The sequence below is a fragment of the Rheinheimera muenzenbergensis genome, from assembly GCF_036984005.1.
Lineage (GTDB): Bacteria > Pseudomonadota > Gammaproteobacteria > Enterobacterales > Alteromonadaceae > Alishewanella > Alishewanella muenzenbergensis.
In genome coordinates this window covers 1-57,671 of the sequence record NZ_JALAAR010000007.1, presented here as the reverse complement: position 1 = coordinate 57,671, position 57,671 = coordinate 1, and the positions used below count along the sequence as shown (strand labels likewise).

General features: G+C 51.0%; 47 protein-coding genes (1 of these 47 running past the window's edge). 23 read left to right on the top strand and 24 right to left on the bottom strand.

Annotated elements, in window-relative coordinates:
• The 4 genes from pdxR to MN202_RS09720 all read left to right on the top strand — a co-directional run.
• Window positions 1–893 carry the final stretch of a MocR-like pyridoxine biosynthesis transcription factor PdxR gene (gene pdxR, locus MN202_RS09735; protein WP_335735925.1) on the top strand. The gene continues 916 nt to the left of window position 1, outside the view, so the window shows 893 of its 1,809 coding nt (coding positions 917–1,809); its start codon lies off the left edge, out of view; its stop codon occupies window positions 891–893.
• A gap of 123 nt (window positions 894–1,016) precedes the next feature.
• Entirely contained in the window at window positions 1,017–1,886 is an 870-nt protein-coding gene (locus MN202_RS09730) for a carbon-nitrogen hydrolase family protein (protein WP_335735924.1), read from the top strand.
• Window positions 1,887–1,960: 74 nt separating this feature from the next.
• Entirely contained in the window at window positions 1,961–4,384 is a 2,424-nt protein-coding gene (locus MN202_RS09725; protein ID WP_335735923.1) for a TonB-dependent receptor, read from the top strand.
• A gap of 81 nt (window positions 4,385–4,465) precedes the next feature.
• Window positions 4,466–6,043 carry a tetratricopeptide repeat-containing sulfotransferase family protein gene (locus MN202_RS09720; RefSeq protein WP_335735922.1) on the top strand — a complete coding sequence of 526 codons (1,578 nt, stop codon included), beginning with the start codon at window positions 4,466–4,468 and terminating at the stop codon, window positions 6,041–6,043.
• Here the strand turns inward: MN202_RS09720 and gabT are convergent.
• A complete protein-coding gene (gene gabT, locus MN202_RS09715; RefSeq protein ID WP_335735921.1) occupies window positions 6,040–7,314 on the bottom strand; it encodes a 4-aminobutyrate--2-oxoglutarate transaminase in 1,275 nt (424 codons plus the stop codon). The two genes, MN202_RS09720 and gabT, sit on opposite strands and share 4 nt — an antisense overlap.
• A gap of 28 nt (window positions 7,315–7,342) precedes the next feature.
• Window positions 7,343–8,794 (bottom strand): NAD-dependent succinate-semialdehyde dehydrogenase, encoded by a 1,452-nt coding sequence (locus MN202_RS09710; protein ID WP_335735920.1) that lies wholly within the window; start codon window positions 8,792–8,794, stop codon window positions 7,343–7,345.
• A gap of 92 nt (window positions 8,795–8,886) precedes the next feature.
• Here MN202_RS09710 and MN202_RS09705 point away from each other — a divergent pair, with 92 nt between their 5' ends.
• Window positions 8,887–9,798, top strand: a complete 912-nt coding sequence (locus MN202_RS09705) for a LysR family transcriptional regulator (RefSeq protein ID WP_335735919.1) — start codon at window positions 8,887–8,889, stop codon at window positions 9,796–9,798.
• A gap of 63 nt (window positions 9,799–9,861) precedes the next feature.
• Here the strand turns inward: MN202_RS09705 and MN202_RS09700 are convergent, their stop codons facing one another.
• Window positions 9,862–12,279 (bottom strand): TonB-dependent receptor domain-containing protein, encoded by a 2,418-nt coding sequence (locus tag MN202_RS09700; protein WP_335735917.1) that lies wholly within the window; start codon window positions 12,277–12,279, stop codon window positions 9,862–9,864.
• Window positions 12,280–12,366: 87 nt separating this feature from the next.
• Window positions 12,367–13,620 (bottom strand): MFS transporter, encoded by a 1,254-nt coding sequence (locus tag MN202_RS09695; RefSeq protein WP_335735916.1) that lies wholly within the window; start codon window positions 13,618–13,620, stop codon window positions 12,367–12,369.
• A 189-nt stretch (window positions 13,621–13,809) separates the two neighbouring features.
• On the opposite strand from MN202_RS09695, the gene gtfA reads away from it, so the two are divergent.
• Window positions 13,810–15,306, top strand: coding sequence for a sucrose phosphorylase (gene gtfA / locus MN202_RS09690; RefSeq protein ID WP_335735915.1), 1,497 nt, complete (start codon window positions 13,810–13,812; stop codon window positions 15,304–15,306).
• On the opposite strand, the gene MN202_RS09685 is transcribed toward gtfA, so the two are convergent.
• Window positions 15,303–16,325 (bottom strand): LacI family DNA-binding transcriptional regulator, encoded by a 1,023-nt coding sequence (locus MN202_RS09685; RefSeq protein ID WP_335735914.1) that lies wholly within the window; start codon window positions 16,323–16,325, stop codon window positions 15,303–15,305. The two genes, gtfA and MN202_RS09685, sit on opposite strands and share 4 nt — an antisense overlap.
• Before the next feature lie 107 nt (window positions 16,326–16,432).
• On the opposite strand from MN202_RS09685, the gene MN202_RS09680 reads away from it, so the two are divergent.
• Window positions 16,433–17,380 (top strand): PfkB family carbohydrate kinase, encoded by a 948-nt coding sequence (locus tag MN202_RS09680; protein ID WP_335735913.1) that lies wholly within the window; start codon window positions 16,433–16,435, stop codon window positions 17,378–17,380.
• A gap of 2 nt (window positions 17,381–17,382) precedes the next feature.
• Here MN202_RS09680 and recD read toward each other — a convergent pair whose 3' ends face one another.
• Genes recD through recC form a run of 3 tightly spaced genes read right to left on the bottom strand, consistent with a single transcriptional unit; the run spans window position 17,383 to window position 26,397 of the window.
• A complete protein-coding gene (recD, locus tag MN202_RS09675; RefSeq protein ID WP_335735912.1) occupies window positions 17,383–19,320 on the bottom strand; it encodes an exodeoxyribonuclease V subunit alpha in 1,938 nt (645 codons plus the stop codon).
• Window positions 19,310–23,008 (bottom strand): exodeoxyribonuclease V subunit beta, encoded by a 3,699-nt coding sequence (gene recB, locus MN202_RS09670; RefSeq protein ID WP_335735911.1) that lies wholly within the window; start codon window positions 23,006–23,008, stop codon window positions 19,310–19,312. The genes recD and recB overlap by 11 nt, the downstream gene beginning before the upstream one ends.
• Window positions 23,005–26,397, bottom strand: a complete 3,393-nt coding sequence (gene recC, locus MN202_RS09665) for an exodeoxyribonuclease V subunit gamma (RefSeq protein ID WP_335735910.1) — start codon at window positions 26,395–26,397, stop codon at window positions 23,005–23,007. Before recC ends, recB begins: the two co-directional genes overlap by 4 nt.
• A gap of 198 nt (window positions 26,398–26,595) precedes the next feature.
• Here recC and MN202_RS09660 point away from each other — a divergent pair, with 198 nt between their 5' ends.
• From MN202_RS09660 to MN202_RS09650, 3 genes are all read left to right on the top strand, one after another.
• A complete protein-coding gene (locus MN202_RS09660) occupies window positions 26,596–27,333 on the top strand; it encodes a hypothetical protein (RefSeq protein ID WP_335735909.1) in 738 nt (245 codons plus the stop codon).
• A 35-nt stretch (window positions 27,334–27,368) separates the two neighbouring features.
• Complete coding sequence (locus tag MN202_RS09655; RefSeq protein WP_335735908.1) at window positions 27,369–27,491, top strand: hypothetical protein; 123 nt, start codon at window positions 27,369–27,371, stop codon at window positions 27,489–27,491.
• Between the two features lie 61 nt (window positions 27,492–27,552).
• Complete coding sequence (locus tag MN202_RS09650) at window positions 27,553–29,934, top strand: fatty acid cis/trans isomerase (protein WP_335735907.1); 2,382 nt, start codon at window positions 27,553–27,555, stop codon at window positions 29,932–29,934.
• Between the two features lie 25 nt (window positions 29,935–29,959).
• On the opposite strand, the gene MN202_RS09645 is transcribed toward MN202_RS09650, so the two are convergent.
• The 4 genes from MN202_RS09645 to MN202_RS09630 form a co-directional block, all read right to left on the bottom strand.
• On the bottom strand, window positions 29,960–30,640 hold the full coding sequence (locus tag MN202_RS09645) for a hypothetical protein (protein WP_335735906.1): 681 nt from the start codon (window positions 30,638–30,640) through the stop codon (window positions 29,960–29,962).
• 571 nt (window positions 30,641–31,211) lie between these two features.
• A complete protein-coding gene (locus MN202_RS09640; protein WP_335735905.1) occupies window positions 31,212–32,609 on the bottom strand; it encodes a YfcC family protein in 1,398 nt (465 codons plus the stop codon).
• A complete protein-coding gene (locus MN202_RS09635) occupies window positions 32,602–33,528 on the bottom strand; it encodes an N-formylglutamate amidohydrolase (protein ID WP_335735904.1) in 927 nt (308 codons plus the stop codon). Before MN202_RS09635 ends, MN202_RS09640 begins: the two co-directional genes overlap by 8 nt.
• Window positions 33,529–33,577: 49 nt before the next feature.
• Window positions 33,578–36,328: a TonB-dependent receptor gene (locus MN202_RS09630; protein ID WP_335735903.1), complete on the bottom strand. Its 2,751-nt coding sequence runs from the start codon at window positions 36,326–36,328 to the stop codon at window positions 33,578–33,580.
• Window positions 36,329–36,458: 130 nt separating this feature from the next.
• Between MN202_RS09630 and MN202_RS09625 the strand changes: the two genes are divergently transcribed.
• Window positions 36,459–37,352 (top strand): LysR family transcriptional regulator, encoded by an 894-nt coding sequence (locus tag MN202_RS09625; protein ID WP_335735902.1) that lies wholly within the window; start codon window positions 36,459–36,461, stop codon window positions 37,350–37,352.
• Between the two features lie 30 nt (window positions 37,353–37,382).
• Here MN202_RS09625 and MN202_RS09620 read toward each other — a convergent pair whose 3' ends face one another.
• Complete coding sequence (locus MN202_RS09620; protein ID WP_335735901.1) at window positions 37,383–38,090, bottom strand: SDR family oxidoreductase; 708 nt, start codon at window positions 38,088–38,090, stop codon at window positions 37,383–37,385.
• Window positions 38,091–38,519: 429 nt separating this feature from the next.
• Between MN202_RS09620 and MN202_RS09615 the strand changes: the two genes are divergently transcribed.
• The 3 genes from MN202_RS09615 to MN202_RS09605 are packed head-to-tail and all read left to right on the top strand — an operon-like array spanning window position 38,520 to window position 40,225.
• Complete coding sequence (locus MN202_RS09615; protein WP_335735900.1) at window positions 38,520–39,125, top strand: DUF502 domain-containing protein; 606 nt, start codon at window positions 38,520–38,522, stop codon at window positions 39,123–39,125.
• Window positions 39,126–39,176: 51 nt separating this feature from the next.
• Complete coding sequence (locus MN202_RS09610) at window positions 39,177–39,761, top strand: hypothetical protein (protein WP_335735898.1); 585 nt, start codon at window positions 39,177–39,179, stop codon at window positions 39,759–39,761.
• Window positions 39,762–39,766: 5 nt separating this feature from the next.
• Window positions 39,767–40,225, top strand: a complete 459-nt coding sequence (locus MN202_RS09605) for a hypothetical protein (RefSeq protein ID WP_335735897.1) — start codon at window positions 39,767–39,769, stop codon at window positions 40,223–40,225.
• Between the two features lie 79 nt (window positions 40,226–40,304).
• Here MN202_RS09605 and MN202_RS09600 read toward each other — a convergent pair whose 3' ends face one another.
• From MN202_RS09600 to MN202_RS09585, 4 genes are all read right to left on the bottom strand, one after another.
• Window positions 40,305–40,883: an Lcl C-terminal domain-containing protein gene (locus MN202_RS09600; RefSeq protein ID WP_335735896.1), complete on the bottom strand. Its 579-nt coding sequence runs from the start codon at window positions 40,881–40,883 to the stop codon at window positions 40,305–40,307.
• 88 nt (window positions 40,884–40,971) lie between these two features.
• A complete protein-coding gene (locus MN202_RS09595; RefSeq protein ID WP_335735895.1) occupies window positions 40,972–42,306 on the bottom strand; it encodes a DUF1566 domain-containing protein in 1,335 nt (444 codons plus the stop codon).
• 214 nt (window positions 42,307–42,520) lie between these two features.
• Complete coding sequence (locus MN202_RS09590) at window positions 42,521–43,141, bottom strand: LysE family translocator (protein WP_335735894.1); 621 nt, start codon at window positions 43,139–43,141, stop codon at window positions 42,521–42,523.
• Between the two features lie 174 nt (window positions 43,142–43,315).
• A complete protein-coding gene (locus MN202_RS09585) occupies window positions 43,316–43,471 on the bottom strand; it encodes a hypothetical protein (RefSeq protein ID WP_335735893.1) in 156 nt (51 codons plus the stop codon).
• Window positions 43,472–43,632: 161 nt separating this feature from the next.
• Here MN202_RS09585 and MN202_RS09580 point away from each other — a divergent pair, with 161 nt between their 5' ends.
• The 3 genes from MN202_RS09580 to MN202_RS09570 all read left to right on the top strand — a co-directional run bounded on the left by MN202_RS09580 (window position 43,633) and on the right by MN202_RS09570 (window position 46,817).
• The gene (locus MN202_RS09580) at window positions 43,633–44,085 is read left to right on the top strand and encodes an SRPBCC family protein (RefSeq protein ID WP_335735892.1); all 453 of its coding nucleotides are present in this window, start codon (window positions 43,633–43,635) and stop codon (window positions 44,083–44,085) included.
• A 493-nt stretch (window positions 44,086–44,578) separates the two neighbouring features.
• On the top strand, window positions 44,579–46,204 hold the full coding sequence (locus MN202_RS09575; RefSeq protein WP_335735891.1) for a hypothetical protein: 1,626 nt from the start codon (window positions 44,579–44,581) through the stop codon (window positions 46,202–46,204).
• A 13-nt stretch (window positions 46,205–46,217) separates the two neighbouring features.
• On the top strand, window positions 46,218–46,817 hold the full coding sequence (locus tag MN202_RS09570) for a hypothetical protein (protein WP_335735890.1): 600 nt from the start codon (window positions 46,218–46,220) through the stop codon (window positions 46,815–46,817).
• Between the two features lie 124 nt (window positions 46,818–46,941).
• Here the strand turns inward: MN202_RS09570 and MN202_RS09565 are convergent, their stop codons facing one another.
• Window positions 46,942–47,610 carry a hypothetical protein gene (locus tag MN202_RS09565; protein WP_335735889.1) on the bottom strand — a complete coding sequence of 223 codons (669 nt, stop codon included), beginning with the start codon at window positions 47,608–47,610 and terminating at the stop codon, window positions 46,942–46,944.
• On the opposite strand from MN202_RS09565, the gene MN202_RS09560 reads away from it, so the two are divergent.
• Complete coding sequence (locus MN202_RS09560) at window positions 47,609–47,845, top strand: hypothetical protein (RefSeq protein ID WP_335735888.1); 237 nt, start codon at window positions 47,609–47,611, stop codon at window positions 47,843–47,845. The two genes, MN202_RS09565 and MN202_RS09560, sit on opposite strands and share 2 nt — an antisense overlap.
• Before the next feature lie 108 nt (window positions 47,846–47,953).
• Here the strand turns inward: MN202_RS09560 and MN202_RS09555 are convergent, their stop codons facing one another.
• Genes MN202_RS09555 through MN202_RS09540 form a run of 4 tightly spaced genes read right to left on the bottom strand, consistent with a single transcriptional unit; the run spans window position 47,954 to window position 51,212 of the window.
• Complete coding sequence (locus tag MN202_RS09555; RefSeq protein WP_335735887.1) at window positions 47,954–49,276, bottom strand: ATP-binding protein; 1,323 nt, start codon at window positions 49,274–49,276, stop codon at window positions 47,954–47,956.
• The gene (locus MN202_RS09550; protein ID WP_335735886.1) at window positions 49,276–49,971 is read right to left on the bottom strand and encodes a response regulator transcription factor; all 696 of its coding nucleotides are present in this window, start codon (window positions 49,969–49,971) and stop codon (window positions 49,276–49,278) included. Before MN202_RS09550 ends, MN202_RS09555 begins: the two co-directional genes overlap by 1 nt.
• Before the next feature lie 8 nt (window positions 49,972–49,979).
• Window positions 49,980–50,369, bottom strand: a complete 390-nt coding sequence (locus tag MN202_RS09545; protein ID WP_335735885.1) for a DUF3019 domain-containing protein — start codon at window positions 50,367–50,369, stop codon at window positions 49,980–49,982.
• Between the two features lie 9 nt (window positions 50,370–50,378).
• A complete protein-coding gene (locus MN202_RS09540) occupies window positions 50,379–51,212 on the bottom strand; it encodes a MipA/OmpV family protein (protein WP_335735884.1) in 834 nt (277 codons plus the stop codon).
• A 202-nt stretch (window positions 51,213–51,414) separates the two neighbouring features.
• On the opposite strand from MN202_RS09540, the gene MN202_RS09535 reads away from it, so the two are divergent.
• The 5 genes from MN202_RS09535 (at window position 51,415) to MN202_RS09515 (ending at window position 54,053) form a co-directional block, all read left to right on the top strand.
• Entirely contained in the window at window positions 51,415–52,590 is a 1,176-nt protein-coding gene (locus tag MN202_RS09535) for a serine hydrolase domain-containing protein (RefSeq protein WP_335735883.1), read from the top strand.
• Window positions 52,574–52,735, top strand: coding sequence for an SRPBCC family protein (locus MN202_RS09530; RefSeq protein WP_418334239.1), 162 nt, complete (start codon window positions 52,574–52,576; stop codon window positions 52,733–52,735). The genes MN202_RS09535 and MN202_RS09530 overlap by 17 nt, the downstream gene beginning before the upstream one ends.
• 283 nt (window positions 52,736–53,018) lie before the next feature.
• A complete protein-coding gene (locus MN202_RS09525) occupies window positions 53,019–53,315 on the top strand; it encodes a type II toxin-antitoxin system Phd/YefM family antitoxin (protein WP_335735882.1) in 297 nt (98 codons plus the stop codon).
• Entirely contained in the window at window positions 53,296–53,571 is a 276-nt protein-coding gene (locus MN202_RS09520) for a Txe/YoeB family addiction module toxin (protein ID WP_335735881.1), read from the top strand. The genes MN202_RS09525 and MN202_RS09520 overlap by 20 nt, the downstream gene beginning before the upstream one ends.
• Window positions 53,572–53,765: 194 nt before the next feature.
• Window positions 53,766–54,053 (top strand): HigA family addiction module antitoxin, encoded by a 288-nt coding sequence (locus MN202_RS09515; RefSeq protein WP_335735880.1) that lies wholly within the window; start codon window positions 53,766–53,768, stop codon window positions 54,051–54,053.
• Between the two features lie 160 nt (window positions 54,054–54,213).
• Here MN202_RS09515 and MN202_RS09510 read toward each other — a convergent pair whose 3' ends face one another.
• Window positions 54,214–56,322, bottom strand: coding sequence for a hypothetical protein (locus MN202_RS09510; RefSeq protein WP_335735879.1), 2,109 nt, complete (start codon window positions 56,320–56,322; stop codon window positions 54,214–54,216).
• Window positions 56,323–56,333: 11 nt separating this feature from the next.
• On the bottom strand, window positions 56,334–57,410 hold the full coding sequence (locus MN202_RS09505) for a hypothetical protein (RefSeq protein ID WP_335735878.1): 1,077 nt from the start codon (window positions 57,408–57,410) through the stop codon (window positions 56,334–56,336).
• Window positions 57,411–57,671 lie beyond the last annotated feature (261 nt).

Here is a 57,671-nt window from a genome sequence, read left to right as displayed (position 1 = left end):
GCCAGCCGCATCCGGCCGTAAAAAGCCTGGACCGCAGTGGCCGGGTGCTGTACGTCTCCAGCTTCTCTAAGGTGTTAGCGCCGGGTTTGCGCCTCGGTTTTATGGTGGCGCCGGCGCCGCTGATCCGCCAGGCCCGTCAGCTGCGCAGCTTAATCTCGCGCCACCCACCGGCCAATAATCAGCGCATTATGGGGCTGTTTTTATCGCTGGGCTATTACGACCAAACCATGCGCCGGCTGAATCAGGAACTGGCGCAGCGCTGGCAGCAAATGCGTGAAGCGCTGAACCATTACTTGTCTACCGCTATTGTCACCAGCCGCACAGTCGGTGGTAGCACCTGCTGGATCCAGGGGCCCGACAGCCTGAACAGCCAGCGCTTTGCCGCCGAAGCGGCGAAAATAGGCATTTTAATTGAGCCGGTCAGCCGCTTTTATGGCGGGAAAACCAAGCCGCAGCATTATTTCCGGCTTGGGGTTAGCAGCATTCCAACACCGAAAATACGCGACGGTATCGGCCAGCTGGCGCAACTGATGCACCAGTGGCAACAGCACAGCGACGAGCCGCTCGGCCAAACCGACTACGGCCAACGGCTGCGTGGCGATGCACTGCGCCAGTTTGCCAGCCAGTGCGAGTTTATCGGCCGTACCGTATTTGGCGATCCTTACCGCATTAAACTGGCCGCCGACGGCAGCATGCAGGGCTTTGAAGGTTACCACGACGAAAAACAGGACAGCGGTAAGTGGTGGCTGGACGGCGATACCTGGTACCGGCAGTGGCAGCACTGGTCTTACGCCGAAGTGCTGGGCTTTGAGCTGTATATCCAGCAAAACCGCATTAACTGGCTGCGCAATGGCCAATTGGTTGACTCGGCGTTTTTTGTGTTACATCCGTAACTGGCTCCTGTATTCACTGCAAACTGGTTCTACCCAGCGCCAGCCGGCTTGCTTAAGCTGTTAACAGAATAGCCACAAGCAGCACCTTAGCATTCGCCGTGCTGCCTGCACCGGAGTTAACCTATGACCACCTTTAATATTGCCGGCTTGCAACTGGCCTTGAGCGCCAATCAGGACAATTTTGCCGTCATCCGCCAGCAGGTACTGGCCGCCAAACGGCGCTTTCCGGCGCTGGATATGGTGCTGCTGCCCGAACTGTGCACCTTTGGCCCGGCACCGCGTTTTGCCGAAACCCTGCCCGGCGCCACCGAGCAAAAATACTGTGAACTGGCGGTAGAAGCCGGCATCTGGCTGTGCAACGGCTCGCTGTTTGAACGCGATGGCGACCATATTTACAACACCAGCTCGGTGATTGCCCCTAACGGCAAAGTGCATTGCCGTTACCGTAAGGTGTATCCGTTTTTGCCCTATGAAGAGGGTATCAGTGCCGGTAATGACTTTACCGTATTCGACATTCCGGGCGTTGGCCGCTTTGGCCTGTCCATTTGCTACGACATGTGGTTTCCCGAGAGTATCCGTGCCTTAGTCTGGCAAGGCGCCGAAGTGATTTTGCACCCTACCCTGACCAACACTATCGATCGCAATATTGAGCTGGCTATGGCACGTGCCAATGCCTGCATGAACCAGTGCTATATGGTTGATATTAACTCTGCTGCCACTATGGGCGTTGGCCAGTCTATTGTTGCCGGCCCCGGCGGCGAGGTGGTGTATCAGGCGGGTGATCAGCAGGAAATTATTGTGCTGCAGCTCGATTTAGCCTATCTGCGCCGCGTACGCCAGCAAGGCTGGCAGCTGCTGGGCCAGCCGCTAAAAAGTTTTCGCGATACGGCTGTGCAGTTTCCGCAATATCAGCAGCAACGCTCAAGCTATCTGGACCAACTGGGCCCACTGCAAAAACCGGCGGGTAAAAACTGGACCAATGAAAGCTTTTAAACTGGTGCTTACCCGGTACCAGTCAGTTACCTATCCTGAACAAAAGTATAATAAATCAGCAAGGGATCAGAACAATGACAACATCAGCACGCCATACCGCTTTTAGCAAAGCCCCGCTGGCTCTGGCCGTTAGCTCAGCGCTGTTATTCAGTTATGCCAGCCAGGCGCAGCAAACTGACACTGAAACAGCCAAAACCGAAGCCAGTGTCGAGCGCATTACCGTCACGGCCAGCCGCCGGGTACAAACCGTAGAAGAAACGCCGTACAATATCTCAGTGATGTCCGGCAGTCAGCTGGAAGAAAAACACATTATTGACGCCGTTGATATGATGCGCGAAATGTCCGGCATCACGGTAGTCGACCGCGGTTATCGTAACTCCGGCGTGATAAACAACATTATTATCCGCGGCATGAACATCGATTCGGCCGGAAATGGCGACTTTGCTTTAAACGCCGCCCCGACGGTATCAACCTACCTGAATGACACGCCGCTGTTTGCCAACTTTGTACTCAAAGACATTGACGCCGTCGAGGTACTGCGCGGCCCGCAAGGCACGCTGTATGGTTCGGGTTCACTGGCCGGTACGGTGCGCTATAAAATGAACCGGCCGGATTTAACCGACATTAGCGGTAAGGTCTCCGACGTGCTAAGCCAGAGCAAGGGCTCTGAAGGTTTTAACCAGAACCTCGACCTGCTGCTGAATATGCCGCTGAGCGAGACCGTGGCTGTACGCGGTTACTTAGGCCGGATAGATAACGACGGTATCGTCGACTACGCCAATGTGTATCAGCTCGATGCCGCCGGTAAACCGGTAGCCCAGGGCAATGATGTTGCCAACGGCGGCCCGGTATTTATCGCGGTAGAAGATGCTGACACCGTTGAAATTGACTATGGCCGGCTGGCGCTGTTATGGCAGCCATCTGACAACTTTAACGCCTTGCTGTCTTATCAGTTTCAGCAGGATGACATAGGCGCCCGGCGTCAGGTAACCCGCGGCACTAACTGGGTCAGCGGCACTGAGCAGCGTTATAACGACTATCAGAACGGCGCCATTCAGCTTGAGCCCAGTGAACGCGACGTTGATGCCTGGGCCCTGGAGATGGAATGGGATCTGGGCTTTGCCACCGCCACCTCCAGCACGTCTGGCTACGATCATTCCGGCAATTCAGTCAGCGATAACAGCGGTTTTTATGCGCAAAATGGCTGGTTTTCCAATTACTACGGCGGCTCGCCGCGGCCAATGGCCAGTGCCAACCGCTTTTATCAGGATAAAGGCTTAAGCCAGGAGCTGCGGCTGGTGTCTAACGGCAAGCAAAGCCTGGATTGGATAGTCGGCCTGTTTTATCTGGATCAGGAAACCGCGTCCGGTCAGGACAGCCTGATGCCGGGCTTTACCGAGTGGGCGCTGGCCAGTGGCTTTGCCGATACCTTAGCCAGCTGGGGCGGTGTGCTGGGCGAGCAGGACTTTTACTACCGCGACCAGCGTAATATTAAAGACACCTCGCTGTTTGGCGAACTGACCTATCACTTTAGCGACAAGCTGCGCACCACGCTGGGCCTGCGCCATTTTAGTAACGACATTAGCAACGACACCATTATAGAGTTGCCGCTGTATCCGGGGGCGTCTGATGTCAGCTCTAAGGTAAAAGACAACGGCAGTTTGTTTAAACTAAACCTGGCCTATGACTGGTCGGCCAATACCATGCTGTACGCCACTATTTCAGAAGGCTATCGCCGCGGCGGCACCAGCGCGGTGCCCATTAGCGGCGGCTTTGCCGAAAACCCGGCTTACCTTAATTATGCCTCTGACAGCGTGTTAAATATGGAACTGGGTGTGAAGGGCAATACCGGCCGGCATTTCTACTCGCTGTCGCTGTTCCGTGCCGACTGGGACGATCCGCAGCTGAATATCCCGACACCAAACTGGGGTTTTTATGCCGCCGTAAACGGTGAGTCAGCCCGCTCACAGGGGTTAGAGCTGGAGCTGCGTGGCTACCTTAGTGAAGCGCTGCAATATAACTTTGGCTACACCTTTGTTGATGCCAAGCTAACGGCCGATTTAATTGCGCCAGCCGGCAGTGCCGCCAACCCACGCACTTACGTTTATGCCAAAGACGGTGAGCAGTTACCCAGCATGGCCGAGCATACGCTTAGTGCCGGTTTAAGCCACAGCTATGATTTGGGCAGTGGCTACTATCTGGTGAGCTCGGCCAGTGCTTACTACCAGTCGGAGTCACGCAATGCGCTGGGCAGCAACCCCAACTTTGCCATAGATCTTGATAGCTTCTGGCTGGCCAATATCGGCACCAGTTTGTATGCCGACAACTGGACGCTGTCGTTATTTGTACGCAACCTGTTTAACGAAGATGGCGTAACCGGCACCTTGTCTGAAGGCTACATGGGCACCGCGCCAGAGCAAAACTTCTACGGCAATGCCTCGAAAGACTATATCAGCCAGCCGCGCACTGTTGGTCTCAGTGTCAGTTATCAGTTCTAAGCTGACACCGCTAAAGCCACAGTTGTCGCAAAGCGCAACTGCGGCTACAGTGGGCTTTGTTATTGCCAGCATCCGGACCTTATGACTGACGCCAACACCCTGCTACAAGGCTTTTATCAGGCCGCCGCGCAGAAAAACCTGCCGGCGGCTGCTACCGCAGTACAGCAACTGACGCAGCATCACCGCCAATTGCCGGACAGCTGGCTGGCGGCCAGTTTATTTGCCGAATACAGCGGCCAGTTTGCTAAAGCATTGCAGGCAGCCGATATTGCCCTGAGCCTTAATGCTAAGGCGCCGGCCTTGCTGTTGCGCCGTTTGCATTGTCTGCAGCGCTGCGGCCACACCGCTTTAGCGCTGACTCTGGCACAGCAGCTGTGCCAGAGCCTGCTGCCAGATGCCGATTTTCTCAGCGAACTGGCGCTGCAATGCAGCCAGCTGCAGCAGTTTGAGCAGGCCGCAACCCTGTATCAGCAAGCACTGACATTACAACCGCAAAATGGCACCCTGTATTACAACTATGCCACTATGCTGCGTTTTTCTGGCCAGCTGGCAAAAGCCGAGCAGATGCTGGATCAGGCCATTGCCCTGCAGCCCCACGATGCCGACGCCTGGCATTTACGCAGTAATTTGCGCAAACAGCAACCGGACAATCATCATTGCGCCGGCTTAACGGCCCTGCTACAACGCGACGATTTAAGCCCGAAACAGCGGGTGCAATTGCATTATGCGCTGGCCAAAGAGCTGGAAGATTTACAGCAGTATCCGCAGTCTTTTGCTCAGTTAGCAACAGGCGCCACGCTGCGCCGGCAGCATATTAATTATCAGCTGCAGGATGATCTGGCGGTGATGCAGCTTATTCAGCAGCAGTTTAGCGCTGACTTTTTCCGCCAGCCCAGATCAGAAGGTTATCACAATAGCGAAGCGGTATTTATTGTCAGTATGCCACGCGCCGGTTCAACGCTGGTGGAGCGCATGCTGGGTTGCGATGCCAAGATACAACTGGCCGGTGAGCTGAATAATTTTGCCAGCCAGCTTAGCCGTCTGGCGCAGCAGCAAGCCGGGCGCAAGCTGGATAAAACCGCGCTGGTGCAGCAGGCTGGCCAATTGGATTATGCTGCTTTAGGCCGCGCTTACATCGACAGCACCCGGCCACTTACCGGTAACAAGCCGCACTTTGTCGATAAGCTGCCGCTGAATTTTTTGTATGTCGGCCTGATCCATCTGGCCCTGCCGCAGGCAAAAATCATTCATGTGCAGCGTAATCCGATTGATCATTGCTACGCTATCTACAAACATTTGTTTGCCGATGCCTATCCGTTTTCCTATCAGTTAGACGAGCTGGCGCAGTATTATCAGGCCTATCAGGCACTGATGGCACACTGGCAACAGGTGCTGCCGGGCGTTATTCATACCGTGCAGTATGAGGAGTTAATCCGTCAGCCCGAGCAGCAGAGCAAAGCACTGTTTGCACACTGCGGCCTGAGCTGGAGCGAGCGCTGCCTGCAGTTTCATCAGCAGAACCGCCAGGCCAGTACCACCGGCAGTGCCAGCCAGGTGCGCCAACCCTTGTATAACAGCTCAGTGGCGCGCTGGCGCTGTTATCAGCACGAGCTGGCCGAGTTAATCAGCGCCTTCCCTGACGCTGTCTCACCGGTTTAAGCTGCCAGTACCGAGCGCAGCAGCACATCCAGCTTATCCAGCCCCTGCTGCAGCACATCGGCTTCAATGGTCAGCGGTGGCAAAAACCGCAGCACATTGCCGTAAAAACCGCAGGACAATAAAATCAGGCCGTGTTTGCTGGCATTGGCGATGATCTGCTGGGTTAGGGCGACATCGGGCTCAGCCTGCTGCATAAATTCCACCGCGATCATCGCGCCGAGCTGACGCACTTCAGCAATACGCTGAGGAAACTGCTGCTGCAGCGCCGTTAACCGCGCGACAAAGGCTTCACCTATAATATTGGCCTGCTGACACAGGTTGTCTTGTTCAATCACCTCCAGTACCGCCAGTGCAGCGGCGCAGGCTACCGGTGAGCCGCCATAGGTGCCGCCTAAACCACCCGGCAGTGGGGCATCCATAATCTCGCTTTTACCCACCACCGCCGCCAGTGGCAAACCAGCGGCGATGCCCTTGGCCATGGTGATAAGGTCGGGTTCAACACCACTGTGTGCCATGGCAAACATCTTACCGGTGCGGCCAAAGCCGGTTTGAATTTCATCAGCAATCAGCACTATGCCATGCTGATCACACAGCTGACGCAGCGCCTTAAGCAGCTCAGCCGGTGCCTGATAAAAACCGCCTTCGCCCTGCACCGGTTCAATAATAATGGCGGCTACATCGTCGGGGGCAATATCAACCTTAAACAGCTTATGCAGTGCTGCCAGGCTTTGCTCAGTACTGACGCCATGCAGCGCCATCGGAAACGGCAAATGATAAATATCGGCCGGGAAAGGGCCAAACAGCGTTTTGTACGGCGCTACCTTGCCGGTTAACGCCATTGTCATATTGGTGCGGCCATGAAAACCGCCGCTAAAGGCAATCACACCGCGGCGGCGGGTGTGGGCGCGGGCAATTTTAATGCAGTTTTCTACCGCTTCAGCGCCGGTGCTGACAAAGATAGCTTTTTTTGCGCTGCTGCCCGGTGCCAGCCGGGTCAGTTTTTCTGCCAGCTCGACCGCTTCGGCATAGGGGTTAATCATCAGGCAGCTATGGCTAAAGCGCGCCAGCTGGGCCTGCGCCGCAGCAACCACTTTGGGATGCGCATGGCCGGTATTGCACACAGCGATGCCGGTGCCAAAATCGATATAACGGTTACCTTCGACATCCCACAGCTCGGCATTTTTCGCCCGCTGCACATATACCGGATACAAATTGCCCTGGCCGCGCGCAATAACGGCCTGCTTACGCTGTTGTAGCTGCTGATTGGTCATAAAACTGCCTTTTTATAAAATTGCTTTGTTAAAGCCCACCTAAACACAGGTATTTAATATCGGTGTAGTCATCCAGGCCGTATTTAGAGCCTTCACGGCCATAACCGGATTGCTTCACGCCGCCAAAGGGCGCCGCTGCATTGGAAATAATGCCTTCGTTAATACCGACCATGCCAAACTGCAACGCCTGCGCCACGCGAAACACCCGGCCGATATCGCGGCTGTAAAAGTATGCTGCCAGGCCATATTCAGTATTGTTGGCCAGCGCAATCGCCTGTTGCTCGGTATCAAACGCCATTAACGCCGCTACCGGGCCGAAGATTTCTTCTTTGCTAATCGCCATATCGGCGTTTACGTCGCTGATTAAGGTCGGCTGAAAAAACTGTCTGCCTGTGCTGTGGCGGCTGCCGCCCAGCAACAATTTTGCGCCGCCGTCCAGCGCGCTCTGTTGCAGTTGCGTTACCTTTGCCACGGCTTTGTCGTCGATTAAAGGCCCAATTTGGCTGCCATCGGTTAAGCCATCCGCCACGTTCAACTGTGTCATGGCTATGGCCAGTTTATCGGCAAAGGCCTGATACACGCTGCGCTGCACTAAAATGCGGTTGGCACAAACGCAGGTTTGACCGGCATTGCGAAACTTGGCGGCCATCAGGCCCTGTACTGCAGCGTCTAAATCGGCATCGTCAAACACGATAAAGGGCGCGTTACCGCCCAGCTCCATCGACACCCGTTTTACGCCGTCAGCACATTGCTTTAACAGTTGCTTACCCACGGCAGTAGAGCCGGTAAAGCTGAATTTTGCCACCGCGGCATGCCGGGTTAATACCTCGCCAATGCCTTTAGCGTCAGTGCCTGCCACCACATTAAACACACCTGGTGGTATGCCGGCTTGGTGAGCTAATTCGGCCAGTGCCAGTGCCGACAATGGTGTTTGCTGCGCCGGTTTGACCACAAAGGTACAGCCGGCGGCCAAAGCCGCTGCTGCTTTACGCGCTATCATTGCATTAGGGAAGTTCCATGGTGTTATCGCCGCCACTACACCAACCGGCTGGCGCTGCACAATAATGCGTTTATCGTTGGAGGGCGCCGGTATGGTATCGCCATACAGCCGCTTGGCCTCTTCGGCAAACCACTGTATGTAGGCTGCACCATAGCCAATTTCGCCTTTAGCCTCACTAAGCGGTTTGCCTTGCTCCAAGGTTAACAAACGGGCTAAATCATCCTGATGCTGCATAATCAGCTGATACCAGGCTTGCAGCAAAGCGGAGCGCTCTGCTGCCGGTTTGGCAGACCAGCCGGCAAAGGCCTGATCTGCCGCCAGTACCGCTTGCTCAGCGTCAGCGGCGTCAGCACTGGCAATTTTTGCCAGCAGCTGTTGATTAGACGGGTTTACCACATCAAAGCGGTTATCGTGTTGCTGCCAGCTGCCGTTAATATAAGAGCCATGTTTAATTAAGGCACTGCATGTGATCTGTTGCATAACGAACTCCTGTTAAGTGTGACTATTGCATCATGGTAGCAGACAAGGTTAAATACCAAACATTCAACACTTAGTTTGAAAATTATCAACCTATGGCCAAATTGCCGAAAAACTTAAGTCAGCACGACATTAAACTGCTGCGTGTTTTCCAAACTGTGGTGGACTGTGGGGGCTTTACCGCCGCCGAAACCGAGCTGAATATTGGCCGTTCAACCATCAGTATTTATATCAGCAACCTGGAGCAGCGCTTAAAGCTCAGCTTGTGCCAGCGCGGCCGGCAGGGGTTTTCACTAACGCAGGAAGGACAGGCGGTGTATAACGCTATCCAGCAACTGGAGCAGGCGCATCAGCAATTTAGCCAGCTGGTGGCCGGTTTAACGGATGAATGCAGCGGCGAGCTGGTGATTTTAACCGCTGATCAGCTGGATCAATCGCGGCTGAACTTACTGAGTAAACTTTGTGCCGCGCTGCAACAACAGGCGCCGCAGCTGCAATTGGCGCTTGATGTGTTACCACTGCAGCAAATTGAACTGGCGTTACTCAAAGATCAGGCGCATTTGGCGCTGATGCCGGGCTACCGCCAGATTGATGGTTTGCAATATCAGCATGTGTTCAGCACGCCGATTTTTTTATGCTGTGCCGCCAGCCATCCGTTGTTTGGTGTATCTGACGCTGCGATCAGTGACGAGGTACTGGCACACTACCCGGCCATTCACCCCGGTGTGGATATTAACCCGGAAGGGCGTAAACAACTGCAGAAGCTACAGGCCGGTGCCCGCGCCTATCAGTTTGATACCCGGCTGGCGCTGCTGTTGTCCGGCGGTTATATCGGCTTTTTACCCGAAGAGATTGCCCGGCCCTATATCGACAGCCAGCAGCTGCGTTATATCAAGCCCGGCGACTACCAGTACCCGTTTAATCAGTCTATCGTCAGCAAACAGACGCCGCGAGACAGCGCCAAAGTGCAGCTGGTGCTGAATATTCTGCAAACTTTATTAACCTGACCATCTTTGTAGCATAAAAAACGGCGGGCCAAGGCCCGCCGTTTTAAGTATCAGGCTGGCGGATCAGAAGCGATAGGCTAAGCCCAAAGACGCATTACGACCATTAATAGTGCGGGCACGGATAATGCCGTTAGCCGGTACTGAGCCTTCTTCAGCTTCTGTCAGGCCAATTTCGTCAAACACATTATTAATATTCAGCGACACGGTCAGGTTTTCTGCCAGAGTGTAACTGGCAAAGGCATTGACCTGGGTATAACCACTGAACTTCAGGTCATTGTTATCCTGCGCATAAGCGGCAGTAGAACCTACCAGGCTTACGCCCAGCTGAGCCTGCTCAAAGAAGTAGCGCGCCAGCAGATTATAAACAAAATCTGCCTGCCGCCTTGGGGTATTACCCACTACGTCCGGGCTGAGTGCATCTTTGCTGATTTCAGCATCGGTCCAGGTAACCGAGCCACGCATATCAAAATCACCAAGACGGTAGCTGCTTTCCAGCTCAATACCATGCGCCTTGTACGTGCGGTCAAAGAAACGCTGACTGGTGGCTTCAAAATTTTGCTCTTCGGTTTCGGCAAAAAACAAGGTAGCAAACAGGTTTAAATTGCCGTGCCGGCTTTTACTGCCCAGCTCGTACTGGGTCACTTCATCTACAGCGTCTTCTTTGGCTACGCTGCCATCAGCATTCACTTTGCCAAACAATAACCGGTCAGCATTGGCGCGGCCACCTTTACTGATACGGCCAAACATGGCCCAGTCTTTATTAAACTGATAGTTAGCACCGGCCGAGTAAGAATTGTAGCCCCAGCTGTAATTCACAATGCTGGCATTGGCTAAGTCGATACCGGATACACTTTGCTCCACCTGACTAATGACACCATCGCTGTTCATATCGCGACTACTTTGTACTGCACCGGCATAGCTGCCCGAGGCGCTGCCGATATCGCGGCGGATACTGGCATCCAGCGATAAATCGCCATAGGCCCAGCTTACGCCGGCATAAGGCGCTTTAGTACTGTAGTCGGTATCATAGTTGCGCTGACAACAATTACCCCAAAACGGCACACCATAAGCCGTCAGGCCCTGTTCGGAAAACGCCGTACCATCAGCGGCAGTGACATTTAACAGCTCAGCATTGTTACCTTTTAACGCCATTAAATACGAATTCCATAACCATGACATGCTGATACTTTGATCGGCGATGTAATAACCTACATTTACATCAACCTCGCCGAACCGGCGTGACAGCTTTAAGTCGTTAACCATAGAGCCAAAGTCATCGATTTCAACGTCAAAGGTGTGAATACGCATGGCGTTTTCTGCGGTGTAGGCAGAACCGGCATTGGGCCCTACCGCATAAGTTAAGTTAGCACCGGCGCCGGCGATACTGTCGGCAATACCCTGTGCATTACCCACTTCTGCCGGAAACAGGGTATTAAAGTTGCCACTGACATCACTGACACGAAAACGGTTTTCCAGCGTCCAGCCTTCGGTTAAATCAAACACCGCTTCCACGCCAACGCTGTTGACTTTCGGGTTCATGCCATCGCGCACATCACCGCGCGAAATCTGGTTATCGCCATTTAAGCGCACGGTTTGGGTTAAATATACCGATTGCAGCGTGTCTGAGCCGGCGTCATAGCCCGGTACTGAGCTGCCATCGGCAAACATCGGCATCGGCATATAGCTGGTGGCTTTGTCATTTAAATGTTTAAAGTACAGCCGCACATAGCCGGTATTAAACTCTTTAGTCAGGTTGCCCTTTAGCTGAAAGCCTTGCTCGCCCTGATAACCCGGGTCACGCACACCTTCGCCCTGACGTACAAAACCGCCCAGATGAAAGCGCATATCGCTGTTGATCTCACCGCCGTAATCAAAATCGGTGCGGAAACTGTCGTAATCCAGCCCGGTGGTAAAGGCGATACTACCGCCGTTTTCTTCGCCGGTTTTACTGACAAAGTTAATAATACCGCCCGGCGAATTACTGGCGGTGGTGCTAGCCGAGCCGCCACGGATCACGTCCAATCGGGCCAAACTGGCATCGGCACGCAGAAAAATATCAGCATTACCAAAGGCAATATCGCCAAACTGCAGCACCGGCAAACCATCTTCCTGCAGGGTCAAAAACTTAGCGCCGCCAGACGCTACCGGCAAGCCACGTACGGCAATATTGGCGTTACCTTCGCCTCCGGTAGCTTCACTGCGCACGCCCGGCAGCATGCGGAAAATCTCAGCGGTACTGCGCGGCGTGGCCACGGTAATATCATCCAGTGTCAGGCTGCTAACCGACACGCTGGATTGCATAACCGTTTGCTTGCGCGATATCGCACCGGTCACCACTATGCGTTCAAAGCCTAAACCTTCGCTGTCTGATTGTGCTGCCGACTGGTCAGTATTAGTTTCTTGCGCCAGCGCTGCGCCACTGCTTAGCGCCAGTGTGACAGCTATAGCGAGTAAAGCTGGTGTTAAATTATACTGTTTCATTGTCTATCTCCCGTGTTGAAGTCGCGATCTATTCTTTGGATAGTCTGCTTATAACTTAATCGTTTAAGTGCTGTTACAATAAAAAGCCTAGCCGGAAGACATCTGCTCCAGCTTAGCTTTGGCTGGCTGTTTCAGCCAGTTATATAACATTGCCAGTGCCAGCAAGGCGGAAAACAACGTCGCCAGATAAAAACCGGCGGTGACATCGTTAGCCCAGTCACCCAGCACAGCCATTAACGCCGGTGCCACCGCCGCCGCCAGTGCGGTAAACGCCAGCAACAAGCCGGCCACAGCGCCATGCTGTTGTCTGGCAAAGCAGCTGATGCCTTTGGAATTCAGCGTGGGGTAAATCATCGACATAAACAGCCCGGACAACGGCATCAACCATACCGCAACCTCTTTACCACCCAGCATACTGGCGGCAAAGCAGGCAAAGATGCACAGCGTAAATACTGCCATCACGCTGCTCCAGCAAAAACGGCTTAAAATAGCCGTCGCCAAAAAGCGTCCCAGCGCGCGCAGCAGAAAAAATACGGTTATCGCCTGAGCTGCTAACAAACTCCAGCGGCCGTCGTAGTCGGCCAGCAAGGTCGGTAGCCAGACAAATATTGCCACTTCACAGCTGACATATAGCGCTATGGCAAGCGAAAACCCCAGCGCATAGCGATCTTTTAACAGCGCCAGCGAGCGGCGCAGCGATACCTGCTCAGCTGCGGCCTGATACGGCGGATAAGGCAAACGCGCCGACATCACCACTAACAAGGTGCAGAATAAGCCGGCCAGCAAATACAGCGATGTCCAGTGGATAGCAGCGGCAATCATTAGCGCCACCAACGCCGGGCCCACAATGGCGCCGATAGCAAAGAACCCCTCTACCGTGTTCATGGTGCGGGTATGGCTTTGGCTATCAGGGCTGATATCACCAATTAACGCCAGCGCAGCGGTTTTAAAAATACCGATAGCCAGGCCACACAGGCCCATTAACAAGATAAAAAACAACGCACTGTTGCCAGCCATAAAGGCATAGCAGGATACCGCATACAGGCTTAAACCAACGATAATCAGCTTTTTACGGCCCAGTTTATCGGCCAGCCGGCCTAAGAATAGCCCGGCCAAACCAATCGCCAGCATAGGTACATAATGAAAGGCGCTGGCCTGAAACATGGTTAGCTGATATTCCGCCATGGCTTCAGGGATGATCACGCCCACCGCATCAGTGGTCATGGCAAAGACAAAAAACATCAGGTAGGTCATCCAGCGCACCTGGCGCTGCAAATCTCTGCCTGTTACCAAGTTTCCGGCTGCCCCGACAGCCTGACGCTTCGCATCAGTAGTAAGCATAGTGTTTCCCCGTTTATGTTGTTTGTTAATGCCGGGTGTAAGCGCACCATGCTTAACAAACTTATCTGAACGCTACGCTTTATCATTCAGACCGGTTTTATTATTGGCCGGGGGTTGACAAAGTCGTCCGTTGGCTTAAAGCTATATCTTAATCGTTTAAGAAGCAAATATTTTTTCAGGATTATTTTCATGACGCCTCAACAGAATGCCAACCAGATCCAGCTAATCACCTATATTGACCGGCTTAGCGGCGGTACTATCAAAGACTTACACACTATGCTGCAGGGCCCGCTGGCCGGCTTATTTGATGGTGTGCACTTGCTACCGTTTTATCCGCCGATAGACGGTGAAGACGCCGGCTTTGACCCCACCGACCACACCGCCGTAGACAGCCGGCTGGGTAATTGGGCCGATATCCGCGCGCTGGCGGCGGATTATCCGCTGATGGCTGACATGATCGTTAACCATATGTCGGCGCAGTCGCCGCAGTTTGTTGATGTGCTGGAAAAAGGCGAAGCCTCACCCTACTGGCCGCTGTTTTTAACCCGCGATAAAGTCTTTGCCAAAGATGCCGCGGCAGAGCAACTTGCCGCCGTATACCGGCCACGGCCGACACCGTTTTTTACCGATATCGCCCTGAAAGATGGCCGTAAAATCCCGTTTTGGACCACCTTTACCGCCAACCAGATTGATATTGATGTTAGCTCTGCCGCCGGTAAAGCCTACCTGCAGGCCATCTTGGACCGCTTTACTGAAAACGGCGTGAAATATATCCGCCTGGACGCCGCCGGCTACGCCATTAAAAAAGCCGGCACCCGCTGCTTTATGCTGCCGGAAACCTTTGAATTTATTGCCGCCTTATCTGAGCAAGCCAAAGCACGCGGCATGCTGTGCCTGGTTGAAATTCACGGCTATCATCAAACCCAGATTGACATCGCTAAACGCTGCGACATGGTATACGACTTTGCCCTGCCGCCACTGGTGCTGCATACCTTGTTCAGCCGCAATGCCGCTGCATTGAAACACTGGCTGGATATCGCGCCACGCAACTGCATCACCGTACTGGATACCCATGATGGCATTGGTATTGTTGATGCCGCCGATTATCAGGGCCAGCCGGGCTTACTTACCGATCCAGAGCTGGACAGCCTCGTAGAAACCATTCACGCCAACAGCAAAGGCAGTTCAAAACTGGCCACCGGTAATGCGGCCAACAATGTCGATTTGTATCAGGTGAATTGCAGTTTTTATGATGCGCTGGGCCAGAACGACCAACAGTATTTACTGGCGCGCGCCATTCAGCTGTTTTGCCCGGGCATCAGCCAGATTTATTATGCCGGCTTACTGGCAATGCCCAACGATGTTGAGCTGTTACAACAAAGCCACGTCGGCCGTGATATCGGGCGGCCTTATTTAAACGCAGAAAAAGTCGCTGCCGCATTGCAAAAACCGGTGGTACAAGCGTTATGCAAGCTTATTACCTTACGACGTAGCCTGCAGGCTTTTAACGGTGATTTTAGCCAGCAGCTGACAGAGCACGATTATCAACTGCAATGGCAGTATCAGGGCCACCGCGCCAGTTTGCATATTCAGTTAGCCAGCTTGGCGGCCACACTGCACTGGCAAGCGCCCGATGCAGCCGCACAAAGCCTGAGCCTGGAAGCTTTGTACCAGAGTGTGCTTTAACTGCTTTCGCCCAGGCGCAGCTGGTAAGGTAATAGTTGTGAACTGTCGTCAGCGCTTAAAAAGGCTCTGACGGCAGCCTCACCTTTAGCATCACTGAATTGCCACACCGACGTTAGTGTCGGGTGGTAGCGCAGCGTTTCTTCAATGCCGTCAAAGCCGACAACACGGATATCCTCCGGAATACGTAAGCCCAGTTGCAGGGCTTCACGCATCGCACTTAAGCCTATCAGATCGCTCATGCACAACAGTACTGTAGGCCTGGGGCTCATAGCCAGCACCGCCTGGGCCGCCTCTCTGGCGTAGTTTTGGTTACTCTCGGGTATATGCCACACATAGTCTGCAGAGAGGGTTAAGCCACATTGCTGCATCGCCCTTTGGTAACCATCTAAGCGGCGGTGCGCTATCGAACTTTGATTGTCCCACATCGGCTTATCGCCCACTGGCTGGCTGTTGGCTGCATCTATTAAACGCAAGCCCAACACGGCCACGGTATCCTTTGGCCGCAATACCGCCATGGCGCTGTCAAACGCTGCTTGTTCGTTGTCGATGTTGACCGAAGGGCGGCCGGCTAAGTCAAAATCTACCGTCAACACGCGTTTATTGGATTTGCGCAGTTGCTCTATTAAACCGGTATTGCGCGGCGCGCCGTAGCAAATAAAACCGTCGACAAAATCACTGATGGCTTCCAAGTTAGTGGCCTGTCCGGAAAACAGCAGCAAATGCAACTGATGCCGCTCCAGCTCACGGCTTACGCCCTGCAAAAACTGGCTGGCTACCGGGTCGCTTACCATATATTCCAGCGAGTCAGATAAAATGACCGCCACTATGCCCGAGCTCCCCTTGCGCAGCGACTGTGCCGCTTTGTTCGGGCCAAAATAGCCCAGCTCATGGCAGGCCTGCAGTATTTTCTGCCGCAGCGCCACCGACAACTGATCCGGCCGGTTAAAGGCGTTAGAGATGGTTGCCGTGGAGACACCCAGGTTTTTTGCTACGCTTTTTAGGGTTAATTTACTCATCATGCCAGTGGTTTTTTACTATCTTCTTAATCAATTAAGTTATATGATTTTGCCATCAATGGCGACTGCTTTTCGCTGTATTTAACAATGTAACATTAAAGGAAGCCAGCATGCTTGCAGTTATTGGAGAGAATGTGGTGGATATGCTACCCGGCGCAGACGGCTTGTATCGCGCCTGCCTTGGCGGCTCGCCGTTTAATGTTGCTATTGCAGCGGCGCGGCAAGCTGTTGCAGTGTGCTATGTATCGCCACTATCACAAGATCATTTCGGCCAACAGTTTGCCCGCTATCTGGCCGATAACGGTGGCGCCTATGGTCCGGCGTTTTTCAGCAGCGCGCCCACGTCTGTTGCCATGGTCAGCATTAATGCGCAGCGCCAACCGCAGTACAGCTTGTATCGTCAGGGTATTGCCGACAGAGATATCAGCGCGGCGCAACAGATTGCCGCCTTACCCTCTGCCTGCAAACTACTGCATTTAGGTTCACTGGCGTTAGAGCCAGAAGATGGCGAGCGCATAACGGCGGTGATAGCGGCGTGTCAGGCCAGACAAGTTAAACTGGCGGTAGATATTAACGTGCGCATTAACGCAGTAACCGATGTCGTGGCCTATCGCGCCCTGCTGTTACAGGTGATTGCCCAAAGCCAGTTTATTAAAGCCAGCGACGAAGACTTACAGCTGTTGTTTCCCGAGCTTAACCTTACTCAGGCGCTTGGCGCGCTGCGCGATTGTGCGCCAGACGCCTTGCTGGCACTGACCGAGGGCGAAAAAGGCGCCAGCCTGTACTGGCAGCAGCACCACATCAGCCTGCCGGTTATTGCCGCCACGCCCTTTGTTGACACTGTCGGCGCCGGTGATACCTTTTGGGCCAATTTACTGGCGGCTTTGTTAAAACCCGGTCTGCCCACGGCAGCAGATATCAGCACGGCACAACTGACACAATGCCTGCAGCGCGCCATGTTAGCCGCCAGTTTAAATATCGCCCAAGCCGGCTGTAACCCGCCACATAGCAATGAGCTGGACGACGCCTTATTGCAGCTGCCAGCCGCGGCGCAATAACGTTATAAACCGCTGCTGCGGGCGACCCGCCGGGCTATGGCTTGGTGCAACAGCGCCGGGTTAGCACACAATAAGCTAAACTGTTGCTTGGCGCGGGTAATGCCGGTGTACAGCAATTCGCGGCTCAACAGCGGGCTGTTATCGGGCGGCAGCACCAGGCAGCAGTGGTTAAACTCTGAGCCCTGCGATTTATGCACCGTAATGGCAAAGGCGGTTTCGACTTCGGTTAAGCGGCTGGGTAGCACCCACTTTAGCGTACCGTCAGAGAGCTGAAACACCACCCGCAGCTGGTTAGTGTCCGGGTCTGGCAACGTAATGCCGATATCACCGTTCATTAAGCCTAAGCTGTAGTTATTGCGCTGCATCATCACCGGCCGGCCGGCGTACCACTGTGCTCTGGCATCAATTAAGCCAGCTGCCGTTAACCACTGCGCAATAAGCAGATTAAAGCCTTCCACGCCCCAGTCACCGCTACGTAGCGCACACAGCAGCTGAAAACGGCTGTAGCCACCCAGCACAGTGCGCGCCCATTGTTCGCGCCCGCTCTGTGTATTGTCTGCGCTTTGCTGCATCAGCTGCAGATATTCACGGTAGCCCGCCAGCGCAGTGGCTTTTACTGCCTCGGGCGTATTGCCGGCTAACAACCTGATATCAGCAAACTGGTCAAATAACGCCTGCGCGGTCGTATCGCCAAGGTTAACTGCCGCCGCCAGCATGCCAATACCCGATTTGGCATCAAACCTGTGGCTGTGGCGCAGCATTACTGTGGCCTGATTAAGCGCACTGCCGTCTCCTTGCCAGCTAGTTAACGGCAAATCGCTGTACGGGCTGAGTAAGGCCAGGCTGCTACTGTTATAACCGCCCAGTTCGGCACCGCGGCATAAATCACCCAGCACTGAGCCGGCTTCTACTGAGGATAATTGATCTTTATCGCCCAGCAATACCAGCTGCGCCTGCGCGGGCAGTGCAGCGAGCAGTGCCGCCATCATTTCTAAATCGACCATTGAGGCTTCATCAACCACCAGCACATCCAGCTGCAGCGGGTTGTCAGGGTGGTGGCGGAAGCTGCGCCGGTTTGGCACCGCGCCCAGCAGCCGGTGCAAGGTTGTCACTTCGGTTGGCAAACGCTGCAGCTGCTGCGGCGATAATTGCTGAGACAATTTCGCCCGCGCGCCGCTAATCGACTCGGTTAAGCGTACCGCGGCCTTACCGGTGGGGGCGGCCAGCTTGATCGTCAGCTCGGTGTGGTTAAGCTCTGCGCCCTGCTGCAACAGCGCCAGCAGTTTTACTACTGTGGTGGTTTTGCCGGTACCCGGGCCACCGGTAATAATGGCAAAACGCCGCTGCAGCGCCATAGCGCAGGCCAGTCGTTGCCAGTCTGGCTGGCCTGGCCCGCCGGGTGGAAATAACCGCTCAAGCCCGGTTGCCAGCTCAGCGCTTAGCGGCAGCACCGCATTTAGCCGCTGTGCTAACTGCTGTTTTACCTGCTGCTCGGCCTGATACAGCCGGTGTAAATACAGCCGGTTGTCTGCCAGCACCAAAGGCGCGCCGGCCTCGCCCTGCAACCAACGGCTTTGCGCCAGCGCCTGCTGATAATCCTGCAGTGTCAGGCCTTGCAGCAGGTTAGACGGCCGGTCGCTAAAGCGTTGTAAAAACTGGTTTTGTGGCGGCAAACTAAGCAAAGCATCCGGATCGGACAATAGATCCTGCAATAAAATACAGCTGTGGCCACGGCCATACTGATGACATAACAAGGCAGTAAGCAGCCACACCAATGGCTTAGGCTCGGCCGCCAGCTGATGCAGGGTATGCGGTAGTTGCACATCCAGTGCCCTAAGCCAGCGCCTGTCGGCCCAGCGCTGCAACAACGCCTGCATCTGGCTTAAATCTGTCAGCGCGCTGTCGGCGGTTTTACTACTGCTGAATAAATCAAACTGCATGGTCAGTCTCCCTCTGCAGCGGCTCACCGGCAAATAAGGCGTCTAACTGGCGTAGCAGCTTAACATCGGCCTCTAGCAGCAGCTGGCCCGGCGCAGGCGCGCGGATAAACCAGTACAGCGCCCCGCCGATATACTGCTGCGGTGCTTGCAGATAACCGGGCTGACGCAGTTTTAGCAAGCGGTGCAGTGCCAGCATATACAGCGCTGCCTGCACATCGTAGCGCTTGTGCAGCAGCATTTGTTGCATGGCCGGCTCGCTGTAGGCGCTGTCATCCGGCCCCAGCCAGTTTGATTTATAATCCAGTACCCAGTAGCGGCCATCGCCGCCTTGCAGCGTTAAGTCGATAAAGCCTTTTAGCATGCCGTTAAGTGTGTCGGGCAGCAGCGCCGGCCGTGGCTGACCGGGTAAGATGGCGGCGCTTACCAGCGCATCCAGCTGCAACACCTTGACGTGACAGCTTTGCAGCCAGAATTCCAGCTCGGCGCGTACCTGTTGCAAGCCCGACAAGGCTAACTGCGCCCCGACTAACCGCGTTTGTAGCATCTGCGCCAGCCAGGGCGTTAACACCGGCTGCCAGTCAAGCCAGTTTTGCTCTGTTAAACGCCGCTGCAGCAAGGCGCTGATAAAGCCGGCGTCGCAGTTGGCAAAGCCGTGCTGCTGCGCATCTTCCAGTAACTGGTGTAAAAAGGTGCCCGGCACCGCGCCGCGCGGAAAATCATGTATCGACAGCTGCTGCTCGCTGTAGGCTGGCTGCTCGTTCGCTTCTTCCTGCAACAAGGCATCCAGGGCGGTATCGGCAGCCAGTTGCGCCGTTGCCGCTGCGCCGTCTGGTGTGCTGCCGGTGCGTAATGCCGAATAACTGGCGATCCACCAGGCTTCGCGTTTTAGCGCGCTATCAAGTACAAGCGCTGGTGTCAGGGCGCTGTGTGCCTGCGGCGCACTAAAGCGGCAGGGCGCCGGTATCGGCCGCTGCTGCCAGGGTAGTGCGCCAAGTAGCGCTGTCAGCTCTGGCAGGTCTGGCTCGTCACTGACACCAAGCAGATAACCCACAGCGCTTTGCACCAGCTTACTTTTTTTCGACGCCCCTTCGCTAAATAGTGCTAAGCCCAACCAGCAGGCATACACCGGCCGGGTCAGAGCTACATACAATAACCGGATGTCTTCCAGCAGCCGCTCGTGTTCGGCCTGTTGTAAAGCGGCGTCATCCGGCGTTAAGTCCAGCACCATTTGGCTGCCATTAAAGTAGCGTTGCGGCTGGCCTTTTTTGGCACTTTTAAAGCCGCAGATAAAGGGCAAAAATACCAGATTATATTGCAGGCCCTTACTTTTATGGATGGTAACCACCTGCACCAGCTGCTGATCGCTTTCCAGCCGCAGCTGCTGCTCATCGCCGCTTTTCGGGTTATCCAGTTGCTCGGCCAGCCAGCGCAGTAAGCCGCTTTCACCGTCGCGTTGCTGGCTTTCACTTTGCAGCAACTCAGCCAAATGCAGCACATTGGTTAAGCGCCGCTCGCCTTGCTCCTGCGCCAGCCACTTGGCCGGCAGGGCAAAATAATGCAGCCAGCTGCTTAGCATTGCCAGTACGCCTTTAAAGCGCCAGATCTGGCGAAACTCCCGCACCTGCTCGGTAAGTTGCTCCCAGGCCTGCTCGTCGTTAAACCACAGCGCCAGCTGGGTATCGCTGTTATCGCACAGCGGCAGCGCCAACGCCGCGCGCAGCAAACTTTCATCGTCCGGTTGCTGGCAGGCGCGCAGCCACTGCAGTACCGCCTGCGCTTCGGCACTTTGGAAAATAGATTCGTTATCTGACAAATAAACCGAGCGCACATTACGGGCCGATAGCTCACGGCGGATCAGGGCCGCTTCGTTACGATCCCGCACCAGGATAGCAATATCAGCCGGTTGCAGCGCGTCAAAGCCGTTATCGCTGGCAAAGCCGGCCTGAGCGGCACTGGCCTGCTGCAGTAAGTTGGCTATTTCATCGGCGCAGGCCTGTGCCATCAGCGCCTGATAGCCACCTTTTTTTAGCTCGCTGGCATCGGTGTCCGGCAGATAGTAATTTACCGCCGGCAGCGGGTTGCCTGCCAGCATCAGTTGGGCTGTTTTGCCTCTGGCCCTAACCGGCAAAAATGGCAGTGGCGTAGTGTCGCTGTTGCCAAAGCCAAAGGCGCCGCGCTGCTGCTCAGCCAGGGTAAACAACTGGTTTACCCCGTCCACCAAAGGCTCTGTCGAACGAAAGTTAGTGCTAAGGCTGTAATGGCGGCCAGACGTCAGCTCGCGGGCATGCAAATAAGTGTGTAAGTCGGCACCGCGGAAGCTGTAAATGGCCTGCTTAGGATCGCCAACCATGATCAGGCCGGTGTCAGTACTTTGCACATCGGGATAGATGGCGCGGAAAATGGCAAACTGCAGCGGATCGGTATCCTGAAATTCGTCTACCATTGCCAGCGGATACTGGGCGCGAATGCGCGCTGCCAATACCGTACCGGCTTCACCCTGTAAGGCATGATGCAGTTGCAGCAATAAATCATTAAAGTCGAGCTCGGCGCGCGCCCGTTTCTGGCTGGCAAACTCGGCCACCAGCCATAAGCCGGCATGGTGGCGCACACTTAGCGCCAGCTCGGGTTTGTTATCCAGCAAGGTACAGCTGTGGTTAAACAACTCGAATAACGGGTGGCTAAGTAGCGGTTGGCCTTTCTTTTGCGCCGCAGCCAGCTTAGCGGCACTGAATTTTTGCACCATGGCAGCAAAGTCGGCGTCGCGGCTGTTTAGCCGTTTCGGCTCGGCCAATATAGCCTGCCACCACTGCCGCTCGGCGCTCCAGCTGGCGGCGCGGTATTTATTGCCGTTTAACCAGCCGTTGGCGTAAGCGTCGTCCAGCAACATTAACGCATCGGCGCTTAACGCCTGCTGCAGTTGCTGGCAGTGGTTATCCAGTTCGGTTTGCCACTGTAGCAGCGGCGCTGCCGCAGCGGCCGGGCTTAACGCATCAGGCAACGGCTGGCCAGCAGCATTAAATTGCAGGTTTACCGCATCGGCCTGCAGCCAGGGCCTGATATCGTTAAGTAAGTCGGCCGGCGATGTGGCAATAGCCCCCAGTGCCTGCAATACCGTGGCATTGTCTAGCGGGTATAAAAAACGGCGCCAGTAATCACAGGCCAGCATATGCAGCAGCTGCTGATTATCATCGCTTAGCGCTTCGCCAAAGCGCATGCCGGAGTCGAAGGCGTGTTCGGCCAGCATGCGCTGACACCAGCCGTGTATGGTAAAAATGGCCGCTTCGTCCATCCACTCGGCGGCGGCGCTTAAGCGCGCAGCGCAAGCGGCATAGTGCGGTGGGGGTATATCGGCCAGTACGCGGCTGATAAATTCATCATCGCTGTGGCCCTGGCGAAATGCCGCTGCGGCATCGACCAGCCGGGCGCGAATGCGATCGCGCAGCTCTGCGGTGGCCGCCCGGGTAAAGGTAACGACTAAGATTTCCGGTGGCAGTAATGGCCGGCTAAAGCCTGCGCCTGTATTGGCGTTAGCGCTGCCGCCCGCTGCCGCGCTACTGCCATGCCCAAGCACCAAACGCAAATACAGCGCGGCCAGGGTATAGGTTTTACCGGTACCGGCGCTGGCTTCAATTAGGCGGTTGCCATGCAGCGCAAAACTTAGCGCATCTAACGGCTGTACTGCACTCATGCGCCACCCTCCTGCTTAGTTTGCTCTGCCAGCGGGGTTTGCAACAGAGGACCATACAGCTTTTGCGCCCAGGCAGCAAAACCGGCCTGCTGTAAACTGGCAAAATCGGGGTAATAGCGTTGTAGCTCAGGCGCGCTTTCCAGCTCACCGCTAAAGTTATAACCGCCTTCAAACAGTTCGCGGCATTTGGCTTCGTCCTGGGTTTGTACAAAACACAGCGCGGTTTTTGGCATCAGCGGTAGCGGTTGCTGCAGGCCTTGCTGCCAGTACTGCACTAACGCATCTAACTGCAAGGCGGCGCTGTGTTGCGGCTGGGCTAATAACTGCACCGCATCGTCCAGACCAAACTGGTGGGTAGTCAGTGCCTCACCCTGGGCATTGGCAGCCAGTTGCTGCAGCCAGCTGGTGCGCAGCGTGTGCCAGCGCAGCTCACCTTTATTGCGGATAGCGCTGGGCCTGAGCTGTAACAAAGCCTGCTGACCACAGCGGCTTTGATAGACATTGGTTAAGCTGTCCTGCAGCATAATGCCCGCCGGGTTAAGCATCAGTTTTAGCGGCGTAGCGCGGCGCTGCCAGTCGATACCGCTGGCACGGTAACGGGCAAATACTACCTTGGCTTCACGGCCAATTTCAGCCGCGCTTAAACTGCCAAATAACGCCAGTGGCAGTTTGGCTTCGCGCGCCAGTTGCGCCATAGCGGCGTCGACGTCGAGCTCGGGCTCAATTAACAGCTGCTGCAACAACTGCTGTTTTAGCTGATACAGCTCAAGCGTATTTAACGCAAAGGGTTCGGCGTCTTCGCTGGCCAGCTCGCTTCTGTAAAAGCGGGTTTTAAAGCGTTGCTGTAAATAGTGCCGGCACGGATTGGCTAAAAAATCGTCCAGCAGGCGCAAGGTTAACAGTGGCAGCTCGGGCAGCGGCGCACTGTGGCTGATTAGCGGCGCAGACGTTTGATGGGCGCCCTGCCATTCATGGGCGTAGGTGGCGTAGTTGCCATTAAAATACTGCCGTGAAAACGGCTGCAGCGGGTAACTGTGACACAGCGCCACGGACGGTTTTTGCCCGGATGGGTGCTGCCAGCCGCTGTCGACTAAGTCCATCAGCTGGCTTAGCAGTACGCTGGGTGGCAGTTCGCTGTTGTTGCGGATATCACGGCCCACCCAGCTTAAATACAAGGCGGCGCGCGCACTGAGCAGCGCTTCTAAAAACAGGTAGCGGTCGTCATCACGGCGCGAGCGGTCGCCGGGCCGGTAGTCGCCGGCCATTAAGTCAAAATCATCGCGCATGCGCGAGCGCGGGTAATCGCCATCGTTAAGGCCCAGCAAATAAATGCGCTTAAACGGAATGGCCCGCATTGGCATTAAGGTAGAAAAGGTCAGGCTGCCGGCTAAAAAGCGCTGACTTAAGCCGCTACTGCCGGCTTGTTCCAGCCAGGCGTCGCGCAATACCGCTAAGGGCACAGTGGCGCTGAAATCACCACTTTGGCCTGCGGCCACCAGTGTTGTAATGGCTTCGGTTAAGCGGGCATAAATCAGTTGGTCCTGCTCGTCGCTAAAATCGAACATACTGTGCAGCAAGCCGTTGTCGCTTAGCAGCAGTTGTTGCCAACCGCTCAGGCTATGCCCGGTTTGGCCGGATAACAGCAGATGCCAGCGTTTTAACTGCTGAATAAACTGCAATACCGGCCCCAGTTCGGCGGCGGCCAACCCCGCTACCTCGGCATAGGGCGCGCGATCTTGCCACAGCGGCACATCACCAATGGCAAAACCGAGTAACATCCGCTCTATAGCGAACATCCAGCTGTAACTGTTGCCGGGCGCGGCCAAATCCAGGCTGGCGCGCTGCTGGGCATCCAGCCCCCAGCGCACGCCGGCTTCGGTCAGCCATAGCCGTAATTGCGGCAGTGCCTCATTGTTAATACCGAAGCGGCGCTGAATGGCCGGCACATCGAGTAAGTCACAGACATCACTTAAACTAAAACGCTGGCCGGGTAAATCCAGCAGGTATTCCAGCGCCAGCATTAACGGCTGGCTGCCGCGCAGGCTTTGATCGGCCAGGGTGTAAGGCAAAAAACGCGCATCATCATGCGCCAGGCGGCCAAACACGGCATGCACATGGCTTTGATACTGGCTGATATCGGGCGTCATGATGATCACATCGCGCGGCTTTAGCTCAGGGTCGGCGGCAAAGGCGGCGATCAGGTTGTCCTGCAAAATTTCCACTTCACGCTGACGGCTATGGGCCAGGTGAAAACTAATACTATCGTCATCGGCAGCTAACAGCCGCGGCGGCTGCGGTGTCGGGTTAAGCTCCAGCATGTCTTGCTGCAGCTGGGCTAACAGCGGTAAAGCCGCAACATCGGCTACCGGCTCAGAGAATAAATCGATACGGCCGTTAAACCAGTGCTGATATTGCTCGCTGTGGTCAAAGGCATCCAGCAGGCTGATATAGTCGCGGCCCTGCTTACCCAAACTGGCCAGCAATATCGGCGCATGCAAATACAGAGCATCGGTATCCAGCACCGGTGGCAGGCCAGGTTTGCGGCCATGACGTTTTTGCGCGGCGCGCACGTCATCTTTAGCGGCGGAAATGTCACCCCAAAAATGCCGGCACGGGTTAAGCACGCTCAGCAGTACCTGACGCTGTGCGCCCAGTGCCGCCAGCAGCTCTACCGTTTGTTGTGGCAGTGACGATACCCCGAATATCACGATGCGATCCGGCAGTAAGTCTGGCCGCGCCAGTTTACCCTGTTGCAATGCCTGCAGTGCCGTACTGTGCACGTCAGCACGGCTGGAAAATGCCAACTCCCCCACCACGCTGGCCATCTGGCTTTGCAGCAAACGCCACAGCGCCGGTTGCCACAGTTGATCTTCTGCCACCTGTTGTTGTTTGCTGTTGGGTAACAAATTGCTGCCACTGCGCCAGCTTTGCAGCCAGTCGGCACGGTATACCTGGTATTGGTCAAACAAATCGGCTAAACGCAGCGCCAGCTGATAGCTTTTACGGCCATCACTGTCGTCCTGCAAATAGCGTTGCAGCGGCTGATACACGGCGTCGGTTAGCTGTGGCAGCATGCCCAGTAAGCGCCAGCTCAGGTTCATTTTGTCGTACGGCAGGCTGGTAGGAATGTCGTCGCCCAGCACCGCCCGGTACAGCTGCCAGACAAACTGGTTTGGCAGCTCCACTTTTAAGCCGGCGGCAATGCCGGGGTGGCCGTTGGCGGTTTCTGCCAGCGCCATTTTCAGCCACTGCGCTATGCCGTTACTTTGCACCAGTATTTGTTCAGTACCCAGCACCGGCACGGGGTCTTTGCTCAGCCATTGCACCAACAGCTCGCGCAGCGTTTCCAGCTGATTGGCGTGAATGACAACAAAACCGGCTTCTGGCATACGAATTCTTCGGCAAAACAACATGCTGGCAGGTTAGCACAGCGGCCTGCATTTGAGAACGCAGCAGTGAAATGGCTGTCGTTAAGCTGCTAACCCTGACAATTTGCAGACAATTATCAACTTCCCTGCGCTTACAGCACGGTGTTAACCTTTTTTCGACAACTTCATTACCGATGAGCATGTAAGGCTGTATTGCTAATGGAAAAGGTGTTGCAAAACAGCACGCCAGCTAGCTGGATTTTACTTAAATTTATGGAGATCGTGATGGCGAACATGAGTAAGGGATTAGGTTTTGTATTGATATTCGGCGTAGCCAGTGCAGTGATCGGCTGTAGCGGCAGTTCGGATGAGTTGGAAGAGAAGCTAACACACAGTGCCAGTGTTACGCTGATCAATTCCTGGAGTGAGATGGCAGATTTGCATGTAGCCAAACGCACATTTAATGGTGGTTACAGCGGTCTGTTTGATGCCGACAATCTGGCGACGCGCGATGTACCGGCCAATGCAGTCGGCACGCCTTACCACTACAGTTATAAGGCTATCAACAATATAGTCAACGTAGGCGTCAGGGACAGTATCAGTAAAAACAACGAAGAACGCAGCACCAGAGTGTTAAATAACGATGAGAAACTGTGGGTAATCGCCTGGGAAGATACAAGCGGCAAAACAATGTCGATTGTTACCAGAAAGCAACACACTAAATCAGACACGTTCAACGTACGTTTATTTGCCGATGCTAACTATGCTGTGTCGGTTGACGGTAATAACGTATTAAGCACCGAGAAAGGTCAAGTGACGGCTTATCTGGAAGTAAATAATTGCGCTAACAGCCTTAAAGTGGCTGGTAAAGCGCTCGATTTATGTTCTGCCGAACCAGGAGCATCTTATCTGCTTGTGGTAGACCGTAACGGCGCACGTGTTATGGCTACCGAATAACAGCAATATAAGCTTCAACCCAGGGTATTAGTGTATTGACAAGAATACCCTTCTTACCACCGCAAGCCTGGCTGCAGCCTAAAGCCGTTGATAACGAAGCGACTAGCCGCTCCGGCCAATATCAGCCGGCAACAGCAGCTGCCATGCTGTATCGTTAGAATATTCATCGCTAAAACGTTACCATTGACGACAATATAGCCACACCAGACAGGAACGACTATGTCTATTTTTGTTCATCGCTGGAAAAGATATTTGCTGTTATGGGTTTTGATCTGCGCCGGCTGCGCGGCACTGGCCAGCCTGGATTTAGACCAGCAATACGGTAAAGCCGCGGTAAGCAACCGCGCCACGCCCGCCGGTGATAGCCCGCTAAACCAGCATTACAATCAGCATATTAAGCCGGTTATCGAATCGCGCTGTGTGGTGTGCCATGCCTGTTATGACTCGCCCTGCCAGTTAAATATGTCTTCTACTGCCGGTATTGAGCGCGGTGCACATAAAGAAAAAGTCTACGATGGCTCCCGTTTACTGGCCGCTACCCCTAACCGCTTATTTATTGATGCCGACAGCACACTGCAGTGGCGCGAACGTGGCTTTTTTCCGGTATTAAATGAGCGTTCACAAAATATGCAGGCCAATACGCAGGCCTCAGTACTGGCACGCTCTTTATTGTTAAAACAGCAACAGCCACTGCCGCAAGGCGATATCCTGCCTGAGCCGTTCGATTTTAGTTTGGATCGTGAGCAAAGCTGCCCCACTATTGAAGAATTTGACCACTTTGCCAAAAACCAGCCGTTGGCCGGTATGCCTTATGGTTTGCCCGGTTTAAGCGCTGACGAACACAGCTTAATGCTTAACTGGTTAAAACAAGGCGCCGCCATGCCAGAAGCGCCACCGCTGCCGGATGATGAAGTGGCCGAAGTCGCTAAGCTGGAGCAATGGCTAAATGCCGACAACCTGAAAATGCAGCTCAGCGCGCGCTATATTTACGAGCACCTGTTTACCTCTCAGCTGTACTTCAGCGCACTGCAGCAGAAAGATGAAACGCCGCAGTTTTACCATTTGGTGCGCTCCACAACCGCACCGGGTAAACCTATTGCCGTTATTGCCAGCCGCCGGCCGTTCGACGATCCGCAGGTAAGCCGGGTGTACTACCGGCTGCAGCCGGTAACGGCCACTATAGTTAATAAAACCCATCAACCCTACGACATTAACGCCGACCTGCTGGCGAAATGGCAGCAAAGGTTTGTTGAGGCTGATTATCAGGTCAACACTCTACCGGGATATGCCCCCGAAGTGGCGGCCAACCCGCTGACTGCCTTTGCCCAACTGCCGGTTAATGCGCGCTACCGTTTTATGCTGGAACGGGCCGAAAACACCATTATGGGCTACATAAAAGGGCCGGTGTGCCGCGGCCAGGTGGCGCTGAACGTGATAAACGACCATTTCTGGGTGTATTTTGTTGCCCCCGAGCTGGCCAGCAGCGCCGAAGTGGACGCTTTTTATCTGTCACAACGCGAAAACCTGCATCTACCGGCAGAAAAAGAAAGTACCGCTTTGGCAATTAGCTGGGCCGCCTTTGCCAAACGTCAGGGCAACTATGTGCGTGCGCGCAGCAAGTTTCTTAACACGGCACTAAAAGATGGCCGCCATCTTAGCTTAAATGGCATTTGGCAGGGTGATGGCAGCAACGACAACGCCAGCCTGACCATATTCCGCCATTTTGACAATGCCACAGTGGTAAAAGGCCTGATTGGCCAAGCACCGAAAACGGCCTGGGTCATTGACTATGCGCTGCTGGAGCGTATTCACTACCTGCTGGTAGCCGGCTTTGATGTGTATGGCAATTATGGCCACCAATTGATGACGCGCTTGTATATGGATTTTTTGCGCATGGAAGGCGAGTCGAATTTTCTGGCGTTTTTGCCACCCGAGGTGCGCCGGCGCGAATTTAACAGCTGGTACCAAAAAGCCGGTGTCGAGCTGACGGCGTTTATCCGCGATGACATTAACTCCTTTGCTCAGCCCAGCGGGCTTAGCTTTAAAAGCGCTAATCACAAAGCAGAGTTATATCAAAGCCTTGCCAAACATCTCGCCAAGGTGCAGCCACAGCGATATCAGCTGGAGCAGGCCAACCTCAGCCGTAACAGCCTGGCGCTGCTGCAGCAATTAGCCAACATCAGTGGCAGCACGGCGTCTATCTTGCCCGAGCTGACGATGATCCTAATAGAACCCGGCAACGGCGCCGAACCGCAACCATTTACTCTGCTGCGTAACAGTGCGCATTACAACGTTAATAGCCTGTTTAGCGAAGCCGACAACCGTAACCTGGCAGATGACAATATGACATTGGTATACGGCCTGCTGGGCAGTTACCCCAATGCCTTTTGGCGGCTAAAAGAAGCCGATTTAGCCAGGCTGGTAGTACAGGCCGGGCAAATTAAAACCGAACAAGACTACGCCAAACTATTGGACAACTTCGGTGTGCGGCGCACGGCCGCCGACTTTTGGGCCTTTAGTGATCAGCTAAACCGGCAGTTTATGCGCCAACATCCGGTAGACAGTGGCTGGCTGGACTACAACCGGCTGGAAAACCGCTAGATATATGTGGACGCGTCTACTGCATTTACTGAGAACAGGTAAGCTTCACTTTCTGCGTCGCCTTGCAGGTGTAGGTAACATCAGTGGTAAATTTGCCTACCTCTGTCCGGCTGCTGCCGTATTGATAACTCACATCGCCGATGATTTTCAGCGTTGGTTTACACGGAGCCTCACATCCAGATGTAATCAAAGCCGCCAGCTGAGCCTGCAAACCGGTATCGGCCTGGCGTTTTGTTTGCTCGTTTGCCGTCGGTGCATAGTCAGCAATTTCACCATCAGTAGCATTCCACCAAAAAGTGGTAGTAAAAGATCCGTTACCTTCAACGCTAATCTCGCCGCTAAAACCACAGGGGTAAGTTACCGCGCCTGATGATGATGTTATTGGCCCTGCACTGAGCTTGGCAGCAATTTCATCTGCCGCCTGCTCTGCGATCACTTCACCGGCCTTTTGCACAATTTTGCCTTTTAAACTCACTTCCTGCTCGCCCATGGTAAGCGGCGTATCGGCACCTCTGTTTACGGCAAGCACCGGAATGATGCCACTGCCACAGCCCGTCGTTTGCTCAGTGGTAGTCGAAGTGTTGTCATCATCACTCTCTTCAGCCGGTGCCGCAGAACCGGCCTCGGCTAAACGTTCCAGCTCAAGCTGCAGCTCATCCAGGCGCTTGTGTACAGCGGCAAGTAATTTATCTTGTTGCGCAGACATCGGTTTTCTCCTTAGCGTGAATATTTCAGCGAGTATCTCGCACCGTCATCGAACGCTTAAAGTTGCCTCTGCAATTACACAACTCTGAGTGACACTAATGATGCCAAAAGCTTGCCAGATAAGAACTATCCGGTGCAGGTTGTCGCTTGTGTTTTGCTGTTACATTCACCCTGAGTTTGCACAGGATATCGGCTTAAATACTAGACTAATTCCCGGCATTACGCTGGCAGTTCCGCCAATGCCGGCGGGCTTTGCAGGCGGATCCGGCTGCTACAATTCTTTACACAATCACATCGAGATCCAAATGCATAAGGCCTAGTGTTTTGTTTTATCTGACTTTTAACAATAAGGCGTGAAATATGCTTCCTGCTTGTTTGTGGAACAGATGAGGTAAGCACTTTTTCAATTTCTTATCCGGCTTTTATTGATGTACCTGGCAATCCTGCCGGGAACGAGCCGTCGCCGCCCCGATACGCCAGTATACCGACCGGGGCGAAATGCCTGTTGTAACCACTGACTTTAACTGTGTTTCACCTAACCTGGGATCGGCAATTTTGCGTCGTGCGGCGCTTTAAAAGCCAATATACACGGCAAACATCAGCATCAACGCGGCCATTACGGCAAAAATCAGCACCAGCGGGGCTATAAAACGCGCCCATTGGGTCCAGCCTACCTGTGCTGTAGCCAGATATGCCAGCAAAGTGCCCGACGTTGGCGTAATCATGTTGGTTATGCCGTTACCAAATAAGAACGCCAGCACGGTATTTTGCGGCGATACGCCGGCCAACTGCCCCATAGGGCCGAGAATGGGCATGCTAACCGCAGCCTGGCCTGAGGTTGACGGTATCATTACGTCCAGCAGTAATTGTGAGACAAACATACCGATAGCTGCCAGATAGGCATTGTCTGCCCCTACCAGTGACACCAGACTGTGCACCACGCTGTCTAATACCCGGCCATTTTCCAGCGTAATGGCAATTGCCATCGCCAGGCCAATTAGCATGGCCGCCAACAGGATTTTTTTCATCCCGGCGACAAACGCATCGGCTGCAGCACTGGCCCCCATGCCGCTGAGAATACTAAGCACCATACTTAAGCCAAGGTAGTACGCAGTGAGTTGCGGGTTGTGCCATTGCCAGGCAGTTGAAGCATGCACCAGGCCGGCCACACCAACCAGCAAGGTTAATAACATCAGCGTATGCCGCAGGCTGAGTTTGCCACTTACTATGTCGCTGGCAGGTTGCGTGGTAAAACCCTGTTTGCGGATGGCATACAACACATAAAGCACACCAACCAGCAAAAAGCACAGGAAGAACACTGCACGCATAGCAGCGCCGCTGAAAACCGGCAAGCCCAGTAACGGCTGAGCGATGGTAAGCGGTAACGGGTTGGTTACCGACGACAGATAGCCCACTTTCACCGCCACCGTCACTATGGCCAGACCAATTAACGGTGGCATGCCCATGCGGCGCACCAGCTCGACCATTAGCGGAATAATCAGCAGGTATTCCGACGCCAGGCCAAGAAAGGTACTGCCCAGCGCAAAAACGGTCATTAAAAAAACGACCAGGCCGTAAACGTTACCCCGCACCATTCCAAGCATGCGCTCCAGGCCGGCATCTACCGCACCCGACGCGCTTAAAATGCCAAACATGCCACCGATAACCAGCACCATAAATATTAAGCCGCCACCGCGTTGCAGCCCCTGAGGTATGGCCATTAGCACATCGGCCACGCCCACCGGCCGTGCCTCGCCTTGTGGGGCGTATTTCACACTGCCGGCTAAATGCAGCACAGAGCGGTCTTTGTCAATTGTCTGATAGCTGTCCGGCACCACCAAACCGTTTTCGCGCTGATAACTGCCCGAATCCAGCAGATAAGTCAGGGACGCTGCCAGCACTAAAATAAACAACAGTACGACAATCGGGTTACGTGGAGCCGGCTTAGCGGTAGTCGCAGGTTCAGTCATGATGTTTGCCTTTTTTTACTACCGGCTGCGACCTAATGTAGTCGGCCAGTATCGTGCTTACCTGCAGCAAATGCTGCTGCAACCCGGTAAATCCCTGATGTCGGCAAAAGTTTGCTTCATCCATATACAGCTGGCGGTTAATTTCAATTTGGATGCTATGCCGGTGCTGGTTGCGGTTGGCAAAACAGTGGGTTAAATAGCCACCTTTATATGGGTAATTAAGGCTGACGTTGTAACCCAGCGCACGAAAGCTATCTACCACCAGGGCAGTAAAACGACCATCTGCCGACTGCCCATCCCGGTTACCCACCACAATATCAGCACGGCTGGCACCGGCGTCGATGTTCATGGCATTGCCGCGTGACTTCATCGAATGACAATTAATATGCCATACCGCGCCAAACTGCTGGTAGCGTTGTTCCAACAGCTGCCGTAACCGCTGATGATAGGGCTGATAGTAGCGCTGGATGCGTTGTTGCACCGCTGCCACCGATAACGGCGCACTGTACATAGGCATTTGCGGTAAAGACCACTGACGCAGCAGCCCCATGCCCCGCTGACTGTAGGCCGTAGGATTTAACACGCCCGGCCAGCTGCCGTCCAACATCTGCGGCGCAATATCATCCGGCGCGCGGTTTAAATCGATATACATCCGTGACACCCTGGCCGCCATTACGCTGGCACCTAAGGCCGTAGCCGGCGCCCACAGTTCGTCGATAAAGGCGTCCCAGCCGGTTTGCAACTGCTGCAGGCTAGCCTGCGTATTGAAATCGTCCGGCAGCTGCATACCACTGTGCGGCGAATCAAATACCAGCGGCACACAGTGCTGTTGCGGCAGGTACAACTGAAAGCTGTCATTACTTTCAGTACTGCTACACGCCATTGCAGCAGTGCTGATTACATCATTATGTTGCGTCATACCAGGTTTCCATTGCCGGGTAAGCCAGAGCCACCCGGACAGGTTAACATTAGAACTCGTAGCTCAACTGCAAGTAATAAAAGCGCCCGACAGCATTGTAGGTTTGCTGGTCAAAGTTAATATTGACGTTAACCAGTGACACCGGCGGCTGCTTGTCAAACAGGTTATTGATACCTGCACGCAACGCCAGTTCCGGCGTCACTTTATAACCGGCTGATACACCATGATAGGCCACCGAGCCGATATGACGCGGTGCATTGGCATATATTTCAGTGCTGTCACCGATGTAACGCAAAGTGTAGGCCGCTGACCAGGCGTTATGCTGCCATTGTGTTGATAAACTGCCCCGCCATTCAGGATAAGACTCACGCACCCCGGCTGTGCCCGCTTTGTCTAACAACACCTGGCTGCCATCATTTAAGGTTGAGGTTTCCACTAATTCATTCAGTTTACTCACACTTAAATTAACGTCCCAGCGCCCGATATCGCTGTTCAGGCGGTAACGCGCAACCGCATCCACACCCGACACTTCCGTACGGTTCAGGTTTACCGGCCCGTCGGTGACATTGCTGATCTTGCCGCTGCTATCACGGCTGATAACGTTGCAGTTACGGCCGGTAAAAGCACAGAGATCCAGCAGGTTCTGGGTACCAAAAGTACTGATGGTGTTATCAATGCGAATGCTGTACCAATCGAGCGTCAGGCTAAAGTTTTCCAGCTGCTCAGGCGTATACACTAAGCCGGCAGAACGGTTTACCGAGGTTTCCGGTTGCAGCAGTATATTACCGCCAACCGTAATCGGTACGTTTGACTCTTCCTGCACGTAGCCGGCCGGCACACCGCCACAGCCCGCTAAGGCTTTATTGGCCGAGCAGGGATCGGTTACCGGTGAAAATGATTCGCGCTCGCCTTCGTAAAGTTCCAGCAAAGAAGGGGCACGAAAGCCCTCTGCCCAGGTTGCCCGTAGCATCAGCTCGGGTAGCGGACGATAAATAATGCCGGCTTTACTGTTAGTGGTGCTGCCAAAGGTACTGTAATCCGAGTAACGGCTGGCCAGATTGACTTCAAGGTAATCAACAAATGGCAGCTCGTGTAACAACGGAATATTGATTTCGGCGTAGGCTTCATACAAATCATACTCACCTGCGGTACCGGTACGTGGTGACGACGACGTGGTATTGTAATTAATGACCCGCGACGGCGAGTTAATCACCTGATCCGGCGTGTCAGTGCCTTTTTCTTTGCGGTATTCAGCACCGGCCGCTACCAGCACATCACCGGCCGGTAAGCTGGCAACGGCGTTGGTCAGGTTAAAGCGGCCATGTAACTGTTGGGTTTGGTTGCGGTCTACACCGGTAAAGTTAATATAATCTACCATCGCCGGAGTCAGCGGATTAAACAGGTTTACCGGCACACACCCGGCCTGCAAATCACTGATATTGGCAGTAATACCGCCGGCATTGCAGGCACGTAAACCCAGTGCCAGTTTATCCAGGTGTAATTGGTTATTCGAGGTAAAGCGGCCTTTGTTTTCTGCCCAGGATACAAACGCATCCCATGCCCAGTCGCCGGGTAAAAAGCCTTCTATCCCCACACCTAACCGACTGGTGTTTACCTTCTGCTCATTGCGGCGTAAGCCATTGTCAACAAAGAAATTAGTTGCAACAAAGTCACTACCGGAAAACTCGACACCAAACGGATTTACCCGGGGATCATTAGCGATAACAAAGCCACGGCTGCCATTGACAATCGGCACCACAGCGGAAAACTGCTGATCAGACTGGCGTTCGTTGTGTAAGGCTTCAATACGCAGCTCTGTATCACTGAATACGCCGATATCACCCAGCTGAAATACCCCCTGCGCAAACAGGCTGATACGTTCACTGGGGCCCACCACGTAATTATCATGGTAACGGTTAAAGCGATCGGCAGAGGTTGCGGCGCGCCAGTTGGCAATATTACTGCCATCGCTGCCCGGCTCGCGGGTAATGCCTTGCGAGGGAATAGTAAAGCCCAGTATATTTTGCAAAGCCGCTTCGCGGAACAAGCCCTCGCCGGTACCTAACGACAAGCCGTTTAGCGGTACCGCGGTAAGATCGCGATCTTGTGTCAGTATTGGCTTTTGCTTAGAAAAACTGGCCGCCAGCATCAGGTTATGCTGACCAATGTCGGTGCCTGTCACCGCATCGAAGTTAATGGTTTCGCGGTCGCTCTCGCTGCTTTGGCCAACATAGGTTTTTACCTTGGCACCACTATAGTCTTTCAGCGTTTGCAGGTTGATCACGCCGGCTATCGCATCGGCACCGTAAATGGCGGTTGCGCCATCCTGCAGCACTTCAACATTGTTAATCATGGCCAGCGGAATGGTGTTTAAGTCAACAAAATCCCGGAAACCACGGCTACCGGCACCGTTTACCCAGCGGTTACCGTTAACCAATACCAACGAGCGGTTTTCGCCCAAATTGCGTAAATTAACACTGGCAGTACCGTGGCTGGTACCGGCGCTGCCGTTGTCATTTAAACTGCCGCCCACTGATGGCATCTCCTGCAAGACGTCACCCAGCGATAATGCGCCCTTTATTTCCATATCACCTTTACTGATGGTCTGGATCGGGCTGCCTTCGGTTTCACCGCGACGGGAAATACGCGAACCGGTGATGGCAATTCTCTCTACTTTAGCCTCAGTGGTTTGCCCGCCAGTGCTTTGTTCGGTAGTGCTTTGCTGTGCCAGCGCCGGAGATAGCACTGCTCCATACATAGCCAGCATTAACACGGATAAGTTGTACTGTTGTCGTTTCATACTGTCACCCTGCTGCGATTTTTCATCGTTGTTTTATTGCAACGAAAGCTAGCAAAGGGTCAAGAGCTATGCAATATTATGATTAATACTGATACACCAATAACTTTTTGTTATCACAAACTGAGGCGCCATGTTAAACCTGAAAAGCCTGGAAAGTTTTCGCGCTATTATGCAAACCGGCTCGGCGACCGCCGCTGCTAAACAAATGGGCTTAACCCAGCCGGGGGTCAGCCGGTTACTGGCATCGCTGGAACACTTGGTTGGCTTTCAGTTATTTTATCGCGAGCACAGCCGGTTAATTGCTACTGCTGAGGCGCAGCGGTTAAGTAGCGAAATTGACATGCTGCTAAACAACGCGGATCGGTTTTTGGCGCTGGCGCAGAGCATGCGCCGTATTGACAGTGGCTCGCTGACAATAGTCGCCCCGGCCAGTTTCAGCTCCGGCCCGCTGGCCGATGCAGTAGCCAGCTTTATTCGCCGGTTTCCGGCTATTTCTGTCAGCCTTGACTCGCACAGCCCACAACAAGCGCGTGAACTGGTAGCGCAACGCTCGATAGACTGTGGTTTTATTCAATTGCCCGAGCAGCACCCGGGGCTAATCAGCTACCCTATCCTGAGCAGTGCCATGATATGTGCTGTGCCCAAACATCATGCCCTGGCCAAGCAAAGCAGTATTTCATTGCAGCAATTAAGCCGTGAGCCACTGATTATGCTGGGCCAGGGCCGGCCATCTCGGCAAAACCTGGAACAACTGTTTCGCCGTGCCGGCGTTAACTTACAAGTGCGGCTGGAAACACATAATGTGGCAACTGCCTGTGCCTTTGTGAAGCGAAACCTTGGTATTGCCATTATTAATCAGATACTTGCTATGCAATACATGGACGACAACATCAGCCTTATTCCGCTGCAGGATACCATCTCCCACCAGTACGGTTTTATTCATTCTGCGCATGCACCTATGCCCAGGCTGGTGCAGGCGTTTTATCAGCACTGCATGGCTTTTTTTGCCGAGGCAGAAAAATAATCGCCCCGCCGGTTTGCTGCTATATAGCCACTATTGCTGCGCAGCGACCAAATACACCTGCGGATAAGCCGATAAAGCCTGATGCACCTGTTTGGTAATATCATCTGCCAGCACCTGCATAGCGCCTTGCTGCAGGCCGTCAAAAGCGGCGGTCACAATTAACTGTGGTGATACTTTAGGCACATCTAAACCTGTAGTCAGATCGGTATCAATAAAGCCGGCATGTAAACCCAGTACATGGGTATGCTGTGCAGCCAGCTCTTGCCTTAGCGCATTGGTTAGCGACCAGGCCGCAGATTTGGTTGCGGCATAAGTGGCCAGCACAGGGCCTGTGACCCAGCTGGCGACTGACAACACATTTATCACAGCGCCACCACCGTTATTGGCCAACACAGGCGAAAACGCCCGGGTTAAACGTAACGGGCCCAGTACATTAACCTCCAGTTGCCTGAGCAACATGGCCTCAGAGGCTGTGCTTAAAAAACTGCCGGTTTCGGCAACGCCAGCGTTATTAATTAGCAAAGTGACGTCACTGCACTGTGCTGCAACAGCTGCGATATCCTGCTCATTGGTCACATCCAACTTTACCGGAATAACCCCGGCCAGCGTGACGCTTTCTGGCTTACGGGCGCCGGCATAAACTTTCTTAGCACCGCGCGCCAGCGCCTCGCGGGCGAAAGCCAACCCTAAACCGCGGTTGGCACCGCTGATAAAGACAACCTCTTGATTAAGTTGCATTTTGCTCTCCTTTAAACTTGATGTAATGACATACCCCTATGACTGACGAATTCCGGCATCACCTCCCGCAAAAACATAGCTACCTTTTAACCATCTGCTATTTGACCACAAGAAGATTGTTCAGAATATCGCAGTCCCAGTCCGCTGCCGCTGCCGCTGCCGCTGGCAATATTGCAGTTGGCACAGACAACAGCTCATAATTGCTTTAGGCTGCTTATACTTGTCAGCTCATTAACCGAAATGGCGGATGAAAATACATACCTTTAAATTCATCTTCGCAATTTGTACCATAGTGATGCGGCTGAGAATCAAAGTTGGCCCAGTCGAACCGGCAATACAATGCCTAAAACTATCCGGACTCAATACACTAATAAGGCAACTAATGGCAAGGCCTATTGCCATTCATGCGCTAAGCAGTATAGGACTCTTATGAAAATCATCGTCAAAAGCCTGTTAACCGGCCTAGCTATAGTGCTGCCGCTAATCATCACCGTAGAACTGCTGCGCTGGTTACTGCTAACCGTGGAAACCGGCCTGGCACCACTGCTAAAGCTGGTGCTGCCCGGCAGCTGGTATTGGCCTGGTATGGCAATATTAGCTTTTGTACTGCTATGTATGGTTATAGGTTACAGCACGCGTTGGTCGGGTTTTAACTGGCTATGGCAATTACCCGGCAAAATTATGCTTAAGCTACCCGGCACCAGCCAGATTTACGGCATGTTGCAGGATATTATCGAGCTGATGTCGGGCAAAAACTTTGCCGATGGCTCAGTGGTTATGGTAAAGCTACCCGGCTCCGAAATTGAATTGATTGGCATTATTACCAAACAAGGCGGCCAGCCGGATGACCGCATGTCGTCGCTAATGCAGGATGAGCAACTGGCGGTATTTATTCCAATGGCCTACAACGTCGGTGGCTACACCATTATCGTGCCACGCAGCTGTACCCGTAATATTGATATGAAACCGGCTGAGGCATTGCAACTGACGCTGAGTGCTGGCTTGGGTAGCAGTAAAGCTAGCATTAAAAAATAGCGCGACGACCTGCCTTAACCTCGGCAAAAGCTCAGCAAGGATCGAATATCAATGGATAACATGGTCAGGACATTTTTGGGGTTCGATTTTTTTAAAGCCGGTCAGTTTTTCATCTCTGAGCAGCCATACAAAAACTGGCAGCAACCAACGGTTTTGCAGCTGGAAAACCTTACACATCTGCAGGCAGAAAATGGCTGCTATCTCATCTGCTTAGGTGATGGCTATTGCGAGGAAAATATCCTGTATGTCGGTTACTATTCCGGTACTTTACAGCGGCGTAGTTTACGTCTTAACGAAACTAGCGGCGAGTATGTGTCCTGGCACAGCGACAATATTGACGACAATATCAACAAGCTGCTAAAAATTATTCACGGCATCCCTTGTGATGACAAAGCCTGGAAAGGCGCTGTTGCCCGGCGCAAGCAATTTGACGAGCAGATCCGCAGCCTTGTTCATCAAGTGCAGCAGTCTGGTCAGCAAGCTGAAATTTCTCTGTGGTTGATAGCGGATGCCAACATCACTTTAAAGAAAAATGGCATGTGCCTGAATATCAGTGCCGCCGTAGAACGTTATTTTCTAGATTCAGCGCTAAAACTGCCGCTGAATACCGTGGGCAACAAGCAACGTAAAGAGTAAACCAGGTGACATCCAATCCCAACTCAAGCTACACCAGCTACAGCCAATTCTTTGAATACTGGCAAAACAATACCGGCTATTTGTCTCTAAGCAGCCTGCAACACGGCAGCTGTTATCGTATATTTGCCCGTAATGCTGAAGTGGGGATTTGGGATGCCGATTACGAAGGTTTCTTAATTGCCCGCTTTAAACTAGGGCCTGAACCCTACTTGTTTTACGAGCTGCACTGGGACAGCTGTGCCGACCACGGCACCGTCAAGCCGGTTGAAAAACTCTGTGATGGTCCACTCCACTTCCAAGGTGAAGCAGAACGCACGTCAACTGACGAACAACAGCTAATTGATTTTCTGCTGGACGCAGAGCAGCGTTATCCACTGATAGCCGGGCGCGACAGTATCGGTGAAAAACGCGAGTCTGCAGTGCGCTTTTTGCAGCATTTACAAAGAAAAAAACCCGCTGTTTAGTTATCAGCCCAGCAACATTCACAGCCTGCCGGGTAGAGACCAATCGCTATTGATCAACCGCTCTATGTTAAGAATCAAACTATTGTGCGGTTCGCACCAACCGTACTTTGCCTGACTCTCCCACATCAGTTTTACTCCAAATGGTAATGGAACCTTGTCCGAATCCGACAACCCAAACAAACCTGTTATCAATCGCGCCAGAATAGACGTTTGGGCTGGGCGAAGATGTCCAATAGCGAGCATCGTCGAAAAACCAACCTGTAGGTGAATTTGGGAAAATAGCACTGTTAATGCTGGGGTAGCAAAAACGTCGCTCGACAATAGAAGCCAGCTCATTTTTATTAGGCAGCCGCCAATCTGTGAAACCGGCATAACTGGTACCAGTTTGCGCCAACGCATTTTGCCAGTCTAAGCGGCTTTCGGCACCACTGCAGCTCTCACCATCCCAGACCTGCCCTATGCTGCAACGCATCCACATTAAGCCAGTTGGTTTATGGGTTACTGTGCCATCGTTATGCACAATAAAATCACTGCTTGGTGTGCTAAAGGGTACATTAACGTTTTCATTATTGATATGGGTGCAAACTGCAGCAGCTAAAGCGTTTGGTGTCACGCAAATCAGCAATAATCCTACCCATATCCTTGATACTGCGTTCATAGATTTGTCCTTAATTTTGATCGTCACGTCATTGCATAATCGAGTTATAGATTAGGCAGTTCAATTCACTTCCGTGCAAATCACTGCCTTACTGCGCAGCTCGCACCAACCGCACAGAGCCACTACTACTTTTCTCCGAGAAGCGGGAAAAAGAGCCACTATTAAATCCTACACTGCCAGCGTCATCGCTATCGATCGCCGTGGGTAACGAAGACCAAAATGATGTGGATGGCGTATTGGGAAAATAACCGATATCAATTGCCGGATTTTCTCTGCCATTGTGCACTATACCCAATAACTCCAACTCTGTTGGCATGCGCCAATCTTTGGCACCGCATAACCCCTGCTGATTAACCGCCAGCACAAAGCCGGCAGTATCACACTCTGAACCACTGCACTGGCCGCCGTTTTGCACGCCTGCATCCCCGCCATTACTGCTGGCATCGGCGTTATACCAGCTGTAGGTATGTGCTTTATCATGCAAGCCGCCGTCATTAACTTTAACTTCCCACATCAAACCGGTAACGTTGTCACGCACACAGCTCCATTTGCTGCCAGCTGCTTCACTACCATTGTCGTCCCACGCAATGTTTTGTGTTGCCAATACCTGGCCATTGCTGCCGATTTTGCTGAAATCAAACCCGGCCTCACCGCCGCCAATTTTAACTAAATTGCCGGCACGTGCTTGGGCATCGCGGCCATGCTCAGCATCACTTCCAGTAAAGCCAGCAACCGGGCAATCGAGGTTGTTATTATCATTGTCGGCGCATAAGCTAATGCCGGTATCATTTAATCCGCCAATTGCGACAAAAGGTTCCTCGGGAAATGCTGCCACTTCGGTGCTGGCAATACTTTCTGCTGTGCCCACCACGGCGGTGACAACTGCATAATAAACCACGCCGTTATCTAACCCAGTCAATGTGTAAGGGCTGGTAACATTTTGCACCAGAACACCTGTGTTGGTGGTTGAGTAATTTACCGGGTTGATATTAGCCTCTAAGTCGTAGTACAGGTTGTAGCCCGTGGCATCCACGACCGTGTCCCAGCTAAAGCTGAGTTGGCCATTCGCTTTTGTTACCATTAGGTTTTGCGGTGCTGGAAGGGTGACATTAAAACTGGCGCTGACACTGCAGGCAGCAGTAATAGCGCTGGTTACATAGGTATTACCTGTTAAAGCACCACCACAACCATTAACACTGGCAATGCCGTACCCCGGTTCAGCTGTAACGGTAAACGACGCTTTCTCGCCGCTTTGTACACTTCGACTGGCCGGGCTCACCGAGCCGCCATTACCTGCCGTTACACTTACAGTAAAAGACTGAGGTTCAGAATCGCCACCGCAAGCGGCCAATAGCACACTAAATACTGCGGCAATTGTCGCTCTAGCCACCACACAGCCATGTATCACTGCTACTTTATCCAAGTTAAACCTCCAATCCTTTTACCGGGTTCTCTCTTTAGCATTGCTAAAGCGACATTACTAACGACTCACAGTTAACCTTTATACACATATTTGCATCATTAAAAACCATTCATCCCCAAATGGAATCCAATATTTGCGAAATAAAGTGCAAAATGAGTAAGGTAAGATCAAACAAGAGACGGTTTAACATCATGCGGGAATAAGGCAGTTAGGATCACAACAGCATCCATAGCGCCACGCCAAACATCAGGCTGGCGCCGATGCGGTTTAAGTACTGTACCCGGTTGGCTTTGCCGAAAAACAGCGCCAATGCTTTGCCGCCACTGGCGTACAGCAGCATAGAGCCAAATTCCAATAAGATAATAATAACTACCAGCACCAGCAGCTGTGGCCAGAATGCCAGTTGGCTGTCGATAAAAGGCGGCAGCAGCGCCATATGAAAGGCCCAGCCTTTGGGGTTAGACACCGCAGTAATAAAGCCCTGGCTAAACAGGGTACGCCGCGCCAGTCTGGCCGGTAACTCTCCCGGCTGTGGCAGCGCCAGTTTGCCTTTGGCGCGCCACATTTGCACACCGACATAGCCCAGATAGCAGGCGCCGGCTATTTTAAACCACTGAAACAGCGCCGGAAACTGCAGCATTATCGCCGCCACACCGCATACCGCCAGTATCGCTACCAGCGCCACGCCGAGCATTTCGCCCCACATCATCCACAACGTACGGCGCACGCCCTGGCTCATGCCCAGCGTCATCGCCAGGGTCATACACATACCCGGGGTTACCGAAACAAATAAAAACGTTGGGATAAACGCGCCCAGCAACGCCAGATTAACCATAACCACCTCAACAGCAAAGTAGCGCCATTCTGGCTTGTTGTATCAGCGCCAGCAATAGGTTTGGGCAGGGTTTTTAGTCAATCCGGCGCAGTGGCAAAATTCTTCACAAAGAGGTTTTATTGCAATGGTAAGCAGGCAAAGTAAGAACGCTATTTAAAGGATTTAGCCCAAAAATCATAGCGGCTCTCGCGGCTTATCTTTGCCTTGCCCGTTACGCGGCTCTTCCTGCTGCGGAAACTCCTGCCAACTGCCTGCCAACTCACGCACAGCTTGCGGCCAATCTTTATGGCCATTCTGTTTATCTTCGGGATAAGTCATCGGTTCCGTCATAATTACCTCCAACCTTAGTGCTCGGTGCAAGTATAAATGCGTTACTTACAGAGACAGAATATCAGCGGCAAATAAAATCGCCCCAGCTGTCGAAACCCTACCTGCTGTTTCGACTAAGCTGTGATACGTCAAACTAATGCGTTTAACACAGGAGATTTGTTATGCCAGCTAATACCGTAACACTACACCGGGTACTAAAAGCTACACCAGAGCGGTTGTACCGCGCCTTTTTAGACGCCGATGCGTTAGCCAAATGGTGTCCACCGCATGGCTTTACCGGCAAGGTTCACAGTATGGATGCGCGGGTCGGTGGTGGTTACAAGATGAGTTTTACCAATTTTAATACCGGCCAGAGCCACAGCTTCGGTGGCACCTATCTGGAACTAAAACCTAACAAGCTTATTCGTTACAACGACCAGTTTGACGACCCTAACCTGCCCGGCCAAATGCAGGTTACGATAAAACTAAAGCCAGTGTTGTGCGGCACTGAGCTGACGATTGAACAAAGCGGCATACCCGATGCGATACCGCTGGAGTTTTGTTATGCCGGCTGGCAGGAATCCTTGCAGTTATTGGCTCTGCTGACCGAGCCAGAAATTCCTGATCAGCCTTAGCAGTTGCGCATAGCTGGCGTTACCAAAACAAATAACAAGTTGCAAACAAAGCCCCGATAAACGCTGCAGAATGCGTATTATCCGATTGATAAACCGGCAGATAATAGGTAATTTAACTCACTGTAAAGTAGCTTATATTTTGAATGCGCGATCTTTGCTATCGCATACAGTATTGAAGAAAAATTATTCATGTTGTACACGCTGTTCAAGTCGCAATATATGCTATTTTTAGGAACGATTGTTTTGGGCATAAGTCAGGGAATGCACTGTGGCTGTCAAAGTACCAGGCTATAAAACCAGAACAAAAAACCAATATCAAATCAGTACTCTGCAGAGAATCAGTACATTTAGCATTAAATGTTTCCCTGATTCTAAATATCTTTGTAGCTACAACATCATTAAAAATATCCGGGGCTATCTGTCAGGGATTGCCTCCTGAACAGCCCTTTAGCGGGGCGCTACGACCTTCATTGTATTGGGAGTCAACATCATCATGGATTATAAGCTAAGTGCATGGAGCCTTCGTGCGGTAGTGTTCTGTTGCTGCGCGGTTTTGTTTAGTTGTGGCGGCAGTAAAGACAAGAGCACAGCCCCGCCCCCACTGTCAGCAAACGTTAGCATAAGCGGCAAGGTAAGCTATGACTTCGTCCCGCATAACAGCAATGGTTTAGGCTTAAATTATTCTGCCACCACAACCAAACCCGGACGGGGTTTAAGTATTGAATTGCTCGATGCTAATAATGTGGTGTTAGCGACAGCGACTTCAGATAACACCGGGCATTACAGTGCTGAAATCCAGCGCGATGCTATGGTAAAAGTACGCGTCCAGGCGCAGCTGTTGAAAACGCAATCACCAGGCTGGGATTTTAAGGTTATCGACAATACCAGTGACGATGCGCTTTATGTCATGGAAGGAAGTTTAACTGCGGCAACTGAAGCCACAGCAGTACGTAATTTACACGCTGGATCTGGCTGGACCGGCGCAGGCTATACCGAACCAAGGGTAGCCGCACCTTTTGCCATACTGGATGCGGTGTTATTAGCTGCCCAGCGCATGAATGCAGCAGCCAATAGTAAAGACTTTCCTGCGCTTGAAATCGCCTGGAGCAGTAAAAATAACACAGCCAACGGCGACACAACTCTCGGTGAAATCGGTACCAGCTTTTTCAGCGGCACCCGCTTATATATATTGGGAGACGAAAACAACGACACCGATGAATACGACCGCAACGTGGTACTACATGAATTCGGCCACTACGTTGAGGCACACTTTTCACGCTCAGACAGTATTGGTGGCGACCATCCTTTAGACGCAAAAGTCGATTTTCGTGTCGCTATGTCAGAAGCTGTTGCCAGTGCGTTTTCAGCGATGATGTTAGACGAACCTGTCTATAGTGATACCAACGGCTCTGAGCAAAAAGCAGGGTTTGTAGTAAACGTCAGTCGCAACGATCATGCTATACGGGGCTGGTATTCAGAGGCCTCAATACTGTCGGTGCTGTATAACTTCTATACCAGTAGTAATGGCAAAACAGCCCGGGATTTTACGCCGGTATTCAGCGTACTTAGTTCGGATAGTTTTGTCGCCAGTTCAGCCATGACATCTATTTTTACGTTTTATGATGCGTTGAAAGACCAGCAACCAAATCAGGTTATCACTTTTAGTGAATTACTGATGGAGCAAAATATTCAGGCAACGGATGCTTTTGCCACAGACGAAACAAATGATGGTGGCTACGCGGCAAATCTGCCGGTATATAAAATACTTGCTGACGATACAACGCCTACAACGGTGTGCAACACAAACCGGTTTGGCACTTACAATAAATTGGGTGTGACGCAATTTTTGCGCATCGATGTGGCCTCTGCCGCCACTTATCGGATTAGCGTACAAGAAACCAGTGCCGACTCCGGTGACTCCGACCCTGACATCTATCTGCATCGTAAGGGGCAGCTTGTCGGTCTGGGTGAAAGCTCACTGGTAGACGAGGAAACATTAGAACAGTTTTTGCAGCAAGATACCTACGTGATTGAAGTCGTCGATTTTCGATTGGCAGACTCACAGAACAACGACGAAATTACTGCGTGTTTTAACGTAAGCGCACAGCGTATTGATTAATCTGGAGCTTGTCATGATAAACAATCAAGTTTTTAGTTATATTCGCCATCCTGTTGCCATTGCTATTGTTTTAGCGGCAAGCCTTTATAGCTGTGCCTACGCAGTAAGTGATAACAGCGGGCAACCAATTGCCAACACTAGTGCAGCGGCAGATAGCAATAAAAGCCAGGCAACACGCTCGCCTGGCAAACCCGGCGCAGCAGTGCAGCTTAAAAACTCTGCAGTCTTATTTATTGCCGCTCCGGGGCTGCATGATCTGTCGCTCACCCTGGTGTCGTCCAGTGACGCAGGCACTATGACCGTTGATGTCAGCTCCGCTGAAGGTGCTGAAATCGTGTCAAATGACCGCCATTTTGAGTTTGCCTTGCAACCTGATGCTGAGTACCAGCTGCCGGTTACATTAAATATCACAGAGGAAGGTCGTTTTTATCTGCAACTTCACATAACAATTACTACTGAAGAGCAAACGTCAAGCCGCGCGATTGCGGCAATAGTGCAGGTAGGTGAACCAGCTGCCAAAGCCCAGAAACCGTCTAAGAACAATGCCGGCAACAAAACCGACGCTGTTATTGTCCTACCGGCACAGGAAACTATTCTGCCCGAAGGTAATTAGTCGCTGTAATATCCGCTCGAACCAAGGGGATTGTTTAGCCAATCCCCTTAGCGCGGCAGTCCAATAGTGGCTGTACACCGTGGGTAGCATGCCACTTTTCAACAGTTAAACGCGGCTAACTGCGCTATTCGCTGACGTTAAAGGTGTGTAATTGGTCCTTTCTAAAATAGTGCACGCCAAACAGTAATGCGCCGGCATTTCCTGCCACGCTGGGGTCACCGCTGTGCCTGAATATGACATAGTCATCACCTTCTTCTATCAACTCACCATCGGGAAGATGCATTATTGAAGGCGTAACTAAACCGCCGAATTTACTGCCATAGATGTAATAGCTGCCAAAATCGACGGTTTTGCCGGTTGATTTAAGCTCTCCCCGCACGTCACGCGCTATCAATTCAGCAAGCTTTTGCATGCCTGTGGCTAATTCCGCTTTCAGCGTTTCAACTTCTAAGGTACTGGGGTTTTTAATATCACTAACCGGAATATGCGTGGGGACATGATACAAATACCGGCCAACCCAGGTATTGGAATCAACTTCAATTGCTAACGAGATCCGAAACACATCGTCGAACGATTCCTGAACATAAGCCACCGGAAACAACTGCGTTTTTTGTGGCTCATGGCTAAAAAACTCGCTGCTGCTAAAAGCTGTTTCAGCCAGCTGCAATAGATCAATACCAACATAGTGCGCTTTATAAGATTCACTTTTGCTGGAGTTAATAGCGCCGCTTACTGCCTCGCCGACAAAAGGCACAGGCACAAGTAAGGTTGCCGCATTGTCAGCAAAGATCATGGCAAAATGCGTATCAGGAATTAACCGTGAGCCAGAAGGCAAGGTCGGAAATTGCGTACTTATCGAAAAACGCTTAATGGTGTTTTGCGGTGGCGGAACACTTGGCTGCATTGACACACAACCTGCTAATAAAAATAAACCCGCAGCTAAAAAAATTCGCATTGGTCACTCCTATGTGCCTGAAAATACTTATACCGCAAACTTTAATTGCGGTGGTATTGCCAGAAGAAATTAAATTGTAGCGTTAATAAATCACAGCACTAAGGTTAGGTGCTGATGTTCTTCCCCTGATGTTTCAGTCTTTGCACCTTTGATTAGCAACGCAAATTGTCATCTGACAATCTTAAGTTATTTGTACCTGACCCAATTTACTTGGTGGATGATGGGGAAATCTAACCACAAAACTTGCGCCTTTCAGGTTCTGGCAGCTGACTACTTTCACGTCGCCACCCAGCCATTTGGTAATACGTTCGACCAATGCCAGGCCTATACCGAATCCTGATTTATGGCCTGTGGTTTTTCCGGCTAGTCTGACAAAAGGTTGGAACACTTTGTCCGCATCCTGAGCAGGAATACCTGCACCATCGTCACTAATACACAGTATAAAGTGGCTAGTTGAATCGGACAGTGTCAGCTGCACTTTGTCCCGACAGTATGTTAATGCGTTGGTGAGCAGATTGCTCAGTATTAAGCTGACATGACGTTCATCTGCCCAAATCCAGTAATTTTCTGGCCCTGTTATCAGCTCCAGGCGCGGGTCATTCGCTTTTTCCAGGTGTTGCAGTACCAGCGGCTTTAAATCTATCCTGGATTTCGCCGTACTATCGAGTGAATGTTGCAGGCGGGAAAAATGAAGTAAAGCGTTGATTAAGTCCTCCATATCATCGAGGTTTTGATTAACCCGGACTTCGTACTGGCTTCTTAAATTTGGATCTGCTGTTTCGCAAAGTGTATCCAGCCCCATTCTCACTCTGGCAAGTGGTGTGCGTAATTCATGTGACAAACCTGCAGACAACAACTGATTATCCTGTATCAAGCGCACAAGCCGTTCAGTCATCTGGTTAAATGCCTGCTCAATTTCTTTGAGGTACCAAAAAGAGCCTACTGTTAAGCGGATATCTAACTTGCCATCACCAAAAGCAATAGCCGCAGTACGCAGCTTCGCCAAACGGATGAGAAAGGGCGCCAAAAAAATCAGCAACAGGCCAAGCAAAATGCTGTAAAACCCGGCAGTCAGTAGCCAGGGATTATCTATTACCCCGGTGACTGGCTCGCTGGCACGAGTCACCAGTAACACCGTTTGTGCATCGATAAGCGTATAAGCGGTGAGTCCTTCCTTTGATTCCAGAAATACCGATTTATCGGCATAAATTTGTTTCATTAGTGCATCGGGTAACGGGTAGTCCTTTAATGACTGCAGCTCGAATTGCAGTTTATTCTGCACCGGGGAAGCATCGGAGGCCGAGGCAAACCATCCGGATAACTGCTCTGGCTCGATACCCGATTTGAGGGCGCTTTGGATCAGCACGACCTGGCTTAGCAAATGTTGCTGCTCGTTACTAAGCCTGTGCTCGTTTTGTTGTTGGATCAAGGCATCAAACAGTTGCCCCAACACGATACTGCCAACAATCACCACCAACAGCAGGGCAAGCACAAAGCGCCACATTATTGCCACACCTCTGTTGCCAACAAATATCCTTTCCCCCAAATGGTTTTTATTTTGTAGGGTTCAGTGGCATCATCCAACAGCTTTTTGCGCAGCCTGGAAATGCGTAAGTCTATAGTCCGGTCAAAACCATCGTAATCAAAACCCCGCAGTTGTTGGCTTAATATTTCACGACTGACGACCCGGCCGGCATTTTGGGCCAGTAGCCAAAGCACTTCAAATTCTTTACTCGAGAGCTTCATCGACACGCCGTGCAAATGCACTGATAGGTCAGATTTGCAGATTTCTAAAGCGCCCAGTGCAATTTGCTCTGGAGCCACAGACGTGACAGCCACCTTGGTCCTGCGCAGCAGTGACTTAATACGGCTCTCTAGTAAACGCCCGCGCACCGGTTTGGTAATATAGTCATCGGCGCCCATTTCCAGTCCGAGAATTTCATCGATTTCTTCATCACGAGCCGTAAGCATAATAATAGGAACACCTGATCGCATTCGTAACTGTTTGCATATCTCGAGACCATCCATTGATGGCAACATACCATCAAGGATGATGAGATCCGGTAAGGCACTATTGAACGCATTTAAAGCTTGCTGGCCATCATGGTAAATGCTTACCTGATAGTTTTTCGCTAACAGGTAATCTGAAATCCACTCGGCCAGCTCTTTATCGTCTTCTACCAATGCAATTGTGATCATGCCTAAGCTCAAAACATGCGCCAGCGCATCGCCTTACTGTTGTTTTTCTTGTACATCCAAGCATACCTTATCGTTTGATTATGCAGTACCTGCCTATCCGAAGTTTGCAACGTGAGCACTAAATCCTGTTGCATCGCGAAATCTTGCTGCCATTGCCCTTGTTGCACACTATCCCAACAGTGCAATTTTTGTTCATCGGCGAACAAGCAATAGTTCTGCTGTGATGCCTGTTGCCAGGACACCTGTAAATTCAGGTAGCAGATATCGCCCTGTTTTAACGTGGTGCATTGTTTTGGTGACACAGTAAAACCTGCTGCCGGACTTTGTTCAGCCGCCACGCCGGAGTGATTCATTAAAGCCAGTGCAATGACCAGGCCTGATAATATGCTTATCTTCATTGGTCACCCTTAAAAAACATAACTAATTGATAAACTGAATGTTCTGCCGTTCTCGCTGCGCTTTTCATCGCCCTGCAGAATAGACTGTGAATAAGGGCTATCTATGATGCTATCGGCATAGCGTGTCATGCTAAAGTTACCCTCAACCAGCCAATTTTCATTAAGCGGCTTTTTAAATCCTGCTTTATAAATTAAGTTAACGCCCCCTTTTGCATCATACGCTGGCACGCCTGCTTGGTTATCGGGTATACCATAGTAGAAATCTAACATGGCAGCGTTTCGATACTGCGCCCCTACCGAGCTGTAAAGGTGCCAGTTGTTAATATTCCAACTTTTACCGAGCCAGGCCGCACCGTACAGCCCATTGCTGTAGTCCATCTTGTTGCTGTTGGTACCATACATCAACATTGTATCAAGCCCGGCAATCGTACCTATGGCCCTTAGCCCCCAATAGGGGCTGGGTTCTTTTTTAAAGCTGCCTTGTGCACTTGTGTAGATTAAGCCTCCATGCGCCATCGACAGTAAAACATCAAACTCCCAGTTTCCGGTAGTGCCCAGGTTGTAACCCATGGCAAATTGGTTGTCGAACTTGTCCGCTCTACCAGGAAATTCAATAAATAAACCATTGTTAAAATAATATGCGCCCTTTAGCTCAGGCCGTATTTTGAAGTCTTCAGACTGATACAAGCCCCGACTATTTTGAACCACAATACCGGCTGAAAAAAAACCGCCGCCATCGCGTTTCTGCAGCAGAAAATCATACCAGGATGTGTCGGATGTTGGCTCATTCGCCAAGCTCACTGTGCTGCATAATAAAAGTGGTGTTAGGAAGTAGTGTTTCATTTTGCAATTTCTTCTGGTGGTTAATTTGCGTCTAGCTTATCGAGGCAGTACAAGTTTAGCCGTATCAGGATATAGAAAAATGTATCAATCTGTATCATTAAAACCAAAGTTAATCATAGATTTATTGATGAGACACAGCTTGATACAAGCTGACACAGCCGTTTAGAAACTGATACAACCCGCAACCGTACTACCCGATAAAGTGAGTGCTTCTTCATCACCACGGGACATCAACATGAAAGTGAACAATCTTTTTTCTGGCATGATTATTGGCAGTTTAGCGCTGGCAATTACCGGTTGTGGTTCAGAGCATAAAACCAACAATGACCTCCTTTCTGAACCATTTGATTATCAGGCTTTACTCAATGCAGCAGCCGACGGCGAAATACCAGGTGTGGTGCTTTATATTGAGTCACCGCAATTTTATTTTTACGGTGCGGCCGGAATGGCTGATCTCAACGATAAAACACCAATGCCGATAGATGCCCGGATCCCAAATGGCAGTGCCGGTAAAAAGCTGACAGCTTTACTGGCTGCGATGCTGGTGGAGCAGCAAAAACTTGATTTAGACCAAAGTATCAGCAACTATCTGCCTGCTGAAATGACTAGCAGAATCGACAACGCTGCCAGTATGACAATCAGACAAATGCTACAACACAGCGCCGGCTTATTTGATTATTTAAACGATTCCAATGGTGCATTTTATGACGCAGTAGTTGCGGAGCCGGATAGCATAAAAACCGATGTGTTCGCCCTACAATTCGCCTTGGATCAGCCAGCCAATTTTGCCCCCGGTCAAGGCTGGAGTTATTCAAATACCGGATATATTTTAACGGGGCTTGTCTTGGATAAGGTTCTCGGCACCCATCACTCTCAAGCAATGCGCAAGCAAATTTTCGAACCTTTAGGCTTGCATAGTCTGAGTTACGGTGGCCTGGAAAAAAGTTACGGCTCCATCGTGCCGGGTTACTTTCACACGGCAGACGCTGTAGTGAACACGCGGCAATATTATCAAAATATCGGTGTGGCCGATGCACCTGTGGTCGGTAACGCCGAAGATATGGCTCTCCTACTGAAATTTATTGTTGAGGGTAAACAATTCAGCCACAGCATCCATCAGTTATTGATGAGCGACACCAGCTTTATTAGTACCGGTCTTGGTAGCCTGTTATACAGCTATGGTTTATTTAAAGAAACCATCAATGGTAAACAGGTGATCCATCATGGTGGCCGGGAACTGGGTTATGCAACTTACAACTTCTACATACCGGACACAAAAACGACTGTGGCGATGTTGGTCAACTGCAACGGTTATCAAGCCTGCGATGACGCGCATAACGCGTTATATCAAAAAGTGATCAGTGAACTCACCCAATAACACCGGGTTAAGTGGCACTGAGCTGACTATTGAGCAAAGCGGTATACCCGATGCGATACCGCTGGAGTTTTGCTATGCCGACTGGCAGGAATCGCTGCAGTTGCTGGCCTTGTTAACCGAGCCGGAAATACCGGATCAAGCGTAAAACCTTCGGCTGTATCAGCCAGCTACAGCTTAACCGGCCACATGTCTGGCCGGTAGCTCCCCTTCCCCCGCTTTGACCATACTAACTTTCTGCTGCGGTAAGTGGGTGTTAAGCCTCGCAAAAAGACGCTCTTAGTAAAATATGACCTCATCTAACTGCCTTACACTGCATTTGTTCATATTGCGAAACTTAGTACTTAAGTTTGTACACTTGCATTGTCAAATTGTACAAACATTGGTACCATCCCTGTATTCCGTTTCAGATGTGACAGTTAAAGAACGGTATGTTGAAAATGAGAGCCAAACCGAATATGAACATTCTTACTGTTAGTGAAGCACGGGCTAACTTTAAGGCGGTTATCGATACTGTACTGGATACTCACGAACCGACGTTAGTGACAAACCAGCGCTCTGGTAACGTTGTGATGATTTCTCAGGAAGATTACAACGCCATGCAGGAAACGCTGTACTTACTCAGTACACCGAATAATGCAAACCGTTTGCGGGAATCGGTAGCACGCATTAAAGCTGGCGCCTTCGAGGTGAAGGAAGCCTTTTTAGATGAGCAAGAAACTAACTAAACCCGGCGTTGCCTTTGATGCACACGCCTGGGATGACTACCAATATTTTAAGCAGTACAACAAAAAGCTAAGCGCCCGTATTGATGAGCTGATCAAAGAAGCCATGCGCGCACCACTGGAGGGTAAAGGCAAACCAGAACGGTTAGTGGGTGACTTCGCCGGCTTTTACTCACGCCGGATAGACCGCGAGCACCGCTTGGTTTACACCTACATAGATGGTTATCTGGTAATAGCGCAGTGTCGGTTTCATTATTAAAAACGAAGCAAGAAAAGCTACAAATGCAGCATTTTTTGCTTCGTTTTGCTTCGTTTTGCCGTTAAAAGCCGGGAAAAGGGTCTGGGCTAATTTAATCTAAAAATGCTGCAACTCCATTCTCAAGCGTATGTTGCGCCATACGCACCACCCTGCTACGCTGCGTATAACGCACCATCCGAAGAAAATTATCACTAATGGCCACTATGTATAACCCACCGCATCCGGGTGAGTTGATTAAAGAAACCATGGAAGCACTTGATGTCAGCGCCCGTAAGCTGGCATCGGCATTAGATGTCGCGCCCTCAACAGTGCAAAGGCTGATTAGCGGCAAATCCGATGTTTCACCGGAAATGGCGATTCGCCTCGCAGCAGTTATTGGCAGCTCAGAGCTGGTCTGGATCGGTATGCAGGATGCTTATGAACTGTGGCATGCAAGACAGAAAATAGATACTTCAAAGCTACAGCGGTTATGCAGCGTTTAGCTTGTATCAGCAGCCTAATCTGTTAAAAGGCTCAAAGTCCCTGACCGCATTTTCACTGGTTTTACTGAAAAAGGTGAAAATGCAAAGCATTAAGCTAATAATTTTATGACAAGAAAATCAATGACTCTGCCTATTTATTTCGATTCAATTTCCAATATGACTACAAACCTAAATACTCTTTAATAGTTGGGCCAGCCATTCTAACCTTTTGAGCAATTTCATCAGGTAAATGACTGTTTGCTGGAAATTTTCCACAAATCATAGCCAAAAAATACTCGGAGACCATTAACTCTTGATTATCACGACCCATCTGACTAATTAAATATTGAATAATTTTTTCCTTTTCAATCATGCCAAATTCTATGGAAGTTGCCACACGAATAAAAGCTGCCCTTATTAGCCCTTCATCAAAATTAGTAAAGTTATCTAAACTAAGCGATTGAATATAAGGAAATCTAGGGGCCAATCTATTTTTTTCGTCTGAATTTTCTCTCAGCAATTGAACTCCGGAAGCTACCGCGGCGACAACTCCTGCTATAGATGTTCCCATAGGAGCTAAATATGATTCATTACCTAGACAAATATTCTTAGTGCTTTCATTAAAATGAAACAAAGCATCTGAGCCCCTAATCCCACACTCTAAACTACTAAGTAACTCTAGCCTCAAATCAAGTATACCTGTCTTCATGAAGCTAGGCTTCAATACATCTTTTAAAGAGTTTCGCTCGACACACCAAGGGCACTCTCCCATTTTTGGATCAGGTAGCACTACCATTTCAATATACTTAAAATTTCTAATCACTTTTGGATCTTTGTAAGCTAAAGACCTATTAAGTCTCTGCTCAATAGATTTAGAACTTGGCCTAAACAAACCTGTCAGAAACAGTAAATCGGATACTTTCCCAGCCAAGCTATTATTTTCTCTTATGCGAGTATTAATTAATGTTAAAAATTCACCATTGATCACCGTTGATTCGTACACTACAATTTGATTTGAAGATAAAAGAATTTTTATATTCTCTGGACTTTCTATATGACTAGGAGCACCAAGTTCAATAACATTACAATCTTTTATTTCCTTCAAATATTCAACTAAATAGTCAACTCTCAAACAAACTATTGTCGCTTTTTCAGCGATAGAGACTTTTGTCAACGTTTCGATTTGCTGTCTAAATTGCTCTAACGATAGCAACTTGGTGTAATCAATAAAATAAGCATAATGTTTCTGATTTTTATCAGGATCACCTTTGTGAAAAAATAGCAAATCATCCAGATTCTTAGAGTACTTGTCGAAAAAAGCTCTGTTGCCTTCAGCTAAAGCCTTTTTAAGGCAAACGCCAGCGTCTCTCATATCCTTTATATAGTAAGCGCTTGGATGTATTTCAATGGCTTTACTACCAGATTTACAGTGCTCGCAATCATTGAAATCATAATTGCGAACTTCATGAGCCAGCTTACACAATGAATAATCTTTCTCTTCAAAAGAGTAGACTGCTAAAGCGCTGAAGTTAGCTTTAAAAGAAATAGACTTTACAATATTTGTAAAGTTTTGAATTAATGAGCCGCTGCTCACTACACTTACAATCAACAGCGGAGAGTTAGATTGAGAGATTAATCGGGAATTAGACTTCAATAGAGAATAACATTCTCGCTTCTTTTTGGCCGGATGAGCAGGCAATGCTTCAAAAGGAATTACCTTACCTATCAACTGCATAGCTCTGAGTGGTAAAGCCGCAATTGACCATGAGTCGATTAGTATAAAGTCCGAGCTTTCTACCTGTTGTAAAAGCCAAAATGCAATCCTGTCTAACTCATCTTTATTCTGAATTGAATCTCCTAGTCTAAAAAAAACATTCGTGTGTTTGTGTGATGGAGTTGCAAAATGGTACTGACCAGTAGATTTAAGATAGCTCTGCTCAGAATGCCTTTCCGATATTCTTAGCAAATCATTTTGTCTAACTTCTACAAGTCGTTTTTGTTCGCAATCAATTCTGAAAACACCGTCACCCCTCACATCAAACATTATATAATCATTCTCATCAGAACAATAATAAATAATGAAAAGCGAAGCATCACACAAACGAGAAATGAACTTCTGCCTAACTATGTCGTGCTCAGAGTCTTTTAGATTATTTAAAAAATCAATTTCAGTTACTAACAAATAACAATTTGTAATCGCCTTGCCGACAGTATCAACTTGAGATGATATCAGTGTATCAACAATTCCCGGAGATTTATTACCAATACAATTTAAAACGAGACTTTCCATATTACACCAAATCAAGTTGGGATTACTAGGGAAACAGAAGTCGAAGAATAGATCATTTCCTGATCGATTTGATTTACTAGAACAGTGTTTAAAATCTTGTTTTCTGTTAAAGAATAATTTGTCGCTAAAGTGCCAGATGTTGTCATAATAAGCAAAGCTTCTAAATCAGCAGCACATTTTAACGCTGTTGATAGTCCTAACCCTCTCCTAATTGACGATCTTGCTATTTTTGAGGTTACCCCTTCTTCAAAAGCGCTAGATACAACTTCAATAATATTTTTATTAAAAGACTTTCTTAACAACTCTCTATATATACCTTCGCCTGAATCTACTATGTCTATTACAATAAATCTTTTTCTATTTTGAGACATGTTATGAAGAATATAAGCCTCTATTGCTGTAGGAAATCTTGATTTTTTCAATCCTTCTTCGTTGACGAAAATTATCTTTGATAATTTGATGTAACGCAATCCTCTGCTTGCAGTTCTTCCGTGATGCACTGTATTTTCCCAAATTTCTTTAAGAAAAACGTACAAGTTAATCTTTTCTGTAATTTGAAAAATACGTTTCTGATCTGAAGACGTGTTACTTACAAAGCTATTCTCAATTCTCTTTTTCAATAGATCTTTGAAGCTTTCCTCAGAGGGTTCCTCATTTTCAGAAAGCAACTTGGGCGGATGAGTATAATAGGGATCAAGAGCATACAAAAATTGCTCTGTTGATCGTTCAAATACTCCTTCTTCTGCCTTCACTAGCAAGTCAATTTTTGACTGAACCAAATCGGTGACTTTCTTTCCATAACGATCTTCAATATCCACTCCTTGAAGACATATCGCTAAAAAGTAGGCTGAAACTAGAGAAGAATCGCTATTTATGCCATGCGTTTCAATGTCATATTCAGCCAAGTAAAGCCTTACTGAACTCAGCAAATTTCTCTTACAAAGTAGATTTATAATCGAAATGAAAAAGCCTTCTGCCCCAAGAGAGAAGCTAGATTCTTTCGAAATTATAATTTTGAATTCGTTACTGAAATTAAATTTTTTCTGTAAAAAATTAATGGAACAATTACGAGGAATGTTTACATCCATGCTTATTGAATTTCCGTTCCGAAACTATTAATTTCTTTATACCCTAGAAAAATTCACTCTTCAATAGGCCCTGTTGTTATTGGATATCGTCAGACTAAGATCGAATTTAAATATACAGACGAATAGGACTCACATATGTGTCAACCATCCGCTCTAAGCAGACTAAAAAAAGCCGGGCAAGCCCTAATGCCGGTCAGTTAAGCTGACCGGCATTTTTCTTTTTAACGGGATACTTAAGTTTGCTCGATTTAACACTTCTTG

Coding starts and splice junctions, on each gene's coding strand:
- MN202_RS09730 (WP_335735924.1), top strand. CDS start 1,017: ATGACCACCTTTAATATTGCCGGCTTGCAACTGGCCTTGAGCGCCAAT.
- MN202_RS09725 (WP_335735923.1), top strand. CDS start 1,961: ATGACAACATCAGCACGCCATACCGCTTTTAGCAAAGCCCCGCTGGCT.
- MN202_RS09720 (WP_335735922.1), top strand. CDS start 4,466: ATGACTGACGCCAACACCCTGCTACAAGGCTTTTATCAGGCCGCCGCG.
- gabT (WP_335735921.1), bottom strand. CDS start 7,314: ATGACCAATCAGCAGCTACAACAGCGTAAGCAGGCCGTTATTGCGCGC.
- MN202_RS09710 (WP_335735920.1), bottom strand. CDS start 8,794: ATGCAACAGATCACATGCAGTGCCTTAATTAAACATGGCTCTTATATT.
- MN202_RS09705 (WP_335735919.1), top strand. CDS start 8,887: ATGGCCAAATTGCCGAAAAACTTAAGTCAGCACGACATTAAACTGCTG.
- MN202_RS09700 (WP_335735917.1), bottom strand. CDS start 12,279: ATGAAACAGTATAATTTAACACCAGCTTTACTCGCTATAGCTGTCACA.
- MN202_RS09695 (WP_335735916.1), bottom strand. CDS start 13,620: ATGCTTACTACTGATGCGAAGCGTCAGGCTGTCGGGGCAGCCGGAAAC.
- gtfA (WP_335735915.1), top strand. CDS start 13,810: ATGACGCCTCAACAGAATGCCAACCAGATCCAGCTAATCACCTATATT.
- MN202_RS09685 (WP_335735914.1), bottom strand. CDS start 16,325: ATGATGAGTAAATTAACCCTAAAAAGCGTAGCAAAAAACCTGGGTGTC.
- MN202_RS09680 (WP_335735913.1), top strand. CDS start 16,433: ATGCTTGCAGTTATTGGAGAGAATGTGGTGGATATGCTACCCGGCGCA.
- recD (WP_335735912.1), bottom strand. CDS start 19,320: ATGCAGTTTGATTTATTCAGCAGTAGTAAAACCGCCGACAGCGCGCTG.
- recB (WP_335735911.1), bottom strand. CDS start 23,008: ATGAGTGCAGTACAGCCGTTAGATGCGCTAAGTTTTGCGCTGCATGGC.
- recC (WP_335735910.1), bottom strand. CDS start 26,397: ATGCCAGAAGCCGGTTTTGTTGTCATTCACGCCAATCAGCTGGAAACG.
- MN202_RS09660 (WP_335735909.1), top strand. CDS start 26,596: ATGGAAAAGGTGTTGCAAAACAGCACGCCAGCTAGCTGGATTTTACTT.
- MN202_RS09650 (WP_335735907.1), top strand. CDS start 27,553: ATGTCTATTTTTGTTCATCGCTGGAAAAGATATTTGCTGTTATGGGTT.
- MN202_RS09645 (WP_335735906.1), bottom strand. CDS start 30,640: ATGTCTGCGCAACAAGATAAATTACTTGCCGCTGTACACAAGCGCCTG.
- MN202_RS09640 (WP_335735905.1), bottom strand. CDS start 32,609: ATGACTGAACCTGCGACTACCGCTAAGCCGGCTCCACGTAACCCGATT.
- MN202_RS09635 (WP_335735904.1), bottom strand. CDS start 33,528: ATGACGCAACATAATGATGTAATCAGCACTGCTGCAATGGCGTGTAGC.
- MN202_RS09630 (WP_335735903.1), bottom strand. CDS start 36,328: ATGAAACGACAACAGTACAACTTATCCGTGTTAATGCTGGCTATGTAT.
- MN202_RS09625 (WP_335735902.1), top strand. CDS start 36,459: ATGTTAAACCTGAAAAGCCTGGAAAGTTTTCGCGCTATTATGCAAACC.
- MN202_RS09620 (WP_335735901.1), bottom strand. CDS start 38,090: ATGCAACTTAATCAAGAGGTTGTCTTTATCAGCGGTGCCAACCGCGGT.
- MN202_RS09615 (WP_335735900.1), top strand. CDS start 38,520: ATGAAAATCATCGTCAAAAGCCTGTTAACCGGCCTAGCTATAGTGCTG.
- MN202_RS09610 (WP_335735898.1), top strand. CDS start 39,177: ATGGATAACATGGTCAGGACATTTTTGGGGTTCGATTTTTTTAAAGCC.
- MN202_RS09600 (WP_335735896.1), bottom strand. CDS start 40,883: ATGAACGCAGTATCAAGGATATGGGTAGGATTATTGCTGATTTGCGTG.
- MN202_RS09590 (WP_335735894.1), bottom strand. CDS start 43,141: ATGGTTAATCTGGCGTTGCTGGGCGCGTTTATCCCAACGTTTTTATTT.
- MN202_RS09585 (WP_335735893.1), bottom strand. CDS start 43,471: ATGACGGAACCGATGACTTATCCCGAAGATAAACAGAATGGCCATAAA.
- MN202_RS09580 (WP_335735892.1), top strand. CDS start 43,633: ATGCCAGCTAATACCGTAACACTACACCGGGTACTAAAAGCTACACCA.
- MN202_RS09575 (WP_335735891.1), top strand. CDS start 44,579: ATGGATTATAAGCTAAGTGCATGGAGCCTTCGTGCGGTAGTGTTCTGT.
- MN202_RS09570 (WP_335735890.1), top strand. CDS start 46,218: ATGATAAACAATCAAGTTTTTAGTTATATTCGCCATCCTGTTGCCATT.
- MN202_RS09560 (WP_335735888.1), top strand. CDS start 47,609: ATGGCAAAATGCGTATCAGGAATTAACCGTGAGCCAGAAGGCAAGGTC.
- MN202_RS09565 (WP_335735889.1), bottom strand. CDS start 47,610: ATGATCTTTGCTGACAATGCGGCAACCTTACTTGTGCCTGTGCCTTTT.
- MN202_RS09555 (WP_335735887.1), bottom strand. CDS start 49,276: ATGTGGCGCTTTGTGCTTGCCCTGCTGTTGGTGGTGATTGTTGGCAGT.
- MN202_RS09550 (WP_335735886.1), bottom strand. CDS start 49,971: ATGATCACAATTGCATTGGTAGAAGACGATAAAGAGCTGGCCGAGTGG.
- MN202_RS09545 (WP_335735885.1), bottom strand. CDS start 50,369: ATGAAGATAAGCATATTATCAGGCCTGGTCATTGCACTGGCTTTAATG.
- MN202_RS09540 (WP_335735884.1), bottom strand. CDS start 51,212: ATGAAACACTACTTCCTAACACCACTTTTATTATGCAGCACAGTGAGC.
- MN202_RS09525 (WP_335735882.1), top strand. CDS start 53,019: ATGTTGAAAATGAGAGCCAAACCGAATATGAACATTCTTACTGTTAGT.
- MN202_RS09520 (WP_335735881.1), top strand. CDS start 53,296: ATGAGCAAGAAACTAACTAAACCCGGCGTTGCCTTTGATGCACACGCC.
- MN202_RS09515 (WP_335735880.1), top strand. CDS start 53,766: ATGGCCACTATGTATAACCCACCGCATCCGGGTGAGTTGATTAAAGAA.
- MN202_RS09510 (WP_335735879.1), bottom strand. CDS start 56,322: ATGGAAAGTCTCGTTTTAAATTGTATTGGTAATAAATCTCCGGGAATT.
- MN202_RS09505 (WP_335735878.1), bottom strand. CDS start 57,410: ATGGATGTAAACATTCCTCGTAATTGTTCCATTAATTTTTTACAGAAA.